The sequence below is a fragment of the Phyllobacterium sophorae genome, assembly GCF_003010965.1.
Lineage (GTDB): Bacteria > Pseudomonadota > Alphaproteobacteria > Rhizobiales > Rhizobiaceae > Phyllobacterium > Phyllobacterium sophorae.
The window spans coordinates 1-57,671 of record NZ_PGGM01000009.1; the positions used below are offsets into that span (position 1 = coordinate 1).

General features: G+C 57.2%; 46 protein-coding genes and 1 pseudogene (1 of these 47 running past the window's edge). 15 read left to right on the forward strand and 32 right to left on the reverse strand.

Annotated elements, in window-relative coordinates:
- A pseudogene (locus CU103_RS31465) lies at window positions 1-493 on the forward strand (hypothetical protein); the annotation flags it as partial.
- Window positions 494-1,304: 811 nt separating this feature from the next.
- Here CU103_RS31465 and CU103_RS18450 read toward each other — a convergent pair.
- Window positions 1,305-1,778, reverse strand: coding sequence for a MarR family winged helix-turn-helix transcriptional regulator (locus CU103_RS18450; protein WP_245448881.1), 474 nt, complete (start codon window positions 1,776-1,778; stop codon window positions 1,305-1,307).
- Between the two features lie 185 nt (window positions 1,779-1,963).
- On the opposite strand from CU103_RS18450, the gene CU103_RS18455 reads away from it, so the two are divergent.
- Window positions 1,964-2,359 (forward strand): Ohr family peroxiredoxin, encoded by a 396-nt coding sequence (locus CU103_RS18455; protein WP_106665520.1) that lies wholly within the window; start codon window positions 1,964-1,966, stop codon window positions 2,357-2,359.
- Between the two features lie 136 nt (window positions 2,360-2,495).
- A complete protein-coding gene (locus CU103_RS18460) occupies window positions 2,496-3,533 on the forward strand; it encodes a DUF3095 family protein (protein WP_106665521.1) in 1,038 nt (345 codons plus the stop codon).
- Between the two features lie 230 nt (window positions 3,534-3,763).
- On the opposite strand, the gene CU103_RS18465 is transcribed toward CU103_RS18460, so the two are convergent.
- From CU103_RS18465 to CU103_RS18500, 7 genes are all read right to left on the reverse strand, one after another.
- Window positions 3,764-5,056, reverse strand: coding sequence for a glucoamylase family protein (locus CU103_RS18465; protein ID WP_106665522.1), 1,293 nt, complete (start codon window positions 5,054-5,056; stop codon window positions 3,764-3,766).
- Window positions 5,057-5,479: 423 nt separating this feature from the next.
- On the reverse strand, window positions 5,480-5,860 hold the full coding sequence (locus CU103_RS18470) for a YybH family protein (RefSeq protein WP_106665523.1): 381 nt from the start codon (window positions 5,858-5,860) through the stop codon (window positions 5,480-5,482).
- Window positions 5,861-5,881: 21 nt separating this feature from the next.
- The gene (locus tag CU103_RS18475) at window positions 5,882-9,241 is read right to left on the reverse strand and encodes an adenylate/guanylate cyclase domain-containing protein (protein WP_106665524.1); all 3,360 of its coding nucleotides are present in this window, start codon (window positions 9,239-9,241) and stop codon (window positions 5,882-5,884) included.
- Window positions 9,242-9,519: 278 nt separating this feature from the next.
- Window positions 9,520-10,308, reverse strand: a complete 789-nt coding sequence (locus CU103_RS18485; RefSeq protein WP_106665526.1) for an ATP-binding cassette domain-containing protein — start codon at window positions 10,306-10,308, stop codon at window positions 9,520-9,522.
- A complete protein-coding gene (locus CU103_RS18490) occupies window positions 10,301-12,556 on the reverse strand; it encodes an ABC transporter permease (RefSeq protein ID WP_106665527.1) in 2,256 nt (751 codons plus the stop codon). The genes CU103_RS18485 and CU103_RS18490 overlap by 8 nt, the downstream gene beginning before the upstream one ends.
- Before the next feature lie 78 nt (window positions 12,557-12,634).
- Entirely contained in the window at window positions 12,635-13,717 is a 1,083-nt protein-coding gene (locus CU103_RS18495) for a substrate-binding domain-containing protein (protein WP_106665528.1), read from the reverse strand.
- Between the two features lie 326 nt (window positions 13,718-14,043).
- A complete protein-coding gene (locus CU103_RS18500) occupies window positions 14,044-16,626 on the reverse strand; it encodes an AMP-binding protein (protein ID WP_106665529.1) in 2,583 nt (860 codons plus the stop codon).
- Between the two features lie 647 nt (window positions 16,627-17,273).
- Here CU103_RS18500 and speD point away from each other — a divergent pair.
- The 3 genes from speD to CU103_RS18515 are packed head-to-tail and all read left to right on the forward strand — an operon-like array spanning window position 17,274 to window position 19,698.
- Window positions 17,274-17,771 (forward strand): adenosylmethionine decarboxylase, encoded by a 498-nt coding sequence (speD, locus tag CU103_RS32815; protein ID WP_106665706.1) that lies wholly within the window; start codon window positions 17,274-17,276, stop codon window positions 17,769-17,771.
- The gene (locus CU103_RS18510) at window positions 17,759-18,868 is read left to right on the forward strand and encodes a fused MFS/spermidine synthase (RefSeq protein WP_146147812.1); all 1,110 of its coding nucleotides are present in this window, start codon (window positions 17,759-17,761) and stop codon (window positions 18,866-18,868) included. Before speD ends, CU103_RS18510 begins: the two co-directional genes overlap by 13 nt.
- Entirely contained in the window at window positions 18,859-19,698 is an 840-nt protein-coding gene (locus tag CU103_RS18515) for a hypothetical protein (protein WP_146147813.1), read from the forward strand. The genes CU103_RS18510 and CU103_RS18515 overlap by 10 nt, the downstream gene beginning before the upstream one ends.
- Window positions 19,699-19,813: 115 nt before the next feature.
- Here the strand turns inward: CU103_RS18515 and CU103_RS18520 are convergent, their stop codons facing one another.
- On the reverse strand, window positions 19,814-20,122 hold the full coding sequence (locus CU103_RS18520; RefSeq protein ID WP_106665532.1) for a hypothetical protein: 309 nt from the start codon (window positions 20,120-20,122) through the stop codon (window positions 19,814-19,816).
- Between the two features lie 331 nt (window positions 20,123-20,453).
- Here CU103_RS18520 and CU103_RS18525 point away from each other — a divergent pair, with 331 nt between their 5' ends.
- The 3 genes from CU103_RS18525 to CU103_RS18535 all read left to right on the forward strand — a co-directional run bounded on the left by CU103_RS18525 (window position 20,454) and on the right by CU103_RS18535 (window position 23,570).
- Window positions 20,454-21,908, forward strand: coding sequence for an NCS1 family nucleobase:cation symporter-1 (locus tag CU103_RS18525; RefSeq protein ID WP_106665533.1), 1,455 nt, complete (start codon window positions 20,454-20,456; stop codon window positions 21,906-21,908).
- 240 nt (window positions 21,909-22,148) lie between these two features.
- Window positions 22,149-22,802 (forward strand): TerC family protein, encoded by a 654-nt coding sequence (locus CU103_RS18530; protein WP_106665534.1) that lies wholly within the window; start codon window positions 22,149-22,151, stop codon window positions 22,800-22,802.
- A gap of 126 nt (window positions 22,803-22,928) precedes the next feature.
- Window positions 22,929-23,570, forward strand: coding sequence for a Vat family streptogramin A O-acetyltransferase (locus CU103_RS18535; protein WP_106665535.1), 642 nt, complete (start codon window positions 22,929-22,931; stop codon window positions 23,568-23,570).
- 22 nt (window positions 23,571-23,592) lie between these two features.
- Here the strand turns inward: CU103_RS18535 and doeB are convergent, their stop codons facing one another.
- The 10 genes from doeB to ehuR all read right to left on the reverse strand — a co-directional run bounded on the left by doeB (window position 23,593) and on the right by ehuR (window position 33,217).
- A complete protein-coding gene (gene doeB, locus CU103_RS18540) occupies window positions 23,593-24,609 on the reverse strand; it encodes a N(2)-acetyl-L-2,4-diaminobutanoate deacetylase DoeB (RefSeq protein ID WP_106665536.1) in 1,017 nt (338 codons plus the stop codon).
- Between the two features lie 7 nt (window positions 24,610-24,616).
- Window positions 24,617-25,798: an ectoine hydrolase DoeA gene (gene doeA, locus CU103_RS18545; protein WP_106665537.1), complete on the reverse strand. Its 1,182-nt coding sequence runs from the start codon at window positions 25,796-25,798 to the stop codon at window positions 24,617-24,619.
- Window positions 25,799-25,831: 33 nt separating this feature from the next.
- A complete protein-coding gene (gene eutC / locus CU103_RS18550; RefSeq protein ID WP_106665538.1) occupies window positions 25,832-26,824 on the reverse strand; it encodes an ectoine utilization protein EutC in 993 nt (330 codons plus the stop codon).
- The gene (eutB, locus tag CU103_RS18555; RefSeq protein WP_106665539.1) at window positions 26,812-27,816 is read right to left on the reverse strand and encodes a hydroxyectoine utilization dehydratase EutB; all 1,005 of its coding nucleotides are present in this window, start codon (window positions 27,814-27,816) and stop codon (window positions 26,812-26,814) included. The genes eutC and eutB overlap by 13 nt, the downstream gene beginning before the upstream one ends.
- A gap of 3 nt (window positions 27,817-27,819) precedes the next feature.
- Complete coding sequence (gene eutA / locus CU103_RS18560; RefSeq protein ID WP_106665707.1) at window positions 27,820-28,599, reverse strand: ectoine utilization protein EutA; 780 nt, start codon at window positions 28,597-28,599, stop codon at window positions 27,820-27,822.
- Between the two features lie 11 nt (window positions 28,600-28,610).
- Complete coding sequence (gene ehuD / locus CU103_RS18565; protein ID WP_106665540.1) at window positions 28,611-29,267, reverse strand: ectoine/hydroxyectoine ABC transporter permease subunit EhuD; 657 nt, start codon at window positions 29,265-29,267, stop codon at window positions 28,611-28,613.
- A gap of 9 nt (window positions 29,268-29,276) precedes the next feature.
- Window positions 29,277-29,936, reverse strand: coding sequence for an ectoine/hydroxyectoine ABC transporter permease subunit EhuC (ehuC, locus tag CU103_RS18570; protein WP_106665541.1), 660 nt, complete (start codon window positions 29,934-29,936; stop codon window positions 29,277-29,279).
- Between the two features lie 71 nt (window positions 29,937-30,007).
- The gene (gene ehuB / locus CU103_RS18575) at window positions 30,008-30,856 is read right to left on the reverse strand and encodes an ectoine/hydroxyectoine ABC transporter substrate-binding protein EhuB (protein WP_106665542.1); all 849 of its coding nucleotides are present in this window, start codon (window positions 30,854-30,856) and stop codon (window positions 30,008-30,010) included.
- Window positions 30,857-30,908: 52 nt separating this feature from the next.
- On the reverse strand, window positions 30,909-31,706 hold the full coding sequence (gene ehuA, locus CU103_RS18580) for an ectoine/hydroxyectoine ABC transporter ATP-binding protein EhuA (RefSeq protein WP_106665543.1): 798 nt from the start codon (window positions 31,704-31,706) through the stop codon (window positions 30,909-30,911).
- Between the two features lie 125 nt (window positions 31,707-31,831).
- On the reverse strand, window positions 31,832-33,217 hold the full coding sequence (gene ehuR, locus CU103_RS18585; protein ID WP_106665544.1) for a MocR-like ectoine utilization transcription factor EhuR: 1,386 nt from the start codon (window positions 33,215-33,217) through the stop codon (window positions 31,832-31,834).
- Window positions 33,218-33,300: 83 nt separating this feature from the next.
- On the opposite strand from ehuR, the gene CU103_RS18590 reads away from it, so the two are divergent.
- The 4 genes from CU103_RS18590 (at window position 33,301) to CU103_RS18605 (ending at window position 37,916) form a co-directional block, all read left to right on the forward strand.
- Window positions 33,301-33,798: an Lrp/AsnC family transcriptional regulator gene (locus CU103_RS18590; RefSeq protein ID WP_106665545.1), complete on the forward strand. Its 498-nt coding sequence runs from the start codon at window positions 33,301-33,303 to the stop codon at window positions 33,796-33,798.
- A gap of 120 nt (window positions 33,799-33,918) precedes the next feature.
- Window positions 33,919-35,412, forward strand: a complete 1,494-nt coding sequence (locus CU103_RS18595; RefSeq protein ID WP_106665546.1) for an NAD-dependent succinate-semialdehyde dehydrogenase — start codon at window positions 33,919-33,921, stop codon at window positions 35,410-35,412.
- 27 nt (window positions 35,413-35,439) lie between these two features.
- Window positions 35,440-36,819 carry an aspartate aminotransferase family protein gene (locus CU103_RS18600; protein WP_106665547.1) on the forward strand — a complete coding sequence of 460 codons (1,380 nt, stop codon included), beginning with the start codon at window positions 35,440-35,442 and terminating at the stop codon, window positions 36,817-36,819.
- A gap of 14 nt (window positions 36,820-36,833) precedes the next feature.
- Window positions 36,834-37,916 carry an alcohol dehydrogenase family protein gene (locus CU103_RS18605; RefSeq protein WP_106665548.1) on the forward strand — a complete coding sequence of 361 codons (1,083 nt, stop codon included), beginning with the start codon at window positions 36,834-36,836 and terminating at the stop codon, window positions 37,914-37,916.
- 116 nt (window positions 37,917-38,032) lie between these two features.
- On the opposite strand, the gene melA (CU103_RS18610) is transcribed toward CU103_RS18605, so the two are convergent.
- The 6 genes from melA (CU103_RS18610) to melA (CU103_RS18635) form a co-directional block, all read right to left on the reverse strand.
- Window positions 38,033-39,391: an alpha-glucosidase/alpha-galactosidase gene (gene melA, locus CU103_RS18610; RefSeq protein WP_106665549.1), complete on the reverse strand. Its 1,359-nt coding sequence runs from the start codon at window positions 39,389-39,391 to the stop codon at window positions 38,033-38,035.
- A gap of 17 nt (window positions 39,392-39,408) precedes the next feature.
- Entirely contained in the window at window positions 39,409-41,079 is a 1,671-nt protein-coding gene (locus CU103_RS18615; RefSeq protein ID WP_170117059.1) for an ABC transporter ATP-binding protein, read from the reverse strand.
- 11 nt (window positions 41,080-41,090) lie between these two features.
- On the reverse strand, window positions 41,091-42,218 hold the full coding sequence (locus tag CU103_RS18620) for an ABC transporter permease (RefSeq protein WP_106665550.1): 1,128 nt from the start codon (window positions 42,216-42,218) through the stop codon (window positions 41,091-41,093).
- Window positions 42,218-43,228 carry an ABC transporter permease gene (locus CU103_RS18625; protein ID WP_106665551.1) on the reverse strand — a complete coding sequence of 337 codons (1,011 nt, stop codon included), beginning with the start codon at window positions 43,226-43,228 and terminating at the stop codon, window positions 42,218-42,220. Before CU103_RS18625 ends, CU103_RS18620 begins: the two co-directional genes overlap by 1 nt.
- A gap of 101 nt (window positions 43,229-43,329) precedes the next feature.
- A complete protein-coding gene (locus tag CU103_RS18630; RefSeq protein WP_106665552.1) occupies window positions 43,330-45,405 on the reverse strand; it encodes an ABC transporter substrate-binding protein in 2,076 nt (691 codons plus the stop codon).
- Window positions 45,406-45,525: 120 nt separating this feature from the next.
- Window positions 45,526-46,998: an alpha-glucosidase/alpha-galactosidase gene (gene melA, locus CU103_RS18635; protein ID WP_106665709.1), complete on the reverse strand. Its 1,473-nt coding sequence runs from the start codon at window positions 46,996-46,998 to the stop codon at window positions 45,526-45,528.
- A gap of 241 nt (window positions 46,999-47,239) precedes the next feature.
- On the opposite strand from melA (CU103_RS18635), the gene CU103_RS18640 reads away from it, so the two are divergent.
- Window positions 47,240-48,112 (forward strand): AraC family transcriptional regulator, encoded by an 873-nt coding sequence (locus tag CU103_RS18640; protein ID WP_106665553.1) that lies wholly within the window; start codon window positions 47,240-47,242, stop codon window positions 48,110-48,112.
- A 17-nt stretch (window positions 48,113-48,129) separates the two neighbouring features.
- Here CU103_RS18640 and CU103_RS18645 read toward each other — a convergent pair whose 3' ends face one another.
- From CU103_RS18645 to CU103_RS18665, 5 genes are all read right to left on the reverse strand, one after another.
- Window positions 48,130-50,136 (reverse strand): aldo/keto reductase, encoded by a 2,007-nt coding sequence (locus CU103_RS18645; RefSeq protein WP_106665554.1) that lies wholly within the window; start codon window positions 50,134-50,136, stop codon window positions 48,130-48,132.
- A 60-nt stretch (window positions 50,137-50,196) separates the two neighbouring features.
- A complete protein-coding gene (locus CU103_RS18650) occupies window positions 50,197-51,285 on the reverse strand; it encodes an ABC transporter ATP-binding protein (RefSeq protein ID WP_106665555.1) in 1,089 nt (362 codons plus the stop codon).
- Window positions 51,286-51,299: 14 nt separating this feature from the next.
- On the reverse strand, window positions 51,300-52,136 hold the full coding sequence (locus tag CU103_RS18655; protein ID WP_106665556.1) for a carbohydrate ABC transporter permease: 837 nt from the start codon (window positions 52,134-52,136) through the stop codon (window positions 51,300-51,302).
- On the reverse strand, window positions 52,133-52,996 hold the full coding sequence (locus tag CU103_RS18660; protein WP_106665557.1) for a carbohydrate ABC transporter permease: 864 nt from the start codon (window positions 52,994-52,996) through the stop codon (window positions 52,133-52,135). Before CU103_RS18660 ends, CU103_RS18655 begins: the two co-directional genes overlap by 4 nt.
- A 68-nt stretch (window positions 52,997-53,064) precedes the next feature.
- Entirely contained in the window at window positions 53,065-54,345 is a 1,281-nt protein-coding gene (locus tag CU103_RS18665) for an ABC transporter substrate-binding protein (protein ID WP_106665558.1), read from the reverse strand.
- Between the two features lie 86 nt (window positions 54,346-54,431).
- Here CU103_RS18665 and CU103_RS18670 point away from each other — a divergent pair, with 86 nt between their 5' ends.
- Window positions 54,432-55,352 (forward strand): helix-turn-helix domain-containing protein, encoded by a 921-nt coding sequence (locus CU103_RS18670; RefSeq protein ID WP_106665559.1) that lies wholly within the window; start codon window positions 54,432-54,434, stop codon window positions 55,350-55,352.
- A 9-nt stretch (window positions 55,353-55,361) separates the two neighbouring features.
- Here CU103_RS18670 and CU103_RS18675 read toward each other — a convergent pair whose 3' ends face one another.
- Window positions 55,362-56,801, reverse strand: coding sequence for a M20 family metallopeptidase (locus CU103_RS18675; RefSeq protein ID WP_106665710.1), 1,440 nt, complete (start codon window positions 56,799-56,801; stop codon window positions 55,362-55,364).
- Between the two features lie 63 nt (window positions 56,802-56,864).
- Window positions 56,865-57,671, reverse strand: partial view of an ABC transporter substrate-binding protein gene (locus CU103_RS18680; RefSeq protein WP_106665560.1) — the 3' portion only. Its footprint extends 738 nt past the window's final position; only the last 807 of its 1,545 coding nucleotides appear in the window; its start codon lies beyond the right edge, outside the window; the stop codon is at window positions 56,865-56,867.

Consider the following 57,671-nt stretch of genomic DNA (forward strand, 5'->3'; position numbering starts at 1 on the left):
CGCAGCGGAGGCGGCGAACAGGGTTCTCCTTGCGATTGAGCAATCGCGCGACGCGATGGAACGTGCGGAGGCCGGCGACCGCAGTCCGGACAAAATGGCGGCGCTTAGACAGGAGCTCGACTCGCGGTTCATTCAGGCTGCCGAGCTCGGCGCCAACGGCAACGGGCTCATAGGCGAAGTTGCCGAAGTTGACGAGGAACTGAACACCGTATTGCAGGCGGTGGAACGTCAGCGGCATAAGGCCAATCGCGAAAGAGCGTCAGCCAGTTCCGAGCGATCCGAGGCGGCACGCGATCCGGACGGGGGTTCGGCATCTCAAAGACGCAGCACAGAGCGACAGCCGACTGAACGACAGGATGCTGCTGCACACCGCGAAATCGGCGACAGCACACGTGGCGACCCCATCAAGCAGCATGTTCCCCGTCTGGAGGAACTGCAGCGGGAAGCTGATGAACAAAGAGCACACGATCGCGATGATCGCGGGGAGCGATAGAATCGGAGGCGGTGTGATGTCGAGAGATGAGCGGCGCATGACTGTCGTTGAAGACAATTCCAAGGCTAACTGCCGGGCTCGGACGCCAGGTTTTTTGTGGTATCCGCCAGTCGACCCTTCGAAAGGAAACCTCGTTGGCCGCAACGGATATGTCGGTCTAGCCGACCCAGATCGTCCAATATCCCATTGGTAAACAACGAACAATTGGCCATAGCAACTGCCGAGGGTCGTTCAATGAGATCTTGCGGCTTTCGCCGCGCCTGCGCACCCGCACCTTCGCACTGATCCAGTTGCCGGCGGAGGATGATGAAGATGGTGGCAACATGGCGGCGGCTGAACGATAGCTGCTAATAACGCGGGCCAACCCGTGCTGCACGCGCCCAAAGAAAAGGAGAGATGCAAAAAGGCAATAACGGAAACGCGCTTTTCGAAGGGTGGCGCAATCTGGGGACCTTGCCACGCTCGGCGGTAGGGTTCAGCAGGCGACAAAGGGCGGAAAGGTTAAGCGCTGATAGGAATGTTCGGTCGCATGCCGTGAAAATTCAACCCAGCTGTTTGTCGAGGGCAGTGAAAGCACTGACATGGGCCTCCTGGGCTGTATCCTCGCTTCTCCGTCGTTACGAACGACGCCTCGGGCGATCGGGTAGAGTCTGCGGTTGTGGGTCTGCATGATCGTACGAAATGCATCGGCGTCGTGGGTGAGCAAGAATCCGTTCAACTGCTTCGGCCCCGAGCGGAATGTGCGTCGGGAACAGCTGCTCACTGATTCGTATCCAGCGGGTCCTGGCCGTTGCAGGTACCGCGACGTTGGCTATTTTTTTCCGGGGTGAGACTGCGTCGACCGCAGCAGATTGTCCCGTAGCCTCGTCACAGATTGCTGCACCGTTGCAAAGTCCTCTCCCAGGCCGGTGGCATCCACCAGCGACCCTGCAGGTTCAGTATCTAGAAGGGCGCGCCCGACGGGCGTCAGGCTTACTCGAACCTGCCTTTCGTCGGCGGGATCGCGCTGGCGCCGGATGTAGCCGATTGACTCGAGTTTCTTGAGAATGGGTGTGAGCGTGTTGGATTCAAGAAACAGCTTTTCGCCAAGCGCACCGACGGTCTGGTCATCCTGTTCAGTAAGAGCCACCATGGCGACATATTGAGTATACGTCAGACCAAGCTTATCGAGGATTGGCTTATACGCGCGACCAAAAGCAAGGTTGGCTGAATAGATCGCGAAGCAAAGAAAATTGGACAGCTTTCGCACCTCATTGGGGACCTCTGAGGAAACGCGCACCGACATATCCGGCGTCCGTGTTGTTTGGGTGGGCATGGGCATTCCTATTCAAAATGACGTTTCATCGCGTCATATATAAATCGTATCCGATTTAATCGCAATGCTATTGACATGGGTTTTCGCTAGATGTATATGAAGCGCACACGATTAAATCGGACACGATATAAATCAACACAAAAGAGGAATTCATCATGACTGAGAAGCTCATTTTTACCGGCAAGACCCATAACATTGGCGGCCGTAACGGCGCCGCCCGCAGCAGCGACGGCCAGCTGGACATCAGGCTGCCGCAACCGCATCCCGCTGCCGAACAGCTCTTCGGTGCCGCCTGGTCGGCCTGCTACATGGGAGCGATCGAAGTCGCCGCCTCCCAGAGAAACATCAAGCTTCAGGCGGGCACCACGGTCGATGCCGAAATCGATCTGAACGCCGATGACGGCTCCTACTTCCTGCGGGCGCGCCTCAATGTCAGCGTGCCAGGGGTCGATCCCGAGGTTGCGCGCGAACTACTCGCTGCGGCACATGGCATCTGCCCCTACTCAAAGGCGGTTCACGGCAACATCGACGTTGCAACGAACCTTCTCTGAACGAAAACGGTCGGGTCTGCCTGCTCTGGCTAGGCAGGCCCGACTCTGACCGAACGGGACACGTTGGGAATCTGCGCGACAACGGCAGAAAACGAAGTCAAATTTGCTGGTCGACGTTCATCTGGAGAAATACTCAATGGTTGCGAACTATACCCACCAATCCCAAGTGCACAGTGAGTTTTCGTTTGTGCTTGACCCAGCCAGCTATGAGCCATTACCCGATGATTGGCTCATCGGGGTAACGGATGTTGTTAACTCGACTGCAGCAATCAGGGCGGGGCGCTATGAAGACGTCAACTACGCCGGTGCGTCCATAATTGCCGCTCTTGGCAACGCCTGGGGCACATTTGATTTCCCGTTTGTATTTCGCGGGGATGGGGCTGCATTTGCTTTGCCGCCGAATGGGCTCATGACGGCGACTTCGGTATTGCGACAGGTCGCGGCCTTTGCAAGAACCGACCTTCATCTTGCTCTACGAACGGGGCTGGTGTCTGTCGCCGAAATACGCGCCAGCGGGCGCGACGTGAGAATCGCGCGATACGCGGCGTCGGAAAATGCCACCTACGCAATGTTTGCCGGGGGAGGGCTCAAATGGGCGGAGCAGCAGATCAAGAAGGGGCGGTATTTGGTAAAGCCAGGCAAATACACGACGAAGCCGGACTTAACCGGACTTACGTGTGAATGGACACCTTTTCCTAGTCAGCAGGGCGAGATTCTATCGCTGTTGGTCGAGCCTTTTGAACACACAGACCCCGAAGCCTTTGCTGCGCTGGCCAGGCGTGTGCTCGCCATTTTTGATGCTGCACCAAGTCGGTCTCATCCAGTTCCCAAGGATATCGCTACCCCTAAGGACAACGATAGGTATCTCGATCCCAAAAGTTGGTCGGAAATAGTCTACAATTCGGATTTCCGTAAATATGATGATGGTTTGCGTCTGACGCTGGACAGCACACTCAAACAAATCGAAGCAGTTGAATCCATCCTTCTTGCGGCAAAATCACGTGGCGACATCAACTTCGGACTGCATAGACAGTCTCATGCACTCATGACCTGTCTTGTGCCTTCAGGCAGACCGGATTCGCATTTGCATTTCTTGGACGGAATGGATGGTGGATACACCAGCGCGGCCGAAATGATGGAGGCAAGTGAACTTCCTTTGGCGTCATCGTCATAACTGGCACGCAGCATGGCATGCCTTGCACTCCAGTACGTCGGACGCAAATTCATGGGGTTACAAGCGTTCCGCAGGACAATTCTCGACCGCCAAAGTCGCTTGGTTCAACATGCGGCAGCCGGTGGCTGTAAGGACGCCCACGTTGAACACTGGGTATTGGACTAAACAATGGGTTCAACGGCAGCACGGCACGCTGTCCCCGTTCCGTTTATCCCAATCCTTCGATGAAGCTACGATAATTGCAGCCAACCACCGGTGAATCCCGCCTTTCGCAGACCCTCGACAATGAGCGGGCATTTCTTCATCAACCCCCAAAGAAATCCGGTGCGGTAGTTCTCGATCATCAACACGATCGGTCCTTGATCGAGTCCGTAATAGCCCTTCGATATCCAACCCGGCTTACTTTGATTTCCCGACTCGAAGGTGGGATTAAAGCTGCACTTGAAGCCGTACTTGCTGGTCACTTCGGGGTATACTTCATTGAAGTGCCGCAGCGCTGGGAAGACGATCTCGGGGGCGAAAGGTAGCGATGCAATCACGGCCCAGGGCGCGATGGTGCCATCGTCCGGACCATACGGGATGCCGCGCGCTGTGTAGTCAAAAAAGCAGCGATCAACGCCGTCGAACTTCATGCAGATTGGACCGGGACCATCACTCGCGGTGATGCCCCAGCAATGCTCGCTGTACCCCTTGTAGTCCATTGGATTGCGGATCGCGTATTGTTGTTGTGCATAGGTTGCACGGCGGCTGTTCTCGAAATAATCGATCCCTTTCTCACGCATGAATTCGTCCTGAATGCCGCGAAAGTCGATCCATATGTGTGAAAGCTGATGAATGAATAGTGGGCCAGCATAGAGAAAATCCGTGTCGTAGAGCTGCTTCCAGCAGTAGGTCCGCGTTTGGGCCTTGTAGCTCTCGGCCGGAACTGGATGGGTCGGCGAAGCCAGTGCCAATGCGTAAAGAATCAGGGCTTCATTATAGCCCTCCCACCGATACGGCAGAAACCCGCACTCCGGCTTCCAACCCATCGATACGGTCTCGCCGGCGTTAAGCGCCCACTGCCAATCGACCCGGGCATAGAGCTCATCAGCCAGCGAACGTATTTCGCACTCGTCGGGCGCATCTCCATCAAAATACGCAGCGGAGGCCAGCATGCCAGCGAGTAGAAATGTCGAATCAATCGTCGATAACTCCGACTCCCAGGCGCGACGGCCCGTGTCCATGTATAGAAAGTGGTAATAAAAGCCCTTGTATCCGGTCGCATCCGCATCCTCGCTCTGCTCGCTCTCGCTGAAGAATCGTAGTGTCGCCAGTGTGCGTTTGATAGCTTCGGCGCGTGTGATAAAACCGCGCTCGACGCCGATCGTGTAAGCCGTCAGCGCAAACCCTATCGGAGCAATGCTGGCATGCGAGTCTTTGCGCGTATTATCGGGGACCATCCCATTGGCGCGATTGCTCTCTTTCAAGAAATATTCGAACGTAAGCCGTTGGAGTTTGTTCAACGTTGCCTCAATCTGACTCATATACGAACACCTCCATCTTGCCGTTTCAATGCGAAGTCTAAGATGAATTAGACCTCCGCGACCGAATAATATTCTGACGCTGGTCCACAGGATGCGCAAACGACAGGTGCCGTGTGCCAATATTCCGGCTCGTCCACCTGTCAAAACAGTTCAATATCTTGGCTGCATGAAATGGGCTGAATAATGCCGCTTCAAGCGAATTGCGTCAAAGCTTGAGACTGAGCACTTTTTTCTCAATGGCAAGGATAACAGCAAAGTACTCGTGCCTTGCCCTGCTCACAGTTTGGCGCCAGCATCAATTTACCCGAAATACATTATTATCGGACCGCTGACCGCTGAAATCCGGCATGGTTAGATGCAGTGCGACGCCGGCCGTAACTTGCGTGACAACAAACAATATTCTTGTCCCGATTTCGGCCTAGCTCAATTCCACGTATGCAAACAAGTCTTCCAAGAACCATCGGGTTGCCTCCGGAAGATGGTGACGATCGTGCCCTCAAAGCGCAAGGCCTTTCCGTCTTCGCCCGAACCGGTCGCCCACCACTTGCCGCTGGAATAGGCCATGTCGCCGCCATCTTGGGCATCGAGCAGTTCGATACCATGTTCCCTGACTCCAGCCGATATGAAACCGGCCCAGAAATCGGCAATTGCGGCCGTTCCCTTCACGACGGCATGGGCGGGCGGCAATACAGTTCCATCCGACGTATAAAGCGCCGCCACCGCTGCTGCATCTCCGCCGTTGAAAGCTGCATTCCAGCGGTCCTGTGCTTCTTTCACGATCGTATTAATGTCTGATTCCAACATGATCTCCTCCCAGTTCCTTGGCTATGCTGATCCCACTGTCGCTGCAAGCAATTGCGCGGCCTTCATGTCCGGCAACGTCGATCCTTCTGTGAAGCTCGAGAAAATCTCAGCAAGCTGCTTGCGTGCATTGATTTCGGAACCGCCGGCGCGTACCAGTCCTATTGCCGCGCGAAGCTGCCAAAAGCGCGCATCCTGTGAACGTGCGGTGGTCAGAGCATCCCCCGCCTGTTCAGGCCCAAGCTGAAGCAGGGCCTCTCCCTGGAGACGAAACACCTCGGATGCGAACCAGCGCTCGTTAGTCTTTTCGATGACCTCTTGCGCCTCTTTGAGCAGCGTGAGTGCCGCTGCAGGATCGCCGGCTTTAAGCTCGATCTGCGCCAAGAGGGCAGCGAAGTAGGGCCACATGTATTGCGCGCCGGTGCTCCGCCACTCGCAGACACCCCTGTGCAACTCGGCGCGGCCGCGCTCTGTTTCGCCTTCGGCCGCGACCACCCACGCCTGCAAAATCGTGGCTCCAGCCTGCCAGAACCGAAATCCGCCCTCTGCCGATATCTGCGCAAGTTCGGCGGCACGGAGCTTCACTCCGGTAGCATCGCCGAGGATTTGGCGCATCACACCCCCAAAGAACAGCGGCAGTGCGAGGCTGTTGCGGTGTCCGATTCTCCTGGCTTCTCCTGCTGCCTCCTCATTTGCCGCAAGTGCCTGGTCCGGCAGACCTAGGGCCAACAGCGCCCGCGCCAGATAGTCGAGACACACGACATGCGGGTCGAAAGCGTACACGAATGCCGGAGACCGGTGCTCCTGCGGATCATAAAGAGCCAGCGCTTCCGTCAGATGAGCGCGTGCGCGGGAAAATTCGCCAGCAGGCAGGGCGCTGACGCCGGCCGCGCGATGAGCGAAGAACGAAAGGCCGCGGTCATTGTTGCCATGGGCCAATTCAAGCAGTCTCTCCGCATCACGTCGTGCTTCGGCCAGTTGGGCGGCATAAAGATGAAAAAGGCAGAGGCCATAAACGACCGGAAAGAGTTGTTGTATCTCACCCAGTTCCTCGCATAGTTCCTGTGCCCGCAGGTAAGCCGTACCAGTTTCGGGAGCGGCAAATCCGTGAAATGCTACTAACGTACTGCCTAGTGCCACCTGAATCGAAAGCTCACGCCGTGCACGCTCCTTTGATGGGGAAAGACCCTTCAATCCGGTTAGCGCATTCCCGAATCGAACAAGCGCTTCCGAAAGGGACGAACGCGACAGGGCACGCCGTCCGGCTAGTTCGTGATACTCCGCGGCTTTTTCAACAAGCGAAGCTTGGCCGAAATGATGTGCAAGCAATTCAGGTTCCGTCGCAGTGATCTCGGGAAAGCGGTCTTCCAGTATGTGCGCGATGCGGGCGTGCAGTTGTTGTCGGCGGCTCAAAAGCAGGCTGCCGTATGCGGCATCCTGAACCAGCGCGTGTTTGAAGGTGTAGCTGACCTGGCTCTCACCGCCTCGACGGAACACCAGGCCGGCTGTCACGAGCTGCTCTGTTGCCCGTTCAAGCTCGACTTCCGAAAAGCCGGAGGCAGCGGCGAGCAATTCGTGGCTAAAGTCCCGCCCGATTACGGCACCGATCTGGGCGACCTCCCTAACCGAGGCGAGCCGGTCGAGACGGGCCATCAAGGAGTCATGAAGGGTTGCGGGAACGGCAAGCGGGGGTAGCGGGCCCGACAATTTGTAGTCGTCACCGCTCTCGCTGAGCAGGCCAGATTCCAGGATGACCTTGGTCAACTCCTCGATGAACAGCGGTACGCCTTCGGTCTTCGAAAGAATCTGGTCGAGAACGGACGACGGGAGTTGCTTTCCGCCCGTCATAACCGTGATGATGGAAGCCGCTTGGGCTCGGCTTAACCTGTTCAACGTCAGCACAGTCGCATGGGGAAATCCGTTCCAACGTAGAATTCCTTCCGGACGAGAGGTGGCAACAAGCATGATCGGGAGTCGCTGCATGCGGTCCACGATGACATCAAAGAGTTCCGCAGAAACCGGATCAAGATGGTGGGCGTCCTCAAGCAGCATGAGGACAGGCTTATTTCTTGCGAGCGCCTCGAGCTGTTCGATTAAAACCTCGAACGTCCGCGCTTTTTGCTTCTGAGGCATTAGGTCGAGCTTTGGATAGCGGTTGTCTGTGGGGATTGAAAGTAGGGCGGCAATTAGGGGAATGGCTTCATGTGGACTTTGCGCCGTTGAAAGTGCTTCCTCCAGGAACATTAACTGCTTTTCTGGCGGGTCGGTTCGATTGATGTCCGCGGCCCGCAACAGTTGGTCTGCTACAGGATAAAGTGCGGTCTCGGTATGAAACGGTGAACAAAAGTAGCGCAGATATGTGATAGCCTCTTCTTTGAGGCGCTCACGAAGCTCCTGAAGAATGCGTGACTTGCCAATCCCCGCTTCTCCGAACAGCTCCACGACTTGTCCTTCCCCAGATGCAGCAAGGTTCCATCTCTCGACCAGGAGGGCAATCTCCGGGTCGCGACCGGCCAGTGGCGCTGTACCTCCAACATGAAGAGCGTCGAAACGGCTTTCCGCCCGATTTTCTCCAATTACGAGGTACGAATTGGTAGGGGTGTCGAAGCCGTGCAACTTTTGAGGACGAATTCGCTTCACCTCGAAAAGCTTCCCCATCAATCGAAAAGTGAGTTCGGATATCAGGACTGTACCTGGTTCAGCGAGCGTCTGCAGACGGGCAGCGAGGTTGGGTGTCTCGCCAACGACGGCGTTCTCCTGTGCGGCACCGGTGCCAATCAGCTCTCCGACGACAACCAGACCCGTTGCTATGCCAACCCGGACGGAAAGGTGCCGGCAGTTATTCGCGGAAAGGCCTTTGACGGTTTCGACGACGGCAAGCCCTGCTCTGACGGCACGTTCCGCTTCGTCCTCATGGGCCTGGGGCCAACCGAAGTAAGCAAGCACCCCATCGCCCATCAGTTTCGCGACATAGCCGTCGAAACGGACAACGTCGCCCGCAACGGCATTTTGGAATTGGCGCAGGACCGCGCCCATTTCTTCGGGGTCGAGCTGGGTGGACAAACCTGTCGAGCCCACGAGATCGACAAACATTACAGTGAGCTGTCGTCTCTCGGCCTCACGAGGGCGATCCGCGAATGATTGGCGCCGGGCAGTGACTGCTTTTTTACCAGTTGAAGATTTCGACGGTGGGGCGTGCTGGTCGCTTTCGAGTGCGGCAATTGCTTCAAGAATCTTCTTTCGGTGGGCAAGAGCAGCGACCCCCAGCTCCTTGAGATCTTCGGCAGTCAACTTTGGCAGCGTCTCGGCGTCAATCGCATTACTATCGAAAGCCGTGGCATATTGCCCAAGCCCCAAACTCTCCAGCCATGACGCAATGATCATCGGAGGCCCCTCTCAGAACGACCATCCTAAACCTACCAGTGTACATGATCCAAATGCAAAAATCACTGCATGGCGTTGCCGACTACTTCGATCGACTGTGCGCCAATTGCGGCGCTGTTTGTTCATGAATTGAAAACGTGTTCGATCGGGTCGGCCTCACTTGTGCAAGAACCCAATGTCGAGATCGATCTTGGCTTGAAGATGCCTGAAGCGGCAGGAAATGCGTCCGATGCTCTAGTCACTCAGGAACGATCCTAAACGCCTGCAAAGGTGATCCATCACCGCTCCACTCTTCTTGCTTCATCGGCCGTAAGCGCGCTCTCTCGCGTGCCGGAAACGATAATCTCCAAGACCTCATGTTCGTCGGTATTCTTGATGTAGCGGTCGCCGACGTACTCGCCTCGCTTAAGCACCATGACGCGATCGCCCACGGCGAAAATGTCGACGAGGCGGTGTGAGATGATAATCTGGGCGACACCCTGCTTCTTTAGCTCAAGCATGGTTTCGAGGAGGCGCTCGGTCGCCATCACCGAAAGGTTGGCGGTGGGCTCGTCGAGGATCACGACGCGCGGCTCGAACGAGATGGCGCGGGCGATGGCCACAGATTGCTGGCGGCCGCCCGACAGGCTTTCGACCTTCTGATACACGGAGTTCACATCGACTTTGAGCCGTTTGAGCACACGGTCAGCTTCCGCATACATCTTCCGCCGATTGACGAATGGCCCCTTGAGCGGCCAGCGGCCAAGAAAGATATTCTGGCCGACGTCCATGTTCCCGCACAGCGCAAAATCCTGGTAGATCATCTCGATACCGGCGTCTCGGCTCTCGTGCGGACTCTTGAAGTGGACCGGCTGCCCGGCCACGAAGATCTCGCCGCCGTCGCGTTGATAGGCGCCGGTCAGTATCTTCATCAGAGTCGACTTGCCGGCGGAGTTGTCGCCGACCAGGCCAAGAATCTCACCAGGATAAAGCATGAGGTCGACCTTGCGGAGCGCTTGCACGGCCCCGAAAGCTTTTTCGATGTTCCGCATCTCGACGATGGGCTCGGGTGGTGTCGCATCAGCCATGAACGGTTTCCGAGGTTCGTGCGCCTCTTGTGAGGCGGGTTCTCAGGCGTCCGAGAATGTTAGCCTGGCGCACCCAGATATCGACGAGCACCGCCACGATAAGGATGACGCCGATGAAAACATTGATCCAGTGCTGCGGCATGCTGAACCCTTGGACATTGAGCTGCAAGAGTGCCCGGACGAGCGTGATCACGGCAGCGCCGGCAAGCGCGCCAATCACCGTGCCGTAACCACCAAAGATCGAGCCTCCGCCGATAATCACGGAGGCGATGGCGTCAAGCTCGCGGAACTGGCCGGCGACAGGGTTGAAGCTGCGAAAGTAAGCGACATTGATGATCCCTGCCATGGACGCGCAGAGGGCCGCCAACAACAGCGCGACGAACCGCATGCGATTGGTGTTGATGCCGGCATAGGCTGCGGCTCGGACGTTGCCGCCGGTGGCGTAGACCTTCTGCCCGAACGGCGTGTAGGCAAGTACCACGCCAGCAATCAGCGCGACGATGAGCATCCAGACCGTCTGCACGCTCACCACCTGAGCAACTGAGCGGAGGACACCATCGGCCAGTGATATGCCGAAATGCAGGAGGATGTCGTTCACCTTGCGACCGAGCAGGTTGTAGCCTTCGGGCCAGCCAGTCAGTTGCTGACCAGCCACGAACCAGGCGGCGAGGCCTCGGGCGATATAGAACATGCCGAGCGTCGCGATGAAGGCCGGCAGCTTGAAGCCGACAGTGACGATAGCGTTGACGAGGCCAGCGGTCATCCCTGCGAGCAAGCCCATTGCCACGGCGGTGAAAGGGTCGGCGCCCAGCACCTTGAGGAAATAGGCGGCGGCGCTTCCGGCGAGAGCGAGGACCGCCCCGACTGAAAGATCGATGTCGCCGGCCGCAATCACATAGGTGAGCCCGACCGCAATCAACGCCAGTTCCGTGTAGTTGAGCAGGATCGCGAAGGTATTGGACAGGTTCCACCAATAGTCGGGCCGCAGAATGAGGCCCGTCAACCACAGCAGCGCGGTCAAGAGGATGGCCAGTGCGTCGCGCCGGGCGAGGAACTTGCCGAGCCCCGTGGACGACAACGCCGTATCCGTTATCATCGCCCCCTTGGTCTGGACACCCTCGACCGCGATACCGCCGATCTCGTAGGCGGGGGGCGGCGGCCGGCCGCGAAGCCATGCCCAGAGCCGCGCCGCGACCTGGCGACGAATGAGATAAGGCTCGATGAGCACGGCGAAGACTAGGAGGAGGCCAAGAAATACCAGCACTGCGCCGGCCGGTAGGGTGTACTTGGCGTTGACCGGGATGTTCTGACCGTCGATGACGATGATGCGGGTAATGGGCCAGCCTTCGCGCAATACCTTGTCGATCAGAACGACGAGTGCGGCGCCAAGACACGAACCCACGACACGGCCGCGGCCGCCAAGAATCGAGGCACCGCCGATGATGACGGATGCGATGACGGTGAGTTCCCAGTTCACGCCATATAGCGGGGTCACCCCCTTGTCTTGGGCGGCCGACAAAAGGGCTGCCAGGGTCGCGCAAAGCGAAGAGATCAGATATGCGCGAATGCGCACCCAGTTCGTCGCAATGCCCGCATAGATCGCTGCCTGTTCGTTACCGCCGGTAGCAAATGTCTCGTATCCCCAACGCGTCTTGGCGAGGACGTAAGCGCCGATCGCCATCACCACAATCGCGATCGGAATCTGATTGTTGAAGCCGAAAATGTTGGTTTCGCCGAGATGGAAGAAGAGCGGATGCGCCGCCGCTTTTTCGGAATAATAAATTGCCTGGCCATGCGTAAGTGCGAGGACGAAGCCGCGGCCGATCAAGAGCGTCGTCAAGGTCGCGATGAACGCTGGTACCCTCAGGATGGTAATCAGCACCCCATTTGCCAATCCGATCCCGGCGCCTAGGAGGATGCACAGAACAACTGAAGTCGTGATGCCGAGATCAAGGAAGTTCGGGGCGAACAACCGGGCGAAAACGACGGCGATCAAGCCGTAGATTGAGCCCACCGAAAGATCGAGATCCCTGTTGACGATGACGAAAGTCATTCCAACCGCAATAATCCCAACCCGGGATGTGTCGCGCAGAAGTGCATGAAGCGCCTCCGTTGAACCGAAGAAAGCCGGATTGACGAGCACCCCGCCGAGGTAGAGGAGGGCAAGGAATATGAGGAGTCCGATCTCCCAGCCGCCGGCGAGCTGGGGCGGCGCACGGCCGAGCGATGTGGTCGTGGTGATCGTCATGGCGTTCTTCTGATCCCTGGCCGCCGCAATGCGGGAGAACTCGCGCTCTCCCGCGAATTTGAAGTGTTCCGAGCTACATCAATTCTCGAAGCGCTTGCCGACATTCGCAACCGTTTCCTTCGTCACGAGTTGGGCGCGCGTATCAAGATTGGCGGCCGCAATGCCGCGGTCGATCTGCAGATAGAGCTGCATGACCGGCCAGAACCCCTGCAGGAATGGCTGCTGTCCCAGCGAACCGGTCAGGTTCCCCGCAGCGATACCTTCTTGCTGTGCTGGTCCGAGGTCAAAACCATAGGCGCAGAGCTTGCCGGTTTTCTTCATCTGTTCGACCGCTTTGACGAGCGGCGGCGTGAAGACGTTGTTGGCGGTGAAAGCACCGACCACATCACCACGCGACTCGAAGAGCGTAACAAGCGCGTTGACGGGGTCATTTGGGTTCGTGTCGATGCCCACGTTCTCCGGACCGGCGTCGACCTTGAATGCCTCGAGCTTGCCGGCGTCCTTCAACGTCTTGACAATTGCGTTGAAGGCGGCGGTCACACGATTGTTCACCTCAATATTGCCCATTGCGGTAGAGGACGGCAGCACGATCGAGCCGCTGGTCGCGCCACTCGCGAGGACGCAATTGGCGAGCGCCTCACCTCCGATTGCCGCAGCCGACGCGTCCTGGCCGGTGTGGCTGATGGCGCTCCGGTGCAAGATGTTTGCGTCGAACGAATTAGTGGTGGCGACCGGGATACCATTTGCTTCGGCGGTTTTGACAATGTCGTTATAGGCGCCGACCTGTGGTGTGGTCATGATTATCCCGTCGATAGTCGGATCCTGCACGATCTGGTTCAGGATTTCGATTTCGCGTGCAGGATCATCTACTGGCGATTCCGAGCCAAGCAGCAGGATCTTGGCGCCGATCATGTTGCCGGCGACAGTTGCGCCAACATAGACGGGGTCAAAGAAGCCATTGCCGGCGGTGTGCGTTACAATCGCAAAGGTCAAATGACCGTCGGCCGAATGGAAATCCTTGGTACCGGGTGCCTCCTTTGCGGCTTCATTAAAATTATAGCCGCCAACTGCTTTCTCGACACTCCCGGATTGTGCGAAGGCGTGCGTGACGCCGAGCGATAACGCCGCGGCGCAAGCCGCGAGCAAGAAATTACGCCCCATGACTGATCCTCCCTTTTCAACCAAGGGCGAAAGCCGTTCGGGCGCACTTATCGAGAGGGGTCCGAATGCTTCCTCCCACTTTGTTATATTCTGCGCAAATGCGGTCCAAGTAAATGGTGTACTTACTGTACCCGCGCATTTGTTCAACTGCACCTGCTATACGCTTGCTTTCCGGTAGAAAGTGCAATTCGACATTGGCGTCGTCTCAACCAAAGAACTATTTCATACTGTACTTAAACCAGGCGTGTTTTCGCTATTTCCAGCGCACGGCACGTGACGTTCATGAGCTGACGAATGCCAGCGCCGAAACGACGCCTCTTCATGGTTTATCTGGGGCTGGTTGGATTCAACCACTGGCTCGCCCACGGCAGGCGGAACGGCTTGATCATCCACGCCCAACGCAACAGGTTCTTCAGAAATTCATTAGCCAACAAACCTGCGGCAACGCCGCCGAAGATCGATGCTGCAGTGAAAATCGACCAGGGCAGCATGCCTTCAAGTGGCGTTAGTATCAACTCAGGTACGAACCTATGGAAAAGATAGATATGGTAGCTTGCGGCGGAGATCGGAAGCACGAGATGGACGATACGCCGCGGCAACGATACACGGGGAGCGGATAGCAGGGCAGCGAGAAGCGCGAACTGGAGCATATATTTGACCCAGGAGCCGATCCAGTTGCCACCGGAATAGGCAACCAGCGGAAAAATGGCTGCAGCAGCTGCCAGCACCAATAGCTTTCTGAAGAAATTGTCGGCAAAATATGCCAACCAACCAAAGGCTGCGAGATAAAGCACCCATGGCACCGTAAAAATTTGTCGGTCCCCGATCGGCCAGGCCAATGGCCCCATAAACCGAATTGCCAGCGCCGCTGCAAGAAATGACATCCCAAAGGAATACGGACTTCTCGCGGCGGTATTCCGGATGGTTGGAATGGCGAATAGTCCAATCCAGATCAGCATCATCTGGACATAGGCTTCAACGAACCAATACAGCAAGGGAACCATCGTTCCGTTGGCCGGATCGGCGAAACCGAAGTTGCCGACAAGGAGCACTGACGTCCACGGCACCTTGCCCCACGCAAGGCCGTAAACGGCAACAATCAGATAATAGGGCGCAAGGACAGTTATGATGGGCCGTGCAAAAGCAGTGAGATTACCGGAAAACAAATTGCCGCTCTGGAAGCGGGCGAGACCGTAGCCGATCAACATGACCATGGCGGCAGCACCGCCTGGAATTGGCCAAAGGGTTGCGTGTTGGACGACGACGCAAAGGATAGCCAACGTGCGGATCAGCAGATCCGTTCCTACGGTCTGCATCCCGGTCTTGGCCTGTCCCATGGTGGAGAGCTCAGCGATTGATCTGTTCTCCCAGTTCTCGGGCAGCTGGTGCAGGACTCGCTCGAGTTCCAAGGACAAGCGGACGTAGCGTAACGAGTCACCGCCCAGCGATACGAAGGTGTCATTGTCGGCGACGGTCAGCGGTAAGAACGCTTCCCTGAACGCTGTTCTCACGCTCAGCGTTTTGCGGGTCTGCTTCTGGCCAAAACGCATTCTCAACTGTTGATAGTCAACCTTGCCCGATGGAAGGCGAGGCAGTATTCCCTGCCGGCTGGCTTCGACGTGGAGGGCGGTCAGCCCGCTCGCCTGGACCAGCGCGTTGCGTACAGTATCTTCTGAATGCGATGACGTATAAAAGGCAATGATTGATTGATCATCGCCCAAAACGGCTGCTTGGATCCCCTGCAGTGACAGTGCTTGTTCCAGCAAGTCGTGACCGATGCGCAATCCTGCGATCTTCGATATACGACTGCGGCGACCGACAATGCGGTAAAATCCACGCTTGTCCCGTATCGCCAGATCTCCTGTTTTCAGTTCCGTCAGTTCCGCGCCGCGGCTCAAGTCGCTCCGGCTCGATGCGTAGCCCATCATGATATTGGGCCCGCTATAGATCAATTCACCGGGGGTTTCGGCTCCATGGATCACCATCCCATATTCATCCGCCAGGCCCAGTTCCCCTCCCGGGATTGCAATCCCGATGCCGTGCGGGTTTTCCACCACCAGGTGAGGCGGAACATAAGCCATTCTCGCCGTGGCCTCGGTCTGCCCATACATGACAAAGAGTTCCTTGCCCTGCCGTGATAGGTGGCTGCCATAAAGACGCACCAGATCGGCGGGCAATCGTCCGCCGGCCACGGTCAACATCCTCAGGTTCGGCAGGTTTTCCTGGCGAAAACCGATCTGCTCGAATAGTTCGAAAGAATACGGAACTCCGGAAATGTTTGTACAACGGCTCTCTCGCAGGTCCTCGACGAAACCGGTGTCGAGGATTGATTTGCGCGGAACAAAGACGCTGGCGTGCGCGGCCAGGTGGGAATTCAGAACCGAAAGGCCGTAAGAATAGTGAAGTGGCAGTATTAACGCGCTGCGGTCGTTGTATGTGAGATGGAGGAAATGAACAATAGAATCCGCATTGGCTTCTACGTTCCTTCCCGAAAGCCGCACGAACTTGCCCTGACCGGTGCTGCCGGATGTCGAGAGCAGCAAGGTGAGATCAGGATGCAGGGTTTCACACGATGGGTGAGCTGTGTGGTCGGTGAGCCAGCGGTCTCCAATTTTGCGAAAGCAGATATCAGGTCCGTATAATTTCTGAAAACTGGCAGCCGCACGCGTGTCGCCCGGCGGCAGCAGCGCGACGGCATGCCCGCCGGCAAGCGCCGCGAGATAGGCGATGATCGCGTGTTCGGAAAGACTGGCTTCTATGGCAATCAACCGCTTTTCGCCGCCAAACGACGTCGCCAAAGTCGCGACCCGCTGCGCAAGTTGATCATAGGTTATGACAGCCCGGCCGGGGAATATCAGGGCGGGCGATTGGCCGCCGTCGGACAGGTGGCCGACAAAATTTGGAACCATTGAAATGTCCGATCCCACCTTCCGAAACAATACTGACGATATGAATGGATGGGCTGATACGTTTCTGGAGTGTAATAGTCAATTTATGTTGCAGGTCACACACGCATTTGCTGCTTCGCTGTTGTCCTGCACCGGCAGCCTCGTCCTTATGCAAGCAAAATTCTGAAAGTGGTACTAAGCACTTCTCCAGTTCTCCTGCGAATGAGCTAGTACTTTTTAACTACACAAGACTGATGGACAAAAAAGAAATTTGCAATGTCCGTGTAATGTTTAAAATAACGCTAATTCTTTATTTGACAATTAGTTCTCGAAATGACCTACTATCCTGTCAAATGAAACCTAGTCCTGCGTGGGGGAATATGCGCATCAATGGTAGGTTTGCCTCAAAATGGTTGCTTGGGACACTAAGCAGCGACGCGATCCCCGGATTTGATTTTCTTCACGCCGGCACTGGCAAAGGTGCGCTGAACTATGTCGTGGCCTACGCCGGTAACAATAATGATGTCATTTAGGCGCCCATCAGAGGTAAATGTAACTCTTGAAGACGTTCCGGGTCATCGGCGTTACTGCGGTCGACGCGGCGGAGTAGTGGCACTTTATTCTGATCGGTTCGTCGATACCGCGTTGAAAGTAAGCAGATGAACTCGATGTCCAGGTTATATTCGGGACCATTCCCGTCGACTGCCGCTGATTTCTCCGCGCATAATGCTGTTGCTGGTATTTTTATCCCTCCGCTACCTGTGGCCAATCGGAAATTGAGTGAACACGTTGTCGCCGGCGGATTGCCGGGCCGCCACCTGATTGCAGACTTCTATGATGCGTCGGCTCTCGAGGACATAGCGCGAATCGAGTGTGGATTTCGGGACGCCATCAGCCAGTCGGGAGCGACGCTGCTCCATTTGCACTTCCATAGATTTGGCGGAGGAGGGGTTACCGGGGCTGCAATCCTTGCTGAGAGCCACATGACGGTTCATACATGGCCAGAGAAGAGCTTTTGCGCGATCGACATCTTCATGTGCGGCGCTTGCGATCCCCGAAGTTGCTTGCCCGCCATGGTCGGAGTGTTCAGCCCGCGCCGTATCGGCATAGTTCAGATGACGCGGGGCCTCTGCGTATGTGACGCCGGCGCAGGGTGTTCATCGTGACTTGTTCGCCGCATGAGGCTACTCCATCGTCACCGGAGGACGGTGAGCGATCTTATTCTCTTCCGCCCCTGCCACCAGGTTATTTCTACGCCGATGCCGCTGCCTACCAATTGCCGCTCCGCGAAGGCATGTATGTTGTCGAAATGGCTGATCCTGTTGATCGATATCACTATAGGGTCAAGTCGATTCTCTGCTCGCAAAAAACGGCTTTCCAGAGCGTCGTTATAGCAGACACGTACAACCACGGCGTTGCATTGTATCTGGATGGCGTGATTCAGAGTGCGGCTCACGATGAGGACCTCTACCACGAAATGCTCGTCCAGCCGGCGATGCTGCTACACGAAAAGCCGGCGGACGTCTTAATCATTGGCGGCGGGGAAGGAGCTACTTTGCGCGAAGTCCTTGCGCATCGCACGGTTCGAAAGGCGGTTATGGTCGATATCGACCAAGAAGCTGTAGAACTCTGCCGACTGCACCTGACTGAATGGCATTGTGGCGCGTTCGAGGACCCGCGCGCGGAAATCCACTTTCGGGATGGACGTGAATTTATTGAGAACGATGATCGGCAATATGATGTCGTGATCGTGGATGTAGTCGATATGCTGGACAACGGCCCTGCCCAGCGACTCTACACACGGCAGTTTTATGAACTAATCAAAAAGCGGCTTCGCCCCGGCGGAATTTTGGCTATCCAAGGGCTTGAGTTCTCAATCAATCATTGGAAGGACCACACCGCGTTGAGGCGCACTCTGCAGACAGTTTTTGCGAACGTCGGTAGCTATCATCTGAATATCCCGTCATTCCTCTGCTCGTGGGGCTTTCTGATGGCGTCGGATCGGATCGATGCCCTTGACCTTGTCTCTCCGTTGGACATCGAGGGTCGGATTTCTGCCAAGCTCGATCCTGATTGGCTGGATCATTTGACCGGAGAGCTTTTGCACGCAAGCTTCTGCAATTGTCGAGAATTGAAGCTTTATCTCTCGCTCCCTGGCCCGATTGTGGACGATGATGATCGATATGTGAGACTTCCGGACATACAGGAGGTTGATCCCACATGGGAGAGACTTCGATTGGTACGAGACGATTGGTGGCCGTAGCTTCGCTCAAACCACGTGCGTGGCTGCTGACCTTTCGTTCCGGGTCATCGAAGAACGAGGGCGAAGAGATCAGGCTGGATCTGCCGGAGCCTGTCCTGGCCTTATTTGAAGAACTCCCGAATCCCGATTGCTTGCTTGACGGCGGGACGCTTCCATCGGTCACTACGCCGCCCTCGCACGATTGCGAGATTATCTTCCTGCCTGCAGGTTCCGCGACGCCGTTCCCACTGCAGAAGGCCGCTGAGGGTTGGATAGCTGAAGACCCATCCGGCACCGGCGCTCGGCAATCAGTAATTGAGATCTCATTTCAAGGAGCCCGCGTTTTACGCGCAGTAGGCAAGATCGTCATCGTTGGGGATCAGGATTGGCCGGTCAGGAAGGGAATCGCCCAATTTGAATGGATATGCAAACAACTATGTCGTCTGGAGGAGTGCATAGTAAACCAATGGGAAACTTCGGGCGAAGATGCAACCTTCTTCTACTTGAGCCGCGCTGGACGTTCTTTCCAGCAACGAGCAGGTGTTACCGCCGCCCAAACCAGTGCGGCAAAGTATTGGCTAATCCGCGCGGAGACGTTGCTCGATCGCTCTGATCTGATCGCGCCGCCAATTGCTCGACGCGTATTTCTTGAGCTGTGCTTGAGGACCGAGATTGCCGCGCGTATGAAGGCGGCAGAAAGAGCGGTCGACGCAATTCACTTGCTTTACGAACAAGCTTTTATGCGGCTAAGTGAAAAGCGGGAGGCTGGAAGAAGTCTCTTGATCGAAATCTTCATCCTGCTCGCAATCCTGGCCGAGGTCGCATTGTATGTCTGGGAGCTCTGGTTTTAATCTCTACCCCAGTATTTCATGGGTTTCATGACGGTAAATGTTGCGGGACTTCGCACTTCGCAAACGGCAGCCTGGAATCAAAATCCAGATCCTCGTTTAGCCTTGTTCACGAGATCTAACACTTGCCGCTGTCCCAGGACGAGCGAGTATAGCCGAGGGATTGCGCCGCTCGCTTCTCGGCGGACGTAAGCTCCGACCAATCCTTGTTGGATGTCGGGGACTCACGGTTTCCGTCCCACAGCCTTTGCGAGTAGCCGAGGACCTCCCAAGCAGACTTCTCGACCGGGCTGAGTTCCGCCCAATCATAGTCCTTGTACTCGCAGACGTTTGCCGCATGGCCTGGTGTTGGCACCAAAGTGAAAATGAAAGCGACGGAAATAGCGATGGACAGAAATACTGACTTTGCTCGACCAGTGTGAAACATCAGACTTTCCTATCTCAAGAATGAAAGGGTCACGCCTTGTCGACTCTACCTGGCAACATTTGATCGTCAATAGCGAAGTTAATTTGAAGTGGCCTTCAGCGAAGGCGTTTATCCTTGGGTTTCACCTAAAAGTAAGGACGAATACACGATGGACGGCTCAACAAAGTGGTAACTCGCATCCTGATCATTACTGTGCCGCCGCTATCCCAATTGCGCTTAACGCTCAGCGCAACCAGCCTGTGCATTGCCGTGATTAGAATTTGTGTATTGCCAAAAAAAGCGGCAAATTTGATTGGTGAACTTTTGGCTCAGGAGAATTGGAGGGGAGAATATGGCAGCAGTCAGCGATCCGTCACCTTCGTTGTACAACGAGGACTTGGCGCCCGCCAAGGAAAGAAAGTGGGGTGCCTTCAGCATCTTCAATGTCTGGACATCGGACGTCCATAGTCTATGGGGCTATTACCTCGCCGCCAGTCTTTTCCTGCTCTGCGGCAGCTTCATCAATTTTGTGATCGCCATCGGCCTGGGCTCATTGGTAATCTTTTTTCTCATGAGTCTGGTTGGCAATGCCGGCGTCAAAACGGGTGTGCCGTTTCCGGTGCTGGCGCGTGCGTCCTTCGGCACATTCGGTGCCAATGTGCCGGCACTGGTGCGTGCCGTCGTCGCCTGCTTCTGGTATGGCGCGCAGACGGCCGCCGCTTCGGGCGCCATTGTCGCGCTGCTGATCCGTAACGACGGCTTGCTTGCTTTTCATCAAAACAGCCACATGCTCGGTCATTCGACGCTGGAGGTGATCTGCTATGTGATCATATGGGCGCTGCAATTGTTGATCATTCAGCGCGGCATGGAAACGGTGCGGAAATTCCAGGATTGGGCTGGGCCGGCGGTCTGGATCATGATGCTGATTTTGGCGATCTATCTGGTCGTCAAGGCCGGGACGTTCTCGTTCGGCAGCGAAATTCCGCGTGACGTGCTACTGGAAAAGACAAAGGACGCCGGCGTGCCGGGCGAGCCAGGCTCATTTGCTGCGCTCGCTGCGGTGGCTGCGACGTGGATCACCTATTTCGCTGCACTCTATCTGAATTTCTGCGATTTCTCACGGTATGCGAAGGACGTGAAAACTCTTCGGAGAGGCAATCTTTGGGGCCTGCCGATCAACCTGCTCGCCTTCTGCCTCGTCGCCGGCGTCACCACCACTGCGGCCTTCACAGTCTATGGCGAGGTGCTGCTGCATCCCGATGCCATTTCAGCGAAGTTCGACAGCTGGTTCCTGGCATTGCTCGCAGCACTCACCTTTGCGGTGGCGACACTCGGCATCAATGTCGTGGCGAATTTCGTTTCGCCGGCGTTTGATTTTTCGAACGTCTTTCCACGACAGATCAGCTTCAAGCGCGGCGGCTATATCGCCGCATTGATTGCGCTGGTGCTCTATCCATTCGCGCCATGGGAGACGGGTGCCGCCCACTTCGTCAACTTTATCGGCTCGACGATGGGTCCGATCTTTGGGGTAATGATGGTCGATTACTACCTGATCCGCAAAGGCGCTTTGGACGTGCACGCGCTTTATCAGGAAGACGGAGAGTTCCGCTTCCAGGGCGGTTGGCATGCAAATGCCTTCATTGCCTTTGCGATGGGGGTTCTGTTCTCGTCAATCCTGCCGACCTTTACCACCGTCCTGCCAGCTTGGTGGGGTACTTACGGATGGTTCTTCGGTGTGGCCATCGGTGGAGCCGCCTATTTCATGTTACGGATGGGTGCGCGTCGCAAACTGGCTTTTGCTACCTGACTTGCGTAATAGCTCTTGCCCGGCCGAAGCGCCGGGCACCTCCCTTCGCCGGCTGCTATCTCTGCTCTGTTGCTCGACGCATTACCAAGTTGATCGTTCGCGCTGGCTGCGAGCGCGACGTGGCAATCGCGCAGGCTGGAGCTATCCTTCCCCTCATGCTAGGGAAGCTCATTGTGCACCCCGAAGGAGGGCGGATCTGGGCGGCCATCAATTAAACCTGCCAGGAAAAATGGATATCCCGTGAGCGAACTCCTTACTGCAGAAGCACTTTCAGCTCTCCTTCAAGTCATCATGATGGATCTGGTCCTGGCGGGCGACAACGCGATCGTTATCGGTCTTGCGGCTGCCGGCCTCCCGCGCGAACAGCGAAACAAGGCTATTTTCATCGGGATCATCGCCGCAACCGTGCTCCGCATTATCTTTGCGGCCGCTGCAAGCCAGATCCTGCAAATTATAGGCCTCTTGCTTGCTGGCGGTGTACTTCTGCTTTGGGTCTGCTGGAAAATGTGGAGAGAGCTAAGCGTTAGCCGCGCCGAGGAAGCGGAGGCGAGCGATGCACTGGAAGATCAGAATTTCGACGTTAACGAAAAAATGGCACCGCGCAAAACCTTTGCCCAGGCCGCCTGGCAGATCGTTGTCGCGGACGTGTCGATGTCCCTGGACAACGTACTGGCCGTAGCAGGAGCTGCGCGCGATCATCTGGCCGTGTTGGTGTTCGGCCTGATCCTCTCGATTGCGCTCATGGGCATAGCTGCAAGCTTTATCGCCCGATTGCTTCAGCGGCATCGCTGGATTGCCTATGTGGGCCTTGCGATCATTCTCTACGTTGCGCTGGAGATGATTTACCGTGGGTCCATTGAGCTCATCGCTTATGCGAGCACTATGCCGGGTTGATCCACATTTACCGGAGTCGGCCTTCTGGCCGCACCTGGCAATGCCGTGGTTTGCATTCTAGAGAGGAGGTGACGTTGAGATCGATGATGCCGTCGCGCCGGAACAGATTCGAATGATGGAGCAGCTATGAACGGTCCAGATCCTCACAACAAGCATCCAATGGATGGATTTCCGCAGGTTTGTTTCATCAGGAACACAGTCACCAATCCCAATATCATCGTTGGCGACTACACATATTACGATGATCCCGAAGACTCTGAGAATTTTGAACGCAATGTCCTGTACCATTTCCCCTTCATCGGCGACAAACTGGTGATCGGTAAATTCTGTGCACTTGCACGGGGTGTTCGCTTCATCATGAATGGAGCAAACCACAAGCTCTCCGGTATCTCGACGTACCCCTTCCAGATATTTGGCAATGGTTGGGAGGAAGTCATGCCTGGGGCCGGCGAATTGCCGTACAAGGGTGACACAGTTGTCGGGAACGATGTCTGGATAGGCTATGAGGCATTGATCATGCCGGGCGTTAAAATTGGCAATGGTGCCATTGTGTCTTCGCGTTCGGTTGTCACAGCCGATGTGCCGCCGTACACCATTGTTGGAGGCAATCCCGCCAAACCCGTCAAAGCGCGCTTTGAGCCGGATGTTGTAAGGCGGTTGGAAGCCTTGGCCTGGTGGGACTGGCCAATTGAAACAATCACGCGCAATCTGAGGCATATTGTTTCAGCCGATGTAGACGCCCTCAGCAATTGTAAGACTGACGGCTGATCCTGGTCGGTTTACCCATCCCTCAATTGCCTGCTTCCTGCCGCACGGCCACCACAGCGACACAGTCACCCGGCTTGACCAACCCGGGAAAATGCCGGGCGGCGAGAAGCCCGGCAAGTTTTGCCCGAATTTCAGCAGGCGCAGTGCCGGTCCGGCCGATAGAATGAATCCGGGCGATCACTTGTCCGTCTTTGACTGGATCGCCGAGATCGACCATTGTTTCGATCATCCCGTCATCTTCCGCAAAAGCAAAACAGTCCCCTGAAGGCATATCGAGCCAGTGCGTTTCCCGGTGCTCGATTTCACCACTCACGATGCCTGCATGTCGCAGAACGTTCATCACGCCGCGCTTGGCGATGGCTACGGTTTGCGCACGGGCCGTGCCGCCCCCGCCAAGTTCGGTAGTGACGAAAACCTTGCCCATTTCCTCCGCGGTCGTGTCATACATGCCGACCGCATCAATCTCGAGCATTCGCATCGACCACGGGGCGGAGAACGCCTTGACTGCGTCGAAGCCTTTGGCCTCCTGCGCCTTGTCGGGCAGAATATGCGCAGCAGCAAATGGCACGAAATCGAGGGTTTTGCCGCCCGAATGGAAATCCAGCACCACGTCGGAGCGCGGCAGCAGCTCGCGGGTAAAATAATCGGCGATTTTCTGGGTTACCGTCCCGTCGGGCCTGCCGGGATAACTCCGGTTCATATTACCCTTGTCGATGGGTGAGGTGCGGGTGCCGGCGCGAAACGCCGGGTAGTTCATTGCTGGAACAATAATTACCGCTCCGCTGACGCTGCCGACATCGAGTGTGCGGGCAAGATCGAACAGCGCAATCGGTCCTTCATACTCGTCACCATGATTGCCGCCAGTCAGGAGAGCGGTTGGCCCTTCGCCATTGCGAAAAACCGCAATTGGGGTCATGACCGATCCCCAGGCCGACTCATCGCGGCTATAGGGCAGTCGCAAAAAGCCGTGCTGCACACCATGCCTGTCGAGATCGATAGTTGGTGTCACGGGCGAGGGCCCGAATATTTCAGATCGCATGGCAGCCTCAGTTCTTGACGAAAAGCTTACGCGGGACATTGGCAAGGCATTCAACGCCGGTTTCTGTGATCAGGATACTTTCGGTGATCTCAAGGCCCATCGTCTCGAGCCACAAGCCGGTCATGAAATGGAAGGTCATGCCTGGCTTAAGCTCGGTCCTGTCACCCGGACGCAGGCTCATCGTCCGTTCGCCCCAGTCCGGCGGATAGGAAATGCCGATCGGATAGCCCGTGCGGTTATCCTTGACGATGCCGTACTTTTTCAGAACCGCGAAGAACGCATTGGCGATATCCTCGCAGGCATTGCCCGGCTTCGCCGCAGCGAGGCCCGCATCCATCCCCTCCAGCGTTGCCTTTTCTGCATCGAGAAACTCTTGGGTGGGATTGCCTAGAAACACTGTGCGCGACAGGGGAACGTGGTAGCGGTTATAGCATCCGGCGATCTCGAAAAAAGTACCTTCGCCGACCTTCATCGGCTTGTCGTCCCACGTAAGGTGGGGTGCCGAGGCGTCTGCACCAGATGGAAGCAATGGCACGATAGCAGGATAATCACCGCCGAAGCTTTCGGTTCCGCGGATACCCGCGTCGTAGATCTCTGCCACAAGATCGCATTTGCGCATGCCGGGTTCGACCTTGTCCACGATACGCTGGTGCATGACTTCAACGATGCGGGCCGCTCTGCGCATGTAGTCGAGTTCTGTCGGGCTTTTCACCGCGCGTTGCCAGTTGACAAGTGCCGTCCCGTCAACAAAGCGGGCATTGGGCAAATGCTTCTGCAAGGATGCGAATGCGGCGGCAGAAAACCAGTAATTATCCATCTCCACAGCGATCGTCAGCTTGTCCCAGCCCCGTTCTGCAATAATCTTCGACAGAAAATCCATGGGATGGCGCTCTGTCGACTGAACATAGTGATCCGGATAGCCGATGATATTGTCATGCGCCAAATACGCTGTGCGCTTCGCGCCGTTTGCGTCCTGTCCACGGCCGTACCAGATCGGCTCGCCCTCCGGCGGTACAATGACGGCCTGGTGCACATAGAATGACCAGCCATCATAACCCGTTAGCCACGCCATGTTGGAAGGATCGCTGCAGATGAGAAGGTCGATGCCGCGCTTGTGCATGGCAGCGCGGGTTTTCTTCAATCTTTCAGCGAATTCCTGTCGCGTGAATTTCAGATTTGGCTCGGTCATGGTTGTTTCCTCATGCTTGGGCCGAAGCCCGTGTCAACTTTCGAAATTCGTCCCGGCATTCGCCCGAATGGCGCGATCCCGGGCAAACGTGGCGATGGCGGTGTCCTGCACCCCTGTACCCGTCAGGTCGGCGATGGTGATTGCGTCGGGCGATGGCCGGCCTCGTGCCGATCCAGCGATCACTGAGCCAAGTTCGGAAAATCCCGTGTCAGCCTCTACCAATCCGGCTTCGATGGCATGATGAAGCTCACCGAGACGGCGTGTCTGTTTGAGGCTATCGGCGACATAGAGATCAGCATTCGCGATCATGGCAGGATCGAGCTCGTTCTTGTGCTCGGCGTCCGATCCCATGGCGGTGATGTGCTGGCCTGGCTGCAGCCAGGTTGATTGCAGGATTGGTTCGGTTGAGGGTGTCGTCGTCACGACGATATCCGCATCGCGGATTGCCTCTTTAGCATCGCTTACGCCGCTGACAGCAATTCCGAGCTTATCGGTCAATTCGCGTGCGGCTTGCTGCGCCTTGGCGGTGTCACGGGCCCAAATGCGGGCGTGCGTCATGGGGCGGACGAGGGTCAGGGCTTCAAGCTGCAGGCGGGCCTGTACGCCGGCTCCAAAGATCGCAGCAACGCGTGATTCCGGCCGGGACAGATGTCGAGCTGCCACGGCACCCGCAGCCGCCGTACGTACGTCGGTCAAATAGCCGTTATCGAGCAGCAACGCTTCGACCAGACCCGTCCGGCTGCTCAGCAGAACCATCATGCCGTTGACGCTCGGAAGGCCGAGCTTGGGATTGTCGAAGAATCCCGGACTGATCTTGATGGCAAAACCATCGATGCCGGGCACATAGGCGGTCTTGACATCGACTTCACCGCGATATTCCGGAATGTCGAGCCTCAGGATGGGTGGCATGGCCACCGCTCTGGTCGCGAGCGCTTCGAAGGCGGCCTCCATGCAAGCGACGGCATCGAGATCAAGTGACACGATCGTGCGCAAATCCGCTTCGGTCAGGATTGTCATGCGGGACATGGCGCAGTCCTTTCGCTCTGGTTGGTTGCGCAGACAATGTGCCGGTGCTGATCCATATCCACATTGCGGCCGGAAAGAATAACGACGACCGTTCCTTTTGCCTGCACCTTTCCCGCAAGCAGGGCGCCGATACCGACAGCAGCGGCGCCCTCGATGACCTCGCGCTCCTGTGCATAGGCATGTGACATGCCCGCAGCTATCTCGCTTTCGGAGAGCAGGATTACGTCGTCGACCAGATCCCGCACCATTGCGAAGGTGAGTCGATTATCGAGCCCGATGCCGCCGCCAAGCGAATCCGCCAGACTTTCGCTTTCTGGAACGGCCACCGGCTTTCCGGCATCGAGACTGGCGCGCATCGCAGCGCCCCGGTTCATCGAAACGCCGATGATCGTCGTCGAAGCCCGCAAGCCCTTGATGGCGGCCGAAACCCCCGACGCGAGGCCCCCGCCCGAAACGGGAACAAGGACGGTATCGGCGTCAGGAACGTCTTCGACAATCTCCAGGCCAAGCGTGCCTTGACCGGCGATGATGGCTGCATTGTCGAATGGCGGCACCATGGTGAGCCCGCTGTCGCGAACCAGACGATCGACTTCTTCCTGTGCGTCATCCTGCGATCTTCCGATAATGCGGATCTCGGCACCGAGACGGCGGATTTCCTCGACCTTGTTGTGTGGAACCAGGCTGGACATGCAGATGACCGCGTGAATACCTTCAAGACCCGCGGCATAAGCAAGCGCGCGTCCGTGATTGCCGGTAGAGGCTGCCACGACACCGCGCTGCTTTTCTGCTGCCTTCAAATTGCCAAGGGCATTTGTTGCGCCACGCAGTTTAAAGCTGCCAGTGGTTTGGCGGTGTTCCAGCTTCAGGAACACCGGCACCCCCAGTCTTTCCGACAGGGCAACTGATTGAACGGCCGGGGTGCGCACCACCTTGCCTTCAAGCCTCCTGCGGGCTTGCTCGATATCGGCAAGAGTTACAAAATTGTAAGTCATCACTTACCAACTGGCCATGGGCTGTGCCATCAGGCTCCCCAGTTCCGGACGAGGGGCGTCGTCATCACAGATACGTAGCGTAGCCCACGCGGTCGCCAGATTGCTGCTGACAACCGGCCTTCCGATTGCTTGCTCGATCTGCGGCACGACGCCGGCAGCGCGCACCGCCGTACAGGAAATGAACAGCGCATCTGCATCTTTTGCGGTTGCCTCGCGGGCTGCGGAAACCAGTGACGGCAAGTTGATCCGCGCCATTTCGCGATCATCTTCGAGGCCAAGGCAGGTAAAGGTGGCGATTTCAAAGCCTTTGGCGGTGAAATAATGCGCCATCGGGGTGCTGGTTTCGACCGTGTAGGGTGTGAGAATGCTGATGCGCCGCGCACCGAGGGCCTGCAATCCCCTGACTGCGGCCAGCGGGGGCGTGACCACCGGAACAGCCGGTTTGGCACGGTTGATCGCAGTTTCGATTTCGTCGTCGCCAATGACAACCGAGGCGGAGGTGCAGGAATAACAGATCACGTCCAGATCCTCATCCGGAAGGATCAGTCCGGCGCCCTCCGTGAGCGAAGGCTGCATGCGCCGGAGGTTATCCGGGGTCGTCGGATTGGCATAGGGAATGCGCGCCGTATAGACACCGATACGGGCGCTGGCGACCATGCGCTGGAAATCCGGTTCGGTCGTGTGATCTGTCGCGAGAATGACGAGCCCGGCGCGTTTTGCGAGCGGGCGATCGTCGAAATGAAGCGGCATCGCGGTTTGCCGGATTGTCGGAAAGGCATCCATGATCATGCTCCTCAATCAATCCTGCCATAGCGGCGTTCAAGCCAGCGCAGTCCCACCACCGAGACCAGGCTGATGATCAGGAAAAATGCGCCGACCAGGGTGATTGGTTCAATATAGCGATAGTTGTAGTTTGCGATGCTGCGCGCCTGGTTCATGAGTTCAAGCACGGTGATTGCCGATAACAGCGGCGTCTCCTTGAACATGGCGATGAAGTAGTTGGCGAGGGCAGGGATCATCGGCGGCAAAGCCTGCGGCAGGATGATCTGCGTCCATGTTTGTATCGAACTGAGATTGCAGGCTTTGGCTGCTTCCCATTGGCCGCGAGCAACATTATCAATACCGGCGCGATAGACCTCCGCCGTATAGGTCCCGTAGTGCAAGCCAAGACCAATCACGCCCGCAACGAGTGGCGAAAGGGTAATTCCGAGATCCGGCAGTACGTAGAAGATGAAATAGAGCTGGACCAGCAGTGGCGTACCGCGAATGAACTCGGCGACAAAGCCCATGGGGATGGATACGATCCGGTTCTTCGACCGCCTGACAATGGCGATGACGAGGCCTATTGCGGCGGCAACGATCGAGCCGAGGAGGGTTGCAAGAATAGTGATCTTCACACCCTCGAAAAGGGTCGGAAGAATTTGAATGACGAAGGCCCAATCCCATTCCATTGCCGCCTCCTATGACCTGATACCGTCGAGGCCGCGCGTCAGATGACGTTCAAGGCCTCGAATGGCGAAGGTGATGACGCAGGCGATGGCAAAATAGAGCACCAGAATGGTGAGGAATGGAACAAGCGTGTTTCCGGTTTGCGCACGTACCACCTGGGCCTGAAATGTCATGTCGGTCAGCGAAATAAGGGACACCACGGCCGAAGCTTTCAAAAGTTCTATCGCATTGTTGCCAAAGGTCGGCAGCATCAGCACGAATGCCTGGGGCAGGATGATGTAACGAAGGCCTTGCCAGCGGTTGAAGTTGAGCGCGGTGCAGGCCTCGTATTGCTCCTTGCCGATCGACTTGATGGCGCCGCGCACCACCTCGGCTCCATAGGCCCCCACATTGAGGCCAAGCGCGAGGACGCCCGCCTGCAACGGGGTCAGCGAAAAGCCGAACAGCGGCAGGACGAAATAGGCCCAGAATAATTGCACGAAGATCGAGGTTCCGCGGAAGAACTCTATATAAGCAGTTGCGAGCCACCGCACCGGCGCGAAACGAGACAGCCGGCCAAGACCCGCGAGGAAGGCCATGACAAGCGCTAGTGCCGAACCCATCAGCGTCAGCTGAATGGTGACAATCGCACCGTCAAGAATGAGTTGCAGATAGCCGGCCCATTGGCCCATCGCTTACAAACCTTTGCTGGAACTACTGGAGACCGCTCCGCGGTAAGGCGGAGCGGTCGCGAGCCAGGCGGTTACTTGGCCGCGCAGAGCTTTTCGCGTGTGGTGGACATTGCCGCCTGAGCCGAAAATCCATAGGGCTCCACGATCTTGGCGAATTCGCCAGATGTTTTCATCTCGGCCAGAACCTTGTCGAACTCATCGCGGAGCGCAGTATCGCCTTTGCGGAAGGCCGCGCCGTCGCAATAGACGGGAGCGCCCTGAACCGGGGCGATCACTTCGAGGTTCGGGTCGTTGGCCTTCTTGACGAGATCGTTGATCGACAGGACGGGCAAGGAATATGTGTCGATTCGGCCATCTTGCAGCATCTTCAGGCCGCTCTGGCCATCCGGCACGACGATGACACGGTCACGCGGCACGCCGGCTTCCAGCGCGAGACGTTCTTCAGTGCCGCCCCCCGGTGCTCCGATCGTGGCCTTTTCGTCCTTGGCGATATCGGCATAGCTCTTGAAACCTTTCGGATTGCCTTTTTTCACCAGGAATGCTTCTGCGTCGCAAAGGATCGGTTCCGAATAGGAAACGGCGTTGCAGCGCTCGGGCTTCATGAAGAGACCGGCGGTTACGACATCATGCCGGCCGGCCTGAAGTCCCGGAATCATCGCGCCATATTCCGAAATCGACGCGACAACATCATTCACGCCGAGCTTCTTGAAGACAGCACGCGCTACATCCGGCGCAGCGCCAGAAACGGTTCCATCGGCCTTCACTGCCGTAAACGGCGGTTCGTTGGCGATGGCGATGCGGGCAAAGCCCTGTGCCTTCAATTTGTCCAATGCTTCATCTGCCTTGGCCGGCATGGATGATGCCAGTGCCGCAAGTGCGGCGGCCGCTAAAATTGTGCTTATTGTTTTTTGTTCGATCATGTTCCCAGCTCCTTTGGTTCTCTTGTGTGCCCAACTCGTCGCGGCCGCGTCTTCAAACACGGTGACCGGCGGCGATGATCTTTTTCAGGAAAGCCTGTGTCCGTTCCTGCTTCGGATGTCTGAATATTTCGTCTGGCTTGCCATCCTCGACGATACGGCCGCGATCGAAGAACAGGACGCGATCAGCAAAATCATGGGCAAAGCCCATCTCATGGGTCACGAGCAGCATCGTCATGTCCGTCTCGCGGCAAAGCTTCCAAAGGACATTCAGCACTTCCTCCACGAGCTCAGGATCCAGTGCTGACGTGACTTCGTCAAAAAGCATGATCTTGGGCTTCAGAGCGAGGGCTCGCGCAATGGCGACACGCTGCTTTTGGCCCCCCGACAACTGCGATGGCATCGACTTCGCCTTGTCGGCAAGTCCAACCATTTCGAGCAATTCCATCGCATGCCGTTCGGCATCCTTGCGTGCAACGCCCTTGGTCAGCATGGGTGCGAGGGTAACGTTGTCGAGAACGCACTTATGCGGAAACAGGTTGAACAACTGAAACACCATGCCGATCTTCTCGCGCATCTTGTGAAGGTGCGCTTCGTCCGCCGGCTGCAACTTGCCGTTGCGTTGCATCTTGTAAAGATCATCGCCGTCGACCTTGATATCGCCGCCGTCGATGCCTTCCAATGTCATCAGGATCCGCAGAATCGTGGTCTTGCCCGAACCGGACGGACCAATCAGAGCCAGCTTCTCGCCAGGCGCAACACTGAACGACAGATCGTTCAGAACCTTGAACGCGCCAAAGCTCTTGCTGATGCCGTTGATCTCAATGATTGGCGGACTGTTTAGTGCGGGCATGCGTGTCTCCTCCTGGTTGAGACAACCTCATGCACATAACGATGGGAGACTTATCAAATCATGTCAATTGTAAAAATTAAATCATGACAATTTAGGCGATCGTGATGAAATTTGAGGCGAAGCGGTTAAATCGCAAGCAACAGATGTTCCTGGTCGCCGTGTAGCAGGTTGGCCACGACGCCAAGTCCGGTGCGTAATTCAGTCTCGGTTGTGGAGCCGAGAGAAATGCGAACGGCGGGATGCCATTGTTCCTGCGAAATCCGGAAAGACGCGCCGGGCGCTATGGCCACACCTTGCAGCCGCGCATGGGCGACAAAGGCTTCTTCAGTCCGTTCTCCGATCAATGGCAACCAGACATGGAGGCTTTGAGGATGCGAGAGAAATGGAATGCCGGCCAGAACTTCCGATGCAGTGGTGTGTCTGGTTCGCAGCGCTTCCCGTTGCCAATTGACGAGTTCCATTGCGGTCCCGTCGGACACCCAGCGGGTTGCAATCTCAGCAATAATCGGCGTTGCCATCCAGTTGGAAACAAGGTGCCGATTGGCGACAGCAGCCACATAGCGATCCGGCGCAACGAGGTATCCAATACGCAGTCCAGGGACCACGATCTTGGTAAAACTGGTGAAATAAAGGGTGCGTTCCGGTGCCAGTGCTGCGATCGGAGGGGGGCGATCCTCCACGAGTGGACCGAGCACGTCGCTCTCGATGATCGCAATGTCGTGCCGTCGGGCGACTTCGACGAGAGCCGCGCGCCGCTCCAAACCCATGAGCGTTGCGGTCGGGTTGATCACCGATGGTTGCACGAAAACCGCACGAATACCGTGCTCTTGGCAGCATTCATCCAGAGCTTCCGGAATGATGCCCTGTTCGTCGATCGCAAGTCCTTGGAGCGTCAGGCCGAGGTAGGAGGCAAGCGGCGTGAGCGTATGGTGCCCGATGCCCTCGGTCGCAACCTTGGATCCGGGCGGCGCAGCGCTCATCAGCGCAACCGTCATTGCAGCAGTCGCGCCGTTCGTCAGGCTGATGTTCGATGCCGGGACATCAAGCCCACAGGTGCGCAGCCACTCAACAGCGACGGCGCGATGACGTGGAAATACGACATTGGGCCGGAAGGACAGCGCCGAGCTTGCAGGCAGATTTTCCGCCAGCCAGCCAAGGGCTTTCTTCATGCGCTCAAGATGCATTGGCTCGCAGACTGGTTTCAGGATTGAAAGGTCGATGACTTCGCCGAGCCGCTCGGGCAGGTAGGGCGGGTCCGGCTCGCGTCGCAATGAACGCACGAAAGTACCGCGTCCGGTTTCACCGGAAATCAGATTGCGCCGGATGAGTTCCTCATAGGCCCGGCTGACGGTTTGTACGGAGAGGCGTAGTTCGTCGGCCATCTGTCGATGCGTCTGGAGACGTGTACCGCTTTCAAGTTTGCCATCGGCGATTGCACGTGCAATCTGTTCGGCCAAAGCCAGATAGGCTGGACGGCGAAGTGTACTTGGATCTGGACGCCATAATGTCATGATTTATAAGTGATCCAAGTCAGTGCAATTGACAATCGAAAAATCACAACGTCATGGTTATTGGGCACAAAAGTAGGCAGGAAATGACATCGCTAAAGCTCGATCCGATTGATATTCGCATCCTTGACGAAATCCAGCGTGAGGGCCGGATCACCAAGCTTGCCTTGGCCGAACGGGTTGGAATATCGCCAACTCCGTGCTGGACGCGCCTGCGACGGCTGGAGAAGGCGGGGATCATTACCGGCTACCACGCCCGGCTTGCCTTGCGGCTTGTGACGCCCGTAACCACTGTGCTGATGGAAGTAACGCTCGGAGCCCATCGCCAGGCGGATTTTGACCGATTTGAACGGGCAATCAAGACGATACCCGAAGTTGTGACATGCTGGTCGGTCGGGGGTGGCGTCGACTATGTCCTGAAGGTCATGGCGCGTGACATCGATTCCTATCAGCGCCTGGTCGACAGCCTCCTGCAGCGCGAAATCGGCATCGACCGCTATTTCACCTATATCGTCACCAAGACCGTCAAGGATGAGGTAGTGCTCCCCGTCGCGGATCTGATAACCGCGGCTGAGCCAAATTAGTCGATTTCTCCGCATACCTGCCCCCATGAAGACCATCTCTCTTCGATAGCGGCGGGAAACAGTCTCTCTCTCCTCTCCTTCATGCGAGCCTTGTAACCGAGTATTCTTCGGGAGAGCCGCATGTCCGCCCATTTTGCACGACCAGACCGCCATCCGGCCCTCGACGGCCTGCAAGACCGCCGCATGCTGCGCGAACTCGCCTATGTCGATGGGCAATGGCGGGCCGGTGATGCGGGTCAAACGTTCGAGGTCAATGACCCGGCGTCCAGCGAAGCGATTGGCTGGGTGTCCAAGCTCAATTCCGGCCAGACGAACCTTGCGATCGACGCTGCGGCCAGAGCCTTCCCATTGTGGCGGGATCTACTGCCCCAGGAGCGCGCGGCCAAACTGCGCCGCTGGTACGAGCTGATCCTGCAAGCCAAAGAAGATTTGGCTCTCATCATGACGCTGGAGCAGGGCAAACCGCTCGAAGAATCGCGCGGCGAGATCGACTATGCGGCGTCCTTCGTCGAATGGTACGCGGAAGAAGCCAAGCGCCTTAACGCTGAAGGCGTGACCGGTCATCTTGTAGGCGCCGAGATGATGGTCCGGCGCGAACCCCTGGGCGTTGTCGGTGTCGTTACCCCGTGGAACTTTCCATCGGCTATGCTGACACGAAAGGCTGCGGCGGCTTTGGCGGCGGGTTGCACGGTCGTCGCTCATCCATCGTCGGAAACGCCGCTGTCTGCATTGGCATTGGCCGAACTTGCCGACCGTGCGGGAATTCCGGCAGGCGTTTTCAACATTGTCACCGGCGACGCCGCAACCATTGTCGGGCGGCTTTGCGCAGATGCGCGCGTCCGCGCGCTGAGCTTCACGGGGTCGACGGAAATTGGCCGTTTGATCGCTGCGCAATGCGCGCCAACGATGAAAAACCTGATCATGGAGCTCGGCGGCCACGCACCACTGATCATCTTCGCCGACGCCGATATCGGCCGCGCCGTCGATATCGCCATCAATGCCAAGTTCGCAACGTCAGGGCAGGATTGCCTCGCCGCCAATCGAATCTATGTCGAAGGCCCGATCCACAATGACTTTGCTGCAGCCTTTGCGAGGAGAGTTTCTGCGCTCAAAGTCGCGTCCGGATTAACCCCCGATGCTGACATTGGTCCCTTGATGCATGAGCGCGCAATAAGAAAGGTGGAGGAACAGGTCGCCGACGCCTTGGCCCGAGGCGCTCGCTGCATTGTCGGCGGCAAGCGTGACGGGGCAGGGGAGCTGTTTTATCAGCCAACCGTTCTGACCGATGTCCCGGATGATGCGCTGATCATGCGCGAGGAAACATTTGGACCGGTAGCGGCCATCAGCACGTTTCATTCCGAGGACGAGGTTGTCGCACGGGCCAATGCCATCGAATATGGACTTGTCGCTTATGTCGTGACGAGAGATGGCGCGCGCATGCTGCGGCTTGGCCGCCGCCTCGAATACGGCATGGTGGCGATAAATCGCGTCAAGATCACCGGCGCGCCGGTTCCCTTTGGCGGCATCAAGCAGTCCGGCCTGGGCCGTGAGGGCTCGCGCCATGGAATCGAGGCGTTCACCGAACTCAAATATCTTTGCATCGACACGCAGTAATTTTGACTGAGAACAAGGAATTCAATCATGCTTGACCGCTCGAACGAACTGAACGCCTGGGATCGCGACCACTTCTTCCACCCTTCGACGCATATGGGCACCCATGCCCGGGGCGAAACACCGGCACGCATCATCAAGGGCGGCGAGGGCGTTCACATCACCGACAGCACAGGACGGACGAGCATCGATGCGTTTGCCGGGCTCTATTGCGTCAATGTCGGCTATGGGCGGACAGAAATTGCTGAAGCAATTGCCAAGCAGGCCAGGGAGCTCGCTTACTACCACGCCTATGTCGGCCATGGCACGGATGCCTCGATCACCTTGGCCAAAATGATCATCGATCGCGCGCCAAAGGGGATGAGCCGCGTCTATTTCGGTCTGTCCGGTTCGGATGCGAATGAAACCAATATCAAGCTGGTTTGGTACTACAATAATGTACTTGGGCGTCCCGAGAAGAAGAAGATCATCTCGCGCTGGCGCGGCTATCATGGCTCGGGAGTCATGACCGGCAGTCTGACTGGCCTCGAACTGTTTCACAACGCTTTCGATTTGCCGCTCGCACCAATCTTGCACACCGAAGCGCCCTACTATTTCCGCCGCGAAGATCGCGCGATGAGCGAGGAGCAGTTCTCACAGCTGTGCGCGGACAAGCTGGAAGAGATGATTTTGGCGGAGGGTCCTGAGACGATCGCCGCCTTCATCGGCGAGCCGATCCTTGGCACGGGAGGTATCGTTCCGCCCCCAGCGCATTATTGGAAGCATATCCAGGCGGTCCTCAATAAATACGACATCCTTTTGATCGCTGATGAGGTCGTGACCGGGTTTGGCCGTCTTGGTACCATGTTCGGTTCCGATCACTACGGGATCCAACCGGATCTGATCACCATCGCTAAGGGATTGACTTCCGCCTACGCGCCGCTTTCCGGTGTGATCGTATCGGATAAGGTCTGGCAGGTGCTGGTGAAAGGCTCCGACATGCTCGGTGCGCTCGGACATGGCTGGACCTATTCGGCCCATCCAATCTGCGCCGCAGCCGGTGTTGCCAATCTCGAATTGATCGACAAGCTCGATCTCGTCACCAACGCCGGTGAAACCGGCGCGTATTTCCGGGAGCAACTGACGCAAGCGCTCGCCAGTCATCCCATCGTCGGTGATGTCCGCGGTGATGGCATGCTGGCAGCGGTCGAATTTGTTGCCGACAAGGATGATCGCAAGTTCTTCGATCCGGCATTGAAAGTCGGTCCGCGCATCGCTGCCGCATTGGCGGAACGCGGTGTCATTGGCCGGGCCATGCCGCAGGGCGATATACTCGGTTTCGCGCCGCCACTCTGTCTGACGCCTGCCGAGGCGGACATTGTCGTCAAAGCCGCAGCCGATGCTGTTGAATCGGTAGCCAGGACACTCTGAGGATAATAGCGGCGATGCATGAGAAGTTTCCAAAGACCATGGCCGCGGTTCAACTCGTTGGCCACGGCGGTCTCGACAAGCTCGTCTACAGCCAAGACGTACTCGTCCCGGCACCGGCAGCTGGTGAAGTGTTGATAGCAATCACGGCCTGCGGCATGAACAATACCGATGTCTGGGTGCGCGAAGGCGCCTATGGCACCGAGGAAGATGCAGGTGCAGTTTCAACCTGGCGCCGGCAGGAACCGACACTCAGCTTTCCGCGGATCCAGGGTACGGACATCGTCGGCAACATCGCAGCGGCTGGCGAAGGCGTGCCGCAAGACCGCATCGGCCAACGCGTGATGGTAGACTTCTCGATCTATAATCGCGACGACGACAGTTTGGCCGATATCGACTACATCGGGCATGGCCGCGATGGCGGTTATGCTGAGTATGTCACGGTCCCCGCGGAAAACGCCCACTTTGTCGACAGCGCGATGAGCGATGTCGAGCTTGCCACGTTCTGTTGTGCGTACCTTACGGGCGAACAGATGCTGGAGCGCGCTGATCTTAAGACCGGTGAGCGAATACTTGTGACTGGCGCGTCCGGCGGCGTCGGATCCGGTATTGTCCAGCTGGCCAGGGCGCGCGGGGCTATTCCATACGCGATCGTTGGTCCCGGCAAGGAACAGGCGCTCAAGGATATTGGCGCCGAGGCAGTAATCACCCGCGGAACGCAAGATCTTGTCGCGGCCGTCAATAGTGCCACCGGCGGCAGGCCGATCGATGTCGTTGCCGATCTTGTAGGTGGCGCGATATTCAATGACCTGTTGCGTATCCTGCGCGCCGAGGGGCGTTACACCACGGCTGGTGCGATTGGCGGACCGGTTGTGCAACTCGACCTGCGCACGATGTATCTCAAGCAGCTCGCCCTGCATGGATCTTCACAGGGGACGCGAGGCGATTTCCGCCGCATAGTCCGCTATATTGAGGAAGGCAAGATCAGGCCGCTTGTCGGTGGCGTCTACCGGCTGTCCGAGTTCCATAAGGCGCAGACCGATTTCATGGCAAAAAACTTTGTCGGCAAGCTGGTTGTGGTTCCCGATTCTCAATACTGAGCCTTGATCGGCGCGGCAAGACACTAGGCGACGATCACCGCCCCGGCAGTTGAGCCCGGCCTGTCGGGTCAAGGCGAGAGAGCGGTGCCATGTTGAGAATGACACCGCTGTTTGAGCTATTTTGCCCTTGCCCAGGCGGGCAGCCATTCGCCGTGAGAGGCGAGAAGGTCATCGACAAGCGACCATATCTGGTCAAGATCGAGCTCTGCCGCGGTATGCGGGTCCATCATGGCGGCATGATAGATGTGATCACGGTTTTCCGTCATCAGGGCTTGAACGGTCAGTTCCTGCACGTTGATGTTGGTCCGGATCAAAGCGGTTAGTTGCGGCGGCAGCGGACCAACGTAGGTTGGTTGGATGCCCGATGCGTCGACAAGGCAGGGCACTTCCACCGCGCAATCGGCAGGCAGAGAGGTGACGCAGCCATTATTGCGTACATTGCCGTAAATCACGGACGGTTCGCCGGTCCACACGGAATGCATGATGGATGATGCATATTCGTGACTCTCACAGACCTCTATCGTGTCGGCCTTCGCAAAGCTCTCCGCCTGACCCTTCCAGCGTTCAATCTGCTCGATGCAGCGTTTCGGGTATTCATCCAGCGGAATACCGAACTTTTCAATCAAATCATCACGGCCATCCTTGATGAAATAGGGCGTGTATTCGGCAAAATGCTCGGAGCTTTCCGTCACGAAATAGCCGAGCCGCGTCAGCATCTCATACCGCACCTTGTTGGGGCAGCGTTGATTCCAGTCGCTGGGCTTTGGCAAACGGCCCTCGCGATAACCGCGCACCAGATCCGGATAAAGATTGCGATAAGTGCCGTCCGGCAACCGGTGCTCGAATTGCAGGTAGAACGCCATATGGTTGATGCCGGCCGCGCGATAGCGAATCTCCGCAACGGGAATGTCGAGATCGCGAGCAAGCTCGCCGGCGGTTCCCTGAACCGAATGGCACAGGCCAACCTGCCGGATGGCCGGGTATTTTTCCGCAATCGCCCAGGTGTTGATCGCCATCGGATTCACATATTGCAAGAGAATGGCCCGAGGGCAGACGGCGAGCATATCCTCGCAGATTTTCCATAGATGCGGAACCGTACGCAGGCCTCGCATTATGCCACCGACACCGAGCGTATCAGCAATGGTCTGGCGCAAGCCATACTTCTTTGGGACCTCGAAATCGGTGACCGTACAAGGTTCATAGCCGCCGATCTGGAATGCAACAACGACGAAGTCGGCATCCTGGAGAGCCCGGCGCTGGTCGGAATAGGTTTCTATGGCCGCGTTGGCGCCAAGCGTCCGAGCAAGCTTGCCCGCAACTATTTCGCTTTCCGCAAGGCGCTGCGGGTTGATGTCCATCAGCGCGATCGTTGCGCCCGACAAAGCGGGGCGCTGCAGCACATCGCCGATGATGTTTTTCATGAAGACCGTCGATCCGGCTCCGATGAAGGTAATTTTGGGTTGTTGTCTTGGCATGGCAGTCTCCGGGAGGATTATGCGGCTACCTCGAATGCGGCTTTGACGAGCCGTTCGGTGTAGGCGGTCTTGGGTTGGGAGAGGACTTCGTCAACGGGGCCCTCCTCGACGATCTTGCCGTGTTGCATCACCATCACGCGATGGCACAGGGCACGGACGACTTTCAGATCGTGGGAAATGAACAGGTAACTCAGGCCGCCGTCGTCCTGCAGCTTGCGCAACAGGTCGATGATCTGCGCCTGGACCGACAGATCGAGCGCCGATGTCGGCTCGTCGAGAAGGATGAATTCCGGCTCGAGCACAATAGCGCGGGCAATGGCGATGCGTTGGCGTTGACCGCCGGAGAATTCATGGGGAAAGCGCGAGAGAATATTGTGAGGCATGCCTGCGCAGGTCAAAGCCTCCTGCACACGTTCAAGGCGCTCTGCACGGTTCTGGCCAATCCTGTTGATGATAAGCCCTTCCTCGATAATCTGCCCCACGGACATGCGCGGATTGAGTGAGGCAAAGGGATCCTGGAACACGATTTGCATGCGCGATCGCAGCGGCCGCATCTCCTGCCGGGTTTTCCTGTGGATCGGCTGGCGATCGAAATAGATCTCACCGCTGTCCGTGTTGATGAGCCGGACAAGTGCCTGACCGAATGTCGTTTTGCCCGAGCCGGATTCACCGACGATGCCCAACGTTTCGTGCCGGTGAAGCTTAAGATTGAGGCTGTCGACGGCTACAAGTTCGTGCAGCTGCGGCTTGAAGAAGCCGCCGCGCTTCAACATATAGGAAACCCGTACGGCCTTGCCTTCCAGAATAGCCTCGCAATTTGCCGGCATCGGATTGGCTTGTCCCGTCGGTTCCGAACCGAGCAGGTGACGGGTGTAGGGGTGACGCGGGTTTTCGAAAAGCGCTGCCGTCGTATTGTGTTCCCGCACTTCGCCGTTCTGCATGACATAGACATAGTCGGAAAACTGCCGGACGACAGTTAGATCATGGGTGATGAGGATAACCGCCATTCCGAGCCGCTTTTGCAAATCCCGGATGAGATTGAGAATCTGGGCCTGGACTGTGACATCCAGTGCTGTCGTCGGCTCATCGGCGATAAGTACGTCAGGATTGTTGGCGAGCGCCATGGCAATCATTACGCGCTGGCGCTGACCTCCTGAGAGCTGGTGCGGATACTGGTTGAGCCGGGATTCCGGATCAGGAATTTGCACCTGTACCAGCAGCTCGAGCGCACGCTTTTGCGCCTCGCGCCGGCTGACGCGACGATGCACGCGAATGGCCTCGACGATCTGACTGCCGATCGTATAGATCGGATTGAGGGAACTCATCGGTTCCTGAAAAATCATGGACATGCGGTCACCACGCAGTTTGCGCCGCTCGCGATCCGAGAATTTCAACACGTTTTTGCCGTCATAGTCGATCTTCGCCGTCCCGGAGACTACGGCCCGCTTTGTCAGAAGACCCATGATCGTGCGGGCAGTTACGGATTTGCCGGACCCAGACTCGCCGACAATGGCAATGGTTTCGCCTCGGTAGAGCTGGAAGGAAACGTCTTTGACGGCATCGACGATTCCACCTTCGACCTTGAATTTTACAGCGATATTGCTGGCGCTGATGATCGGCGCGTCGCTGTGTGCCGCGTGGTCTTGCCGCTGGCCCGGAGCAATCGTTCTGAGATCGGAAATCTGCATCGCTTCAAGCCTCAATAAGGGTCAACGGCATCGCGCAAACCATCGCCGAGCGCGTTGAACGCAAAGACGGTGAGGAGCACGAAGGCAACGGGGGTGAGTATCCACGGATAGGAACCGATGACCGAGTAGGTAGCGGTATCCTGCAGCATCAGTCCCCAGGAAATCAGCGGCGGTTTGACGGCAAATCCGAGAAAGCCAAGAAAGGATTCCAGAAGCACCACGTGCGGGATCGCGAGTGTGACGGCAACGATCACATGGCTCAGCACGTTGGGGAAAATATGCTGGAAGATGATGCGCCGGTCGGTAGCGCCCACGGCCATGGCGGCACGGACATATTCGATCCGTGCAAGGGCCAGCGTCTTGCCGCGTACTTCGCGCGACATCTGTGCCCAGCCGAGCGCCGACATGACGATAATGACGAAGGCAAGGAAGACATTCGTCGGTGCAGTCACAGGGATAAGCGAGCTCAAGGCGAGATAGAGTGGCAATTGCGGGAATGCCAGAACCAGCTCAACGAAGCGCTGGGTCCACGAATCGAACCGCCCGCCGAAATAGCCGGAGACCAGACCCACCGTTGTACCGACCACGGTGACGATAAACACCACGATCAGCGCAATCATCAGCGAGATGCGTGAGCCATAAATGGCACGCGACAGGACATCACGCCCGAATTTGTCCGTCCCGAGGAAATGCACCGGCTTTCCATCGAGCGTTCCGAAGAAATGACGGTCTGTGGGAATAATGCCGAAGAGCCGGTATTCGAAGCCTCGTACAAAAAATCCAAGCAAGCGGGGATTGTCATAGTCGGGTCCGACGATTGGCTGGAAGGTAACCGGGTCCAGCTCTTCGGTTTCTGCTATGGGATAGGTCCGGGGGCGCAATGCAAAATTGCCGTCCTTGTCAAAGAAGCGGACGGCTTCCGGTGGTGCAAATCCGATATCGGTCTGCTTTGGATCAGCCGGTGCGAAAAAGCCGGCGAAGATTGCCATGACGAGCAGGAGGCAGACAAGAACGAGACCGGTCATGCCTGTCCAGGATCGCTTCAAGCGCCGCCACACGAGCGCGATGTAGCTTTCATTGCCGCGTTTGTTATCAATGACTTCCGCCACATGTGCGCGGGATTGGACGTGCATCTGCATCAGCTTGCCTCCCCATATTGCCGGACGCGCGGATCCATCAGGGCGAGCAGCAGGTCGGCAATGATATTGCCCACGATCAATGTCGCTGAAAGCACGAGCATGAAGGTTGCGGTGACATAGACATCGCCCACCCACATCGATCCGACGATGGCTGGACCAACGGTCGGCAGGGCAAAGATAATGGCAGTCTCGATCTCACCGGTCAGCATGTAGGGCAAGACCACGCCCTGATACATGATCAACGGATGCATCGCGTTGGGAACAGCGTGCCGCATGATAACCGCACCCTCGCTCAGGCCCTTGGCGCGGGCGGTTTCGACATATTGGGCATTGAGCGTATCGAGCAGATTGCCGCGCATCACGCGCATATTGTAGGCAAGCCCGCCAAATGTGGCGATGGCGACAACCGGCCAGACGTGCTGGACAAGATCGACGAATTTGCCCCATGACCACGGCGCGCCGCCGTAACGTGCCGAATGGAAACTACCGATCTCCGAGACGTTGAAATGAAACACAAGTATGTAGACGATGATCAGTGCCATCAGAAAGCGCGGCACCGTCATGCCGAGAAACGATATTCCCGACAACAGGCTGTCGACCCAGGAATATTGCCGTGTTGCCGCCAATATTCCAAAGCTGATGCCGATAACTGACGCCAGGATGTGACAGGTAAGTGCCAGCAGCAGGGTGCGCGGCAGCCGCTCGCCGACCACGTCGGCCACCGGTTTGTTGTAAAAAAGGCTGTGGCCGAAATCGCCGCGTGTCACCATGCCGACGACCCAATTGACGTACTGGACGGGCAGGGGCTTGTCGAGGCCATTGGCGACACGATAGGCCTGTGCCTGGGCGTCGGCAGCCTCGAAGGAAGCACCGCCCTGATTGATCAATTGCGAGCGGATGTAATCGGAATAGTCGCCAGGGGGCGCCTGGATGATGGCGAAGGTCACTACACTCAGGACGAACAGCACCGGAATGGCAGATGCAATACGCACAAGCAGGAATCGTAACATGGGCCGGTTCACTTCTCTGTGTTTGCCTGGTTCAAAATCAACGCAATCGCGGCACCCTCCGGCCGCACCCGGGTGCGGCCGGAAAGTCAGGCTTGGGAGGCTCAGTTCATAGGACCATTGCCGCCCGGCTTTCCCGGCAGCTGTTCGGGGAACAATTCATAATCACCCTGTTTGTCGGCCTTGACGAAAACACGCTCGCGAATGATCGTATCTTCCGCCCAGTTGAACATGAAGATCGGAGCGCCGGATGGTATATTGGAAAAGCGCTTGTTGATGATCAGGGCGCCGGAATATTCGGTCAGGCCAATCGTGTTGACATTGGCGGTGTAGATCTTCTGGTACTGCTTCATCAGTTCCGCACGTTCGTCCTTGTCCTGGCTTGAAATGAACTTGTTCACGACGTCGACGAGTTGCTGCTCGAAGGGCATCAAATCGAGCTGACCACCCTCAGGTGCGCGGTGATGCCAGCTGGTGCGCGGGCCGGTTGGTGCCAGCTGTTCCGTATTCTGCACGACCGATGCAAGTTCCGCATGATGGCGCATGATCATCCAGTCGAAACGCCCGCCATAATTTGCGGCATCGCGCTGATTGCTGTCGAGGGCATTGATGATGACGCGCAGACCAAGTTTTTCCAGCTGGCCAATGACTCCTTCGGCAAGGTTTTTGTCGGTGTTGTAGCCATTGTTGACGAGAAGCGTGATCTCGACATCCTTTCCGCCCGCCTTGTCAGCCGGAAAATTCACAATGCCGTTGCCGTCCGTATCCTTCAGTCCCGCGTTTGCAACTTCCGCCTTGGCGCCTTCCAGGTCGAACGGATAGTAGACCGTGGATTGCCGGTCGTAGAAGCTTGTGCCAGAGGAAATGCCGCCCGGATAGATCGCCGTGAACGGTCCCTTGACCAGTGACTCCGAAAGCCGCTTCCTGTCGATCGCCATTGTCACCGCCTTGCGGAAGTGCTCGTTGCGATTGAGCTCGCGAATGGCCTGGCCGCGTGCGTCGGGCTGGCCCCAGCCGTTGCCGGAAAAATTCATGTAGAGATTGTAGCCGATGAGGCGAGGCCCGAACGCCAGACGGGCCGGAGCATTGTCCTGGGCGGCGCGCTTGAGGGATTCCACGAAATTCTCTGGCTGCTCGAGGTTGGAAAAATCGCCCGAACCGGCCACGGCCTGCACATCGCGATCGCCCCAGGTGGACAATTTGTAGTGCAGTTCGTTGATGTAAGGCAGCTGATTACCGTCTTCGTCCACCTTCCAGTAGTAAGGGTTGCGGCGCAGCACGATAATGTCATCGGGCCGGTATTCCACGGGAACCCAGGCGCCCATGACCGGAATATTCATATACTCGGGAGGGAAGCCGTTCTTGTACTGGTCGTAGGTTGTTTGCGCATATTTGGGATGTTTTGTCTTCAGGATGTGCGAAGGCCCGGGGCAGAACGTGCCATAGGCCATGGCGTAGAGATACTGACGGGGAAAAGCCTCTTTGAAAGTCCACTCAACAGTGTAGGCATCGATCTTCGTGAGTGTCGTCCCTGGGCCAAAACTCTCCTGTGTTGCTCCATTCAACGGTGAAACATTCGGATCGAGAACATTGTCTTCCCAGAAGAACATGACGTCATCGGCATCGAATGCATCTCCATCGGACCATTTCGCACCTTCGATAAGATGCATCGTAAGTTTATGGCCATCCGCCGACCACTCCCAAGCCTTCGCAAGGTTCGGCAACGGCTCTATATCCTTGGCCTCCACCTGGAAAAGTGGAGCAGTGCGGGTAAGGCATTCCGACATGGCGATGTCGATACCGCCCCAGCCCTGGGATTGACCGGCACTGTAGTTCCAGCCTTCGGGACGCCCGCCAATGACATGACGAAGTGTGTCGCCATAAACGCCGATTCCGTCAGGCATGTTTCCGGTCTTGAAGACCAGGGGCTTCTTGGGGAGGCGGTCTTTGACGGACGGAAGCCCGCCCGTTTTGACAAATTTCTCCGTCACCCATTCCGGCTCGTGGTACTCGGGAAGACTCTTGAATTCGAGAATTGAATCGCGCGGAACATAGGTGATAGGGGCCTGCGCCTTGAATTCCGCTGGCTCTGGCGGAACGGTGGGCTCTGATGCAAGGGCCGGAAAGGCCAGCATCGACACGCCAACGGCTAATTTGCTCCAATAGCGAAAATGGCTCATCGTCTCTCCCTCTGTGCTTCTGGCCGGTTTTCACCGGACCACTCCTCCCGGCAGCATTCGCCGCCGCTTCTCTGCATTCCGGCGCGTCTCCTCCAAGACGGGGAAAACAGACTGGCGGTCCTAGCCCGCCGCCTGTTTCGCGGTCGCCTTTTCTGCTCTCAATTCTTCAATGGAACGCACTGAACGGCTGGCTACGCCCGTCCATTCGCGCGTCGCGACGGTCTTGTGGCGCAGGCGCTCCTTTGCACCGTCGATTGCGTGCGCATATTGTGGCAGCCACTGTGCCTGGGCGACGATCATCTCATCGACCATCTGCCAGACTTCCTCCGGTGTGCACACCGCGCCAGCCAGCGGATCATGCAGGACAGCGAGTTTAAGGAGATCAATATCGCCCTCGACTGCGGCGTGCACCGCCATGCGCTGCACATTTATGGATGAAATGCACGTTGCGGCGCACGCTTCCGGCAGCGTGATACCGGAGACCATATTGATACCGAAACGGTCGACAAAGCCCGGCGATTCAATGATCGCATCGGCGGGCAGATTGGTGATGATGCCAGTGTTCTTCGTGTTGAAATGGCCGCGATAGATCCGTCCGGTTTCCAGTGCCTCCAGAATATGGCTTGCATGTTCGTTGGAGCGGCGGCCCGGATCGATGGGTTTGGCGGCAGCTTCAAGAAACTGCGGAAATTCGGTTTCAAACCAGTTGCGAGTTTCGGTCGAGTAGCGCAGATAGCCGCCCGTCTCGCCATGGATCCAGTCGGACATGTCGATCCATTTGGCGATTTCTTCCGGCCGCTTGCGGTACCAGGGAAGGTATTCCGAAAGATGGCCGTTGCTCTCGGTGGAATAGACGCCGAAACGCTTCAGTACATCGATGCGCAGCTTTTCCTGCTGGGAATAGACGGGGTGGGCCTCGAATGCCGCGACAAGTTCATCCTTGCCAATTTTGCGGCCGCGCAGCCGCAGATCGACAAACCATGTCTGATGATTGATGCCGGAACAGATGTAGTCGAGTTCCTCTTTCGACTGTGCGCCGAGAATATTGGCGATCTGCTCTGCACCGTGCTGGACGCCGTGGCAGAGGCCGACCGTATCGACTTTGCCGTATTCAATGGCAGCCCAGGTATTCATGGCCATGGGATTGGCATAATTGAGCAACCTCGCGCCAGGCTCCGCCACTTCGCGGATATCCTTGCAGAAGTCGAGGATGACGGGGATATTGCGCTGCCCGTAGAGGATCCCGCCGGCACAGATCGTGTCACCCACGCATTGGTCGATGCCGTATTTCAAAGGGATGCGGATATCGTCGGCATAGGCTTCAAGTCCGCCTACGCGCACGCAGCTGATGATATAGCGCGCGCCTTCGATCGCCTTGCGCCGGTTTGTCGTCGCGGTAACCCGCGTCGGCAGCTTGTTTGCCTCGACGATGCGATCCAGGATGGCCTTGATCATCTTGAGGTTATGTTCGCTCAGGTCGGTCAAGGCGAATTCGATATCCTGGAACTCAGGCACGCACAGAATGTCAGTGAACAGCTTCTTTGTGAAACCCACGCTGCCTGCGCCAATGATGGCGATCTTGAAACTGCTCATGCTGACCTCGATCATCTGGAACCGGCCGGAGCAGTGAGAAAGGCATGCCCTGGACGCCGTAACGCCAAGCCATTCGAAAGATCAGGATTCTCCTGTCTTCCCCTCCTTTGACACTTCTCGCTGACAGTTCATTTGCTGTTCTTTGCCGGTATTATGCGTATATTCCCCTGACCGAATAGAGAGGGATTATGCTTTTGAGGGTAATTTTGTGCTGCAGAAATTAATTGCTGCCGGACCGGTCATGAAGACCGTATCACTGCCGCGCGGGCGTCATTCGCTGCATACAATGCCCACCAGTACGGGTTATGAGGTCCGCCAGGATGAGACATATGACTGGGATGGGCGCAAGCGCGGCCAGACGCCCTTTACGGTCTTGCAGCACACGATCAGCGGCGCAGGCAATCTGCGTTATGAAAATCGCAATTACAAAGTGCGCGAGGGTGAAACTCTGCTGGTTCTGGTGCCGCACAATCATCGCTATTGGCTGCCGCAGGGCGGTCACTGGGAATATTTCTGGATTTCTATGAACGGCGAAGAAGCGTTGCGTATTCATCGCTCCGTCCTTGCGGCTCAAGGGCCAGTTCTGAGATTGCCGGCAGAGACCATAGAACATCTTGCCGATTGCAGTTTGCGGCTGATCGAGAATGCGGAGACGGCCGGCCGGGCTTCGTCCATCGCCTACGAGGCTGCCATGGCGCTCTACGATGGAGTGTTCGGTTCTCACCCTGTCGCACAACATGAGCGGACGGCCATGCAGCCGGTTATTGACCATATCAGTGCCAACCTCGACAAACCGCTTCCCGTTGACGAACTGGCGGGCGTCTCGGGTTTGAGCCGCGCACATTTTTCACGGGTCTTTGCGGAAAGCGAGGGGCTGCCGCCCGCCGAATTCGTTCTGCAGAAGCGGATGCAAAGAGCAACCAAGCTTTTGACCAACGCCGCGTTTCTGCCGGTCAAGGAGGTCGCAATCATGACAGGCTTTGACGACGCCAATTATTTTTCAAAAGTATTCAGGCGCGTCTACGGTGCCAGCCCGACCGAGTTTCGTACCACGGGCATGTATGCCAGCGTCAAAAGCCGGACCAGCCCGGACGATAATTCGCGGCCGGACTGATTCGCTATGCGAATGCTCTAACCTTCCAGCCATTTCACCTGATCTGGCGTGAGTTTGATATCGAGAGCCGACAGACTGTCTTCGAGCTCACCCAGCGTGCGCGGCCCGATGAGCGGAATGACCGGGAAAGGCTGGGCGAGTACATAGGCAAGCGCGATGTGAATTGGATTGCGGCCAAGTTTCGTGGCGAGTTCAATCGCCCTGTCACGCCGCCCGAAATTCTTCTCCGAATACCAGACGCGCACCAGTTCTTCATCGTCCCGCTTGTCGCGGCCAGCACGGTCCGTAAAAAACCCGCGGCCCTGGCTTGACCAGGCGAAGTTCGGTATCTGGCCGCTGTTGAGCCATGCCTTCCACCGGTCATCCGACGCTGCCACACAGCCAGCCCAGATCGGATCGAGCATTTCGGCCAGCGAAAAATTATTCGATAGTGCACCCGGTGGCGTTTTCCCGGTTTTTTCAGCATAGGCGATTGCCTCATCCATACGTTCGCGCGTCCAGTTCGAACCGCCAAACGGTCCCCGGATGCGGCCGGCCCTGACTTCGGCATCGATGGCGTCAACAAATTCACCGGCCGGAATGTCGGTATTGTCGCGGTGCATGAAATAAAGATCCACGTAGTCGGTCTTGAGGCGGTCAAGCGACCGGGACAATTGCTTGCCAATCACATCCGGATAGCAAAGCGGCGAATGGGCACCTTTGCCGATGAGGACGAGCTCCTTGCGCGGAACATTGCGGCTGGTGTGCCAAGCGCCGAATATCTCCTCGGTCTTTCCTCCAGCGTAAATGTAAGCCGTATCGAACAGATTGCCGCCTGCCTCGTAAAAGGAATCAAGGGTCAACGAAGCCGCCGCAAAATTCGGGAAAAACTCAAAGCCCAGCGCGACAACAGAGGCGGATGTTGCAAGGCCGGGAATGCTCCTCTTTGGAACGCCATTGCCCGGCTTGAGCGTGTCTCCTGAAATCGTCCTGGTGCGAAATGCCGCTTTTTCAACCGTATATTCGAGCCCTATCGCGGCCCGCCATTGGTCGAGCACGCGCAGATTGCCGGTGGAGTCAGCCCAGTTCATGCCGGGGGCGGCAAACTCCTGCCGTCCTTCGCGGATGGCGTCGCCCGCAGCATCGACTTCAAAGGAATAGAGCCATCGGCTTTCCTCGACTTCGATTGTTTCATGCTTCCCACCGGATCCGAACAGTTCGAGCTTGCCCACGCCCCCTTTGTGGCCGGATGCAAACCAGAAATCCTTGACCTCGATCCGTCCTTGCGAGCCGATGATGCGAAGTGTGTTATCCTGCTCCGCCATGATCGAGCAGGATACTTCGGCGACGATGCCATTCGGAAATTTGAGGACAGCTGAAGCCCACTCGTCCACACCCGTTTGACCGAGATGACCTGCCCCCGACACGAATTCTGGCTCAAGAAAGGGCTTTCCGTCGACACTGCCAGCTATAAGCCGCGCCATGGACACTGGATAACCGCCGACATCGAGAATGCCGCCGCCCGCGGTTTCATTGGAAAAGAGCCGGTGGTCGGGCTTGACGCTGCCCATGTTGAAGCCAAAGCTCGACCGGATGATCCGGATATCGCCAATGACACCGCTCTTGATCAGCTCGACCAGTTTGACGGTCTGCGGATGAACGCGGTACATGAAGGCTTCGCCGGCGAACCTGCCCGCTTTCCTCGCCTCATGAAAGATGGCTTCCGCAGCAAAGGCGCTGAGGCCGATTGGCTTTTCGACGAGGACATGCTTGCCGGCGCGGAGCGCCTTGATAGCCCACTCGGCGTGAGCCGTATGCGGTGTCGCAATGTAGATGGCATCCACTTCCGTATCGTCCAGCAGAGCCTCATAGCCACTGACGATGCGTGCGTCTGGAAAATGATCGGCAAGGCCGGGCCGGTCCGGATTGCGCGAAGCAACGGCAACCAGCTTGCCGGTCCGGGAATGGGCAATGCCATCGGCAAAAGTCCGGGCGATGGTCCCGGGGCCAATGATGCCCCAGCGGATCGATGTCGTTTCGTTCATGGATATGTCCTCTTTGGATTGGTTCTCGTCCACTGGGAGGGTGGCCGAACCGGATGTTGATTACCGCAGCCGGTTGCCATCGCTGTCGAACAGGAAGGCGTGGCTCGATCTGATTGCGACAGTGAGCAGGTCGCGGTTGGTTTCATTGCGGGATTCTTCCCGTTCGATGATGATCTGTTCACCGCCCGTCACGTTCGCGTAGATGTAGCTGGTATTGCCGAGATGTTCGGCGACATCGACCTTGATGGTGAGGTCGGCGTCACCTTGGCCAGCCTTGACGAAATGCTCCGGCCGGATGCCAAGCGTCACGCGCTCGCCGCTACCGCCGCGAGGCCTCTCGACCGGCAGGGTGACCCGGACGTTGCCCTGGTTCAAAAGCGTGATCGTAACGCTGTGGTCCGTTGCCTCGATAATTTCCGCGCTCATGAAGTTCATCTTGGGCGAACCGACGAAACCGGCGACAAACTGATTGGCCGGATTGTCGTACAGGTCGAGTGGTGCACCGATCTGCTCGATATTGCCGCCACGCAGCACGACGATCTTGTCGGCCAGGGTCATGGCCTCGGTCTGGTCGTGCGTCACATAGATCATGGTCGTCCCCAGTTCCTTGTGCAGCCGGGAAATTTCGACCCGCATCTGCACCCGCAGTTCCGCATCGAGATTTGAAAGCGGCTCGTCGAACAGGAAAACTTGCGGTTCACGCACGATGGCGCGCCCAATGGCGACGCGCTGACGCTGGCCGCCGGAAAGCTGCTTGGGGCGGCGTTTCATCAATTCCCTGATCTGCAGAATGTCGGCGACGCGTTGGACACGGCGCTGCGTATCGACCTTGGGGTTGCCGGTCATGCGCAGGCCAAAGGCCAGGTTCTCTTCGACGGTCATGTGCGGATAGAGCGCGTAGGATTGGAATACCATGGCGATGCCGCGGTCCGCCGGCTCGACATCATTGACGACAGTGCTGCCAATGCGGATTTCTCCGTCGGTTATATGTTCAAGGCCGGCGATCATGCGCAGCAATGTGGACTTGCCGCAGCCGGATGGACCGACAAACACCACGAACTCGCCATCGGCGACATCGAGACTGGCGTTGCGGATGATTTCATAGGAGCCGTAACGTTTGACGACACCCTTGAGCGAAAGTTCAGCCATGCGGCGTTCTCCGGTTATTTGATCGCGCCGGCGGCGATGCCGGCAATGAAGTGGCGCTGCAAGAGGATGAAGACGACAAGGATCGGCGCGGTGAGCAATACCGCCCCTGCCATGATGCCGCCCCAGGAAACCTTGGTGAGACCGATGAGCGTTCCGAGCGCGACTGGTGCCGTCATCATGCCGGGCCGCGAATTGATCAGCAGCGGCCAGAGATAGTTGTTCCAGGAATGGAGAAAGAGGATGATGGCCAGTGCAGCCATGGTCGGCCGGGCCAGCGGCAGCGCAATGCGCAGGAAGATCTGCCATTCCTTGACACCTTCGACGCGCGCGGCATCAAACAGCTCTGACGGCATCATCGAAAAGGCTTGCCGCATGAACAATACGCCGAGCGAGTTGAACAATGGCGGCACGATGAGCGCAACCCAGGTATTGGCCAGTCTGAATTCACGCGCCACCATGATGAATTGCGGGATGACCACGACAAAATAGGGCAGGGTGATGGTGCCGAGGATGATGCCGATGACCAGTGACTTGCCGAGGAACTGGTAGCGTGCGAGTGCCCAGCCGGCCATCGCTGTAAGCAGGACCGACAGGAACGTGTAGATCATCGCGACGCTAAGGGAGATCATCAGTGCGCGTATGAAGTCGGTATCCGCCTGAAGGTTGCCGAGATTCTCGGCGAAATGCGTCGACGGCAGCAGTTCGATGTGCGGGCTGAAAATGCCGTAGTCGGGCATTGTCGCAAACACGAACATCATCCACAGTGGAAACAGCCAGATGATCGCCAGCGGAATAAGCACGGCATGCAATGACAGCGAACGGATGAATGCTGATCTGGATTTCGATTTCATTTCGGTTCGCGCCCCACCCAGAGATTGAGAAGTGAAATTGCAATCGCCAGGGCCGCCATCGTATAGGCAATGGCGGAGGCGTAGCCGAAGTTGAGCGAGGCAAAACCTTGCCGGTAGAGGAAGAGGCCTAGCGTTTCCGTTCCGCCGCCGGGACCGCCGCGATTGGTGATCAGGAACGGCTCGGTGAAGAGCTGCATGGAACCGATGATCGACAGCACGACACAAAAGAGAATGATGGGCCTGAGCAACGGCAATGTAATGTAGATGAACTGCTTCAACTTGCTGACGCGGTCGAGCGTTGCAGCCTCGTAAACATCATCGGGGATTGACTGAAGTCCGGCGAGTATGATGATGGCGTTGTATCCGGCCCAGCGCCAGGTCACGGCGATGATCAGCAGCGCCATTGCCGCCGGGGCTTCGGCAAACCATGAGATGGACGGGATGCCGGCGGCATTCAACAGCTTGTTGACGATGCCGAAATCGAGATTGAACATGAGCCGGAACACCGCGGCGTAGGCGACTTCGCCCACAACGACTGGCGCGAAAAAGGCGAAGCGGAACAGGCCCTTTGCCTTCAGCAGCGGGGAATTGAGCAGCACTGCCATGATCGTTGCAAGCGTAATCATCACCGGCACCTGAATGACCAGGATGATCATCGTGTTCTTCAGCGCATTGTAGAAAGCCGGATCCGAGAACAGCCGGCCCCAGTTCGCGCCGGGGCTGAAGGTCCACGGGTTGATGCGCGTATTTTGAAACGACATCACAAATGAACTGATGATCGGCCAAATCCAGAAGACGGCAAAGATCAACAGATAGGGGGCAAGAAACCCGTAGGCGGCCCGGTTGCGCGACGATTGCATCAGTTCTTCTCCTCAGTGCGAAAGGCCGGGTAAACCGGACACGCCGTGTCGCGTGTCCGGTTTGAGGGTCATTCGGCAATGGGAAGGCCAGTGGCCGATGCGATCTGGTTGGCGGCGTCATCCAGGGCGGCTTTGGCGTCGGGGTAGCCGCCTGCGAAATATTTCGTTTGTGTCGCCTTAAAAATTTCGTTGGCGTCACTCTGGAATGCCGTACCGCGGCTCGGCACGATCTTTGGCAAGGTTCCGAGGATTTCCGACCATACGGCTTGTCCACCCCAATAGGGCTGCGGCTCCAGAACAAACGGGTCCTTGACCGCGCCAAGCAAAGACGGCACCAGGCCGAAGCTCTTGAGCATGGCAATCTGTCCCTCGTTCGTGCCAAGCGCATAGTTCAGGTAGGTCCAGGCAGCTTCCTTGTTCTGGGAGCCGTTGCTGATGGCGAGCGAGGATCCGCCGAGATTGGCCGCATGCGGGCCGCCGGCGGTGAGGCTTGGCATGAGATAGACGCCCCATTTGCCTTCCAGCTTGGGCGAATTGGAGCGGATGGAGCCTTCGTACCAGCCGCCATAAAGCTGGCTTGCCACGGTTCCTGCCGTATTGGACTGTATTTTCTCATCCCAGATGGCGGCCGTCAGCGTGCCGGCATCCTTCATCTGTTTTATCTTTTCCAGCGCAGCAGCGCATGCGGGCTGGTTGATGGTGATCGACTGGCCATCGGTGGCGAAGTATCCGCATCCCTGCTCGTTGGAAATCATGCGGAACCATTCACTGTCGCCATTGAAATCGGCTTGCGCCATGACGACACCCGGATTGGCCGAAGCGATTTTCTTGCCCGCGGCAATGAAATCGTCCCAGGTCTTGATCGTTGCCGAATCAACGCCGGCTTTCTCATAGAAGTCACGGCGGTAGAAAACGGCGACCGGGCCGGAATCCCACGGCATCGCATAGGCAACATCCCCGACTTCCAGCTCGGTACGCTTGAATTCGGGAAATTTGGCCTGAATTTCGGGCGTATATCCGAGATCCTTGAGATTGGCGAAGCATTCGGGGAAACGATTCCAGAATATTTCAGCTTCGAAGTTCTCGATGGTGACGATGTCAGGCAGGCCATCCCCACCCGCTGCGCAAGCCGCGAGCGTCTTGTCGAAAACCTGGTGATTGCCAAGATCGATTACGTTGACCTTGATATCGGGAAACTGTTTGTTGAAACCTTCCAACGTCGACTTCAGCGATGAAGCAGCGACATTCCAGCTCCAGATGGTCAGTTCGCCCGATTGGGCAAATGCCGGTAAGGAGCTCAGGCTCAGTGTTACGGCGAGCGCTGTCGCGCCAAGAGATATAAAGCGCATTGAAAATCCTCCCTTTTCAATTGCTCGTTCTTTGCGAACGTGGCTAGACTAACCACAAGGGAGCGTCTGTCTCCTACAAAGGGAACATGAAATGGGCGGAAAGTAAGATGGGTGAACGGCCGATTTACCAGCCGGGTGCAAGCAGCGTCGAGGGGATGCCAACTGCCTTGCAGATGTTTCATAACCACCCGCCGGTGATGGCCATGCCGCATTGGCATGCCCAGGTGGAAGTCAATTATATCGTCCGCGGCTCCGTTCATTATCGCATGAACGACCACGCGATTCGCCTGAACGCTGGAGATATGTGCCTGTTCTGGGGCGGCCAGCCGCATCAGATGGACGATTCTTCCGACGATTCGATCTATGCCGGGGCGCATCTGCCGCTCGTCCATTTCTTCCGCATGCGTTTGCCGGAGACGGTGCCGAGCCGCCTGATGCAGGGACAGACATTGGTGACCTCGGCCACCGACGCGGCAGACGCCGAAAATTTTGCCCGATGGTTCCGTTACGTCCGCTCCGGTGATCCGGCCAAGGTCGAGCATGCGGTGAGCGAGTTGCTGCTTCGCATCGAACGTGTGTGTTTCGAGCCGTTTCACATGGTCCCCGAAAGCAGGGACACGCCCTGCATCGATCAGTCAAGCCAGCAATCGTCGCGCGCGGTTGCCCGCATGTGCGATTTCATCGCGGCCAACTTCTTGCAGGAGATTGATTCGGCAGACATATCGCTATCGGTCAATCTGCATCCCAAATATGCAATGAGCGTTTTCAAGAAATCAACCGGCATGACACTCAACAGCTATGTGAGTCTGCTGCGCCTCTCCTATGCCCAGGCGATGCTGCTCAAAGATGAAGTCAATGTGCTGCAGGTGGCCATGGACAGCGGATTTGGTTCGCTCAGCGCTTTCAACAAGTCATTTCGCAATATTGCCGGCATGTCGCCATCCGACTTCCGCCGCGACATGCGCAATGTGCTGCAGCCGGGTCGAACGTCAACCGTTTCCCTCTAGGAATTGCCATCATAGTTTGGGCCCGACATGTGGCGGAATGGGGCACTGGTAGGGCCGGCCTTCGGTTTTCTCTAGCCACTCGGCCTTGGCGCTTGCCAAAAGTTCGGGATTGAGGATGAGATCGAGACCTGTGGCTGCCAGCGATTTTGCCGCGTGGGCAAAGGCCTTGTGTGCCGCCGGGCTCTTACCCTGCGCAACCACCTGCCATGTGTGCGGCGCAGTGCCGATGGCCCATGCCGGCGCCCAGCACTGCGCTGTTGGTGTGACCCAGCTCACATCGCCGACATCGGTCGATCCGGCACGGAAATGCGATTCACCTTCGAAGTCACGCAGGCCCAGATGCAGCGGCGTTGATCCATCCGCCTTGCTGTTGAGGAAGACGTCGGATTTGACCTGGTAAAGTTTCACGCTGCTCTTGATGGCTTCCTGCGTCAGCGTATCCTGGATCTGCTTTGCGAAGGCGATATCCGCCTTATCGAAGGGTACGGGCCCAAGTTGCACCATATTGGCGTGGATCGCGCTTTCGAGTGCGATATTCGGCAGAAGGTTGGTGGCTGCGCGGTCGAAGACAATCTCAACTTGCGTATCGGTCATCATTGCAGCGCCCTTGGCGATGCGATCGACGCGGCTTGCGAGTTCCAGCGCTGTCGGCATTTCCGGCGCGCGTACCAGGTAAAGCGCTTCCGTACGCGATTGCACGACATTTGCCGCCTTGCCTCCCGCATCGGTGATTGCATAGTGCACACGGCAATCCTGCGGCATGTGCTCCCGCAGGAAATTGACGCCAACATTCATCAGTTCAAGTGCATCAAGCGCGCTGCGGCCGAGATGCGCGCCGTTGGAGGCATGGGCGGCGATTCCCTTGAAGCGGTAGTAGATTTCAAGGACCGCGAGATTATTGGTTGAGCGCACGCCATTGAACGGCGCTGGATGCCAGGTCAGAGCCGTATCGACGTCGTCGAAGGCGCCTGCGCGGGCCATAAATGTCTTGCCTGATCCGCCTTCTTCGCCCGGGCAGCCGTAGTAGCGTATGGTGCCTGGTAGATTGTTGGCCTTGAGGTGGCCAGCAAGCGCCACGGCCGCCAGCATCGAACCAGTCCCGAGCAGATTGTGCCCGCAGCCATGGCCGGTTGCACCTGGAGTTACCGGTGCTTCCTGGGCGATCCCGGCTTGCTGGCTAAGGCCGGCCAGGGCGTCGAATTCACCCAGGAAGGCAATGACCGGCTTGCCGCTGCCGGCCTCGCCGATAAAGGCAGTCTCAATATCCGCCACGTTGCGTTGAATACCAAAGCCGTGGTGTTCCAGCATTGAAATCTGTGTCTTCGCGGATTGGTGCTCGGCAAAACTCAGCTCCGCATAGTCCCAGATCGCGTCGCTCATCGCAGCAAATTCGGGCTGCAGCCGGTCGACGGCCGCAGCGATGGCTGCAACGGATGGCTTGATATGCATCATTTTTTCCTTCTTGGGCATGGTTCTCCCGCGCTTGCTCGGCCCGGGAGGAATGCTTGCCTGTTAATTGTCGAGAGAAACTTCCCAAACGCGTACATTCGATTGCCACACGGGCGTGCCATGCAGCTTCTTCGATGCGCCCCAGATGTCGATGAGGTCGTACAGGAAGATGCCGGGCACATCTTCGAGCATCAATTCGTGGAACTGGTCGAAGATCGCCTGGCGCTTGCTCTGGTCGGCTTCCTTGTAGGCGGATTCCATCAGTTCGATCGCCTTTGGATTGTCCCACATCAGCGAGGCATTCTTGTCCTTGCTGCCGACGTAGAAGCTATACATCAGCGCGGGGTCGAGGCGAGGGGTAACCGACTGGGATATCACCTGGTACTTGCCGCTGCGGCGGCGATCCACCTGTGTTGCGTAATCGAGAACCTCGATCTGCACATTGAGGCCGACCTGCTGCATCATTGCTTGGGCAACCACAGCGGCCGGATAGCTTGGTACATTGCCGCGCTTGTTGGCGATGATCGTGATCGGCTCGCCGTTGTAGCCGGATTCGGCCAGGTCTGCCTTGGCCTTTTCCAGGTCCGTGGTGATCTTTTTCTTCTGGACGTCCGAGTAGTAGATGGAGTCCATTGAAACCATCGAGGGATTCACAGCGCCGGTTCCGTTCGACACTGCCGCGACAAGCTGGTCGAGGTCGAGCGCCTCAGCCATGGCGCGGCGCACGCCGGGCTTGCTCAGGACCGGATCGCGGGTCTGGATGTAGAGAAGATTTTTGCCATTGTTGCGCTGCATGATCAGCTGAACGGCCGCATTGTCCTTGAATTCGGCCACCAGGTCCGCCGACACTTCGGCAGCGTCGAGCGCACC

Bases quoted from the DNA above. Each gene is read 5' to 3' on its own strand.
- CU103_RS18465 (WP_106665522.1), bottom strand. From the start codon at position 5,056: ATGAGTCAGATTGAGGCAACGTTGAACAAACTCCAACGGCTTACGTTC.
- ehuD (WP_106665540.1), bottom strand. From the start codon at position 29,267: ATGGAATGGGATTGGGCCTTCGTCATTCAAATTCTTCCGACCCTTTTC.
- CU103_RS18455 (WP_106665520.1), top strand. From the start codon at position 1,964: ATGACTGAGAAGCTCATTTTTACCGGCAAGACCCATAACATTGGCGGC.
- CU103_RS18645 (WP_106665554.1), bottom strand. From the start codon at position 50,136: ATGAACGAAACGACATCGATCCGCTGGGGCATCATTGGCCCCGGGACC.
- CU103_RS18495 (WP_106665528.1), bottom strand. From the start codon at position 13,717: ATGGGGCGTAATTTCTTGCTCGCGGCTTGCGCCGCGGCGTTATCGCTC.
- CU103_RS18600 (WP_106665547.1), top strand. From the start codon at position 35,440: ATGCTTGACCGCTCGAACGAACTGAACGCCTGGGATCGCGACCACTTC.
- ehuA (WP_106665543.1), bottom strand. From the start codon at position 31,706: ATGCCCGCACTAAACAGTCCGCCAATCATTGAGATCAACGGCATCAGC.
- CU103_RS18450 (WP_245448881.1), bottom strand. From the start codon at position 1,778: ATGTCGGTGCGCGTTTCCTCAGAGGTCCCCAATGAGGTGCGAAAGCTG.
- CU103_RS18475 (WP_106665524.1), bottom strand. From the start codon at position 9,241: ATGATCATTGCGTCATGGCTGGAGAGTTTGGGGCTTGGGCAATATGCC.
- melA (WP_106665549.1), bottom strand. From the start codon at position 39,391: ATGCCAAGACAACAACCCAAAATTACCTTCATCGGAGCCGGATCGACG.
- eutB (WP_106665539.1), bottom strand. From the start codon at position 27,816: ATGACTTACAATTTTGTAACTCTTGCCGATATCGAGCAAGCCCGCAGG.
- speD (WP_106665706.1), top strand. From the start codon at position 17,274: ATGTCCAGGTTATATTCGGGACCATTCCCGTCGACTGCCGCTGATTTC.
- doeB (WP_106665536.1), bottom strand. From the start codon at position 24,609: ATGCGATCTGAAATATTCGGGCCCTCGCCCGTGACACCAACTATCGAT.
- CU103_RS18670 (WP_106665559.1), top strand. From the start codon at position 54,432: ATGAAATGGGCGGAAAGTAAGATGGGTGAACGGCCGATTTACCAGCCG.
- CU103_RS18470 (WP_106665523.1), bottom strand. From the start codon at position 5,860: ATGTTGGAATCAGACATTAATACGATCGTGAAAGAAGCACAGGACCGC.
- ehuC (WP_106665541.1), bottom strand. From the start codon at position 29,936: ATGGGCCAATGGGCCGGCTATCTGCAACTCATTCTTGACGGTGCGATT.
- CU103_RS18490 (WP_106665527.1), bottom strand. From the start codon at position 12,556: ATGACGATCACCACGACCACATCGCTCGGCCGTGCGCCGCCCCAGCTC.
- CU103_RS18460 (WP_106665521.1), top strand. From the start codon at position 2,496: ATGGTTGCGAACTATACCCACCAATCCCAAGTGCACAGTGAGTTTTCG.
- doeA (WP_106665537.1), bottom strand. From the start codon at position 25,798: ATGACCGAGCCAAATCTGAAATTCACGCGACAGGAATTCGCTGAAAGA.
- CU103_RS18655 (WP_106665556.1), bottom strand. From the start codon at position 52,136: ATGAAATCGAAATCCAGATCAGCATTCATCCGTTCGCTGTCATTGCAT.
- CU103_RS18615 (WP_170117059.1), bottom strand. From the start codon at position 41,079: ATGCAGATTTCCGATCTCAGAACGATTGCTCCGGGCCAGCGGCAAGAC.
- ehuB (WP_106665542.1), bottom strand. From the start codon at position 30,856: ATGATCGAACAAAAAACAATAAGCACAATTTTAGCGGCCGCCGCACTT.
- CU103_RS18650 (WP_106665555.1), bottom strand. From the start codon at position 51,285: ATGGCTGAACTTTCGCTCAAGGGTGTCGTCAAACGTTACGGCTCCTAT.
- CU103_RS18535 (WP_106665535.1), top strand. From the start codon at position 22,929: ATGAACGGTCCAGATCCTCACAACAAGCATCCAATGGATGGATTTCCG.
- CU103_RS18525 (WP_106665533.1), top strand. From the start codon at position 20,454: ATGGCAGCAGTCAGCGATCCGTCACCTTCGTTGTACAACGAGGACTTG.
- CU103_RS18485 (WP_106665526.1), bottom strand. From the start codon at position 10,308: ATGGCTGATGCGACACCACCCGAGCCCATCGTCGAGATGCGGAACATC.
- CU103_RS18640 (WP_106665553.1), top strand. From the start codon at position 47,240: ATGAAGACCGTATCACTGCCGCGCGGGCGTCATTCGCTGCATACAATG.
- CU103_RS18595 (WP_106665546.1), top strand. From the start codon at position 33,919: ATGTCCGCCCATTTTGCACGACCAGACCGCCATCCGGCCCTCGACGGC.
- CU103_RS18590 (WP_106665545.1), top strand. From the start codon at position 33,301: ATGACATCGCTAAAGCTCGATCCGATTGATATTCGCATCCTTGACGAA.
- CU103_RS18500 (WP_106665529.1), bottom strand. From the start codon at position 16,626: ATGGTTCCAAATTTTGTCGGCCACCTGTCCGACGGCGGCCAATCGCCC.
- CU103_RS18520 (WP_106665532.1), bottom strand. From the start codon at position 20,122: ATGTTTCACACTGGTCGAGCAAAGTCAGTATTTCTGTCCATCGCTATT.
- eutC (WP_106665538.1), bottom strand. From the start codon at position 26,824: ATGTCCCGCATGACAATCCTGACCGAAGCGGATTTGCGCACGATCGTG.
- ehuR (WP_106665544.1), bottom strand. From the start codon at position 33,217: ATGACATTATGGCGTCCAGATCCAAGTACACTTCGCCGTCCAGCCTAT.
- CU103_RS18630 (WP_106665552.1), bottom strand. From the start codon at position 45,405: ATGAGCCATTTTCGCTATTGGAGCAAATTAGCCGTTGGCGTGTCGATG.
- CU103_RS18620 (WP_106665550.1), bottom strand. From the start codon at position 42,218: ATGCAGATGCACGTCCAATCCCGCGCACATGTGGCGGAAGTCATTGAT.
- CU103_RS18675 (WP_106665710.1), bottom strand. From the start codon at position 56,801: ATGCATATCAAGCCATCCGTTGCAGCCATCGCTGCGGCCGTCGACCGG.
- melA (WP_106665709.1), bottom strand. From the start codon at position 46,998: ATGAGCAGTTTCAAGATCGCCATCATTGGCGCAGGCAGCGTGGGTTTC.
- CU103_RS18605 (WP_106665548.1), top strand. From the start codon at position 36,834: ATGCATGAGAAGTTTCCAAAGACCATGGCCGCGGTTCAACTCGTTGGC.
- CU103_RS18660 (WP_106665557.1), bottom strand. From the start codon at position 52,996: ATGCAATCGTCGCGCAACCGGGCCGCCTACGGGTTTCTTGCCCCCTAT.
- CU103_RS18665 (WP_106665558.1), bottom strand. From the start codon at position 54,345: ATGCGCTTTATATCTCTTGGCGCGACAGCGCTCGCCGTAACACTGAGC.
- CU103_RS18625 (WP_106665551.1), bottom strand. From the start codon at position 43,228: ATGTTACGATTCCTGCTTGTGCGTATTGCATCTGCCATTCCGGTGCTG.
- eutA (WP_106665707.1), bottom strand. From the start codon at position 28,599: ATGGATGCCTTTCCGACAATCCGGCAAACCGCGATGCCGCTTCATTTC.